We start from the raw sequence: 57,301 nt of genomic DNA, 5'->3' as shown, positions 1-57,301 counted from the left end.
GCTGATTGACCAGAAGCTCCTGCTTTTCCAACATACGTGGGTTGAGGCTATCGATCACGTCGCTAAAATAAGTGACCTGTTTTTCCTCACTTAAACGAGCCAGCTCCATGGCCGCAGCCAGGCCCGACGCGTGGCGCAACAATCCGGTTCGCGCTTCAAGTGCACGCTCAAAAGCTTTAGACGATTCACCCAGTGGCTTCATGGCTCCCAGGATTCTGGCCAACTGAATAAGCCGCGCTTCAAGACGAGGCTTATTCTGATATTTGTCAGCCACATTCACCACGGTATTGCGTACCGTTTGAGCGCGCTCAGGGTCCATCGTCAGTGCCATGAGCTTACGAACAAGATCCTCTTCATCCTTGAAGGTCAGGAAGCCGCTTTCCAGGCCGCCTTCCTGCCCGTTGAATTGTCGCTGCATGACCAGAAGATCGAGATCCAGTAGCCGCGTAGTAGCAAGGTGCGTGATCCAATCGTGCTGACTGCGGGTCGAGTAAAAGTCTTCAGGGGACTTCCTGTTCATCTGGGTGAGCCATTGATTGAGCTCTCCCATCGTGTTGACTCCAAGCATGCTGACGCCAGGGGCCGGAATATCTTCAAAGGCTATGCCGTGCTGGGATTCAAACGCGAAAAACACCCGATCAACGTCGTTACCGCGTTCAATGACATCTCGCGTCGCAACGGCTTGGGCAATGACCAACTTGTAGTCCTTGCCCCCAGGCAGCCTTGAAGGCATCGACCATTCGATGATGATGAAAGATGGCTTTCCGTCTTTAGCGAAATAGTCATTGAACTGGTGGTTGGGGTTCTGCATGTGCTGAATGAACAGATCCCGGCGCGGCTCGAAGATGCTGAACACATACGACAGCAACGAGGTTTTGCCACCGGTGTTCTCAAGGTTGACAATTGCGTTGACCGCCTCGTGCGTATCCGGCGCAGTGAAGTCGAGCAAGGTCTGGTCGTACCAGGCAGTGGCAGTACCGTAGCGACAAACATGCATTCGGGTAATTTTTTGCATAAAATCCTCAGGCCGTTGCGCCGGAACGCACATAGTCAAATAGTCGCGGTAGCGTCCGTTCACGCAGCTGAATGCGCAGTCGATGGGTGGCGGTGTATTCAACCGCTTCGCCCTCATCCTGGGGCCCCACGTTATTCACCAGCCCGTACTCAATCAGGTAGTTCAGTGCCATGCGCACCAACCCTTCAATCGAGTTTGGCGACGCGCGATCGGCTTGGGGGATCGAAGTAGGCAGGCTGTGAATGTAGCTCCAGCCTGGTCGCAGCTCCTCTCGGGAATAATCATCGGAATCTTCGAGTGCATTCATGCGCCCGGACAAGCCAGTCAAGGTGTCCCTGAACATGGCCAACGTCGCCGGCATTGGAAACCGGCTGTCATCTTCAATCAAAGCGGTCGTTGGATAAAACACCGCGCAGATGGCCAGGAAGCTCAGCGCCAGCGCGACACGCTGGTCTTCAGACAAGTTTTTGCGTAGATCACCAAGTCGAATCGAGAAGCGACTTTCCTTGCGTGCCGGGGCGATGATCAAGCCACGCTCGCTGACATCGAGCACCATCAGTTCCATCCCTTCAGCAATTTGCGCAAGGACCTGCTGCAGTTCTGGGCTAGCACGGTACCGAGCCAATAGCTCGCGATACTCCACGTCATTGGCCGGGGTCGCACTTAGATTAAGTGCCCGATAAATCAGACGTGCTGCGGCGCTGTTCTGGTTATCCAAATGAACCTCCTAAACCTTTGTCTTGACGTCGAATCTGAGGTTGTCGCCTCGGACCACCCAGGTTTCGTATTCACCATCGAGCACCGCATGGTGGTTTTCAAATTCTGATTCGCTGTCGGGGAAGCTGCGGTAAAGGCAGAACGCAATGCACTGCTGCTCAATCGCACTGAAGCCTTCGTTCGCTCCCGCATCTATCAGTTCATCAATCCGCCAAGAACGGTTTTCTTCAAATTTTGCGGATAGCCATTGAGAAATTTTGACAACCAATTGATCTGGAAAAGGATCCGGCCAGACCTGGAACGGCTCGATCTCGTCGTCATCCTCGTCGTCATCTGCGTCCTTGGTTAACTGACGTCGCTCCAGCAGGATGCTAAGCAGGTTCGATAAATCAGGTGTTTTGGGAAACACTGCCGGGAACAAACTGACAATTAGCTCCTCGGCCGCCACAGCCAACTGCGCGCCTGGGCGGATCATTGCTTGCGGGAGAAGATGTGTCTCAAGATCAGGAATGCCCGAAGATTTGCGGGCACGAAACGCGGCTGTCTGAGCTTCGATGAAACGCCCTTCGGCGCTGCTGACCTCCAGCTGCAGCCGGGCTCTTACGTTGCCTGCCTTCGACAACAAGTCATGCAGGCTTGAAAGCTCTAGCTTGCTCTTGATGTTTTCTACTTCACCAATCTTGTTGCGAATCGCCATGAGCAATCGCCCCTCTTCCTCCTGGCGAGCTTTGACATGCTGGCGGGAGTCGTCTAATCGAGGCTTGATGTCCGTAGTCCATCTCACCGTTCCCGGTGCGCGAATCGCCTGAGTAATTTGCCCATGAATGTGTTGCCGATGCTCAATGGAAAGCACCATGGCGCGTTTGGCGAACTCCGCTGCCTGCTCAAAACGCCCCCTCTCGATCAGGATCTGCAGCATCTTTTCCATGAGAATCTGCTGATCTTCAACGTCCACATTCAGCATGCCGATCAGAAGCAAATAACCCTCCGGTGAGGGGCGATACCGATAGACGTCATCAAGATCCGGCTCAAGAGTGACCAGGCGAAAGCGGTACACGAGGGTTTGCAGAGTGGGGGCATGAAAGTAGGTGAATTCGAATTCTTTATAGTTCTCGGCTTTATTACTCAGGCAGCCAATCACGACATCGGCTGCCTTTGCACACGCTGAGCTGGTTTTTTCTGGCCGGATCCGACTGATCAGTGAACTCACATAGGAGTGCACATCCGCCATGCTGTACCCCGCGCCAACTGCGGATCCCTCCATCATGAAATTGAGGGTGGCCATGCACAGGTAGTGGGTGTCCAGCCCATCAAATAGCGGCTCTCCAGCCTCGTCTTGATGGAAGTTACGAGTCGCATGGAGCTGGTTCATTGGTTCCAGCAACCGCTGATTTCGCAACTGAGGCGATAAGTCGATCAACTCGTTCTTGGGCTCGCCCAGCGAATCGGATGCATCGGGCAACTGTTCGTTTGGCATGGGGCTTTCATCTGCTCAGTAGAGAGGTCAACGCCACTCTTAAATGGTCATCAATTTGATAAGCTTGCAGGAAGTCTATTGATGATGGTGTAGTATGGCAATCCCCTTCACTACAAAAAGTTCGACCATGCTTGAGAACCTCAGTCAGCCACAACGAGACCGTCTCGCCTTCATAGATCTCAGATTGCGCATGCTGGGTGAACTCAAGCGTCAGCACTTGATCGAGCGCTTTGACATTCAGGAAGCGGCGGCCAGTCGTGACATCGCGCTGTACAAAACGCTCAGTAAACACAACCTGGTGTATGACGCGAGTTCGCGCCTCTACAAAGCCAGTGAATCCTTCAAGAGCCTATTTGACCCCACCGCGGAACACGCGCTGATCTGGATCACCAAGGGGCTCGGTGACGGGGAACCCAGAAACACCACGCCTGGGATTACGGTCGATTTTCCCGATCAGCTGACGTGGCCGAAGCTCGATATCCTAGGCCACGTCACCCAGGCGATTCACCAGAAATGCCCCCTGCAGATTGATTACGAGTCGCTGAACGGATCCAGCCAGCGCGTCATCGTGCCTTTTTCTCTGGTCGACAATGGACTTCGCTGGCACGTCCGTGGGTTTGACAGGAAGTCGGGCGAGTTCCGAGATTTCGTCATCACCCGGATCCGCAAGGCAAGCCCTCTTCCCGATGATGCCGTTGCTGTTCACGAGACGAGCGATCAAGACATTCAGTGGACAAGGATCGTTGAGCTGACACTTATCCCTCACCCTGATCAACCGCGACCGGAAGTCACGCTCATGGATTACGCAATGGTTGATGGAATGCTGTCGCTGAAACTTCGGGCGGCTACGGCGGGCTACACCCTACGTAAGTGGAGCGTGGACTGTTCACCAGATCACAGTCTAAGGGGGCCAGAATATAGGTTGTGGTTGTCCGATCCCTTGGCACTGTACGGTGTCAAGAACGCGATCCTTGCTCCTGGTTATGTCGCACCTGACGCGCGCGAATTTTGAATTGGATGGTAGGTGGCTCTGGCGACGGTCTTCTCGTTTGGGTGCTCAATCGGTCCATTTGACTTCAAACTAATAACCTTATCGCTCTGCAGGTAAAAGCCATTGACGATGATCATTCAGCTACCCGTGTTCTAATCACGGCTATTCCGTTAGCTACCGTTGATATGTTCGATCAAAACAAAGGCAAGCTCCTATTCCACCGCATCGACACTAAGGCACTAGACGCCCCTGATGTAATCGCAGAGCCAAGGCCGGCGTCGGCATAAGCGGTACCTGGGCACGCGGGCGCTCGCATTCGACCGCCCGCGTGCTGCGCCTCGCTACCCGACACGTGTCGAAACCGAACCGGTCACTTTGCATTAGCAGGGCCGAACAAGAATTGGGCTGCGCATAACCTGCTTTGGTTTCCAGTTCACCGAGGGAGAACCTCTGAACGTGTCACTTCCCTCCCCCCCCCAGCCAACCCCAGTTTGGGCGTACACTCAAAGCCACCCAGAGCCATACTGGATTTCGTTAGGAATCGCCATTCGTGATCGCTCATGTACGGCGTCTGAGTGGGGGCAAAATTGGGGGCATATTAAGATCTTTTCAAACTGAAACTACCGAGCTAGAGCCAAGTCAAAATGTTTTTTGGCGACCCTGACAGTCTTTAGGGATCGTCTGGAAGGCTGTTCATCTGATCATTTCTGCCTTTTCATAGACCATGGAGAGCCATCCACTTCCAGTCGATGGCCACGGAACGGTGGAGGCGATAGAAACTGCTTGGATCGGCCGAATGAAAGCGGTGAGCGCTCACCGCTTTCATTCGGGTAGGGATACTAATATTTGAAACGACCCACCAGGCCTTTGAGCTGACCAGAAATCTCTATCAATCGACCCGAGCCAGTCTGTGAGGATTGGGCAAAGCCTTCGACCAGTTGGGCGTCGGCATGGATCTGCGCGATGTGCCGATTGATCTCTTCGGCCACTTGGTGCTGCTCCTCGGCGGCTGTGGCGATCTGGGTATTCTGGTCGCGGATCGAGTCCACCGAGCCACGGATCTTGTCGAAGCTGTCACGCGCCTGCTGGATGCGTTCCACGCTGGCGTGGGACACCTGCAGGCTGCCTTGCATCTGCTGCGTGACTTCCTGGGTGCGGCGGGCGAGATTGCCCAGCAAGCTGTCGATCTCGCCGGTGGAGTCGGCTGTCCGACGAGCCAGGGCGCGGACTTCGTCGGCGACCACCGCGAAGCCTCGGCCTTGGTCTCCGGCGCGTGCCGCTTCAATCGCTGCGTTGAGCGCCAGCAGGTTGGTCTGCTCGGCAATCGAGCGGATGGTATCGAGAATAGTGTTGATGTTCTGGCTGTCCTGCTCCAGCAACTGCATGGTCTGGGTGGACTTTTGCAGGTCTTCGCTGAGCTTGAGCACGCTGCCCGTGGCTTCGCCGATGTGTTGCTGGCCGTCATGTACGTCGCGATAGCCTTCGTCGGCACTCGACGCGGCGGCACTGCACGAACGCGCGACTTCATTGGCCGTAGCGACCATTTCGTTGAACGCCGTGCTCACCAGTTCCACGGCTTCACGCTGACGACCTGCAGCCTGGTTCATGTTGTTGGCCACTTCGCTGGAGTCGGCGGCGGCGGTCTGCAGGTCAGATGAGGCATTGCCGATGCGCTGCACCAATTGTGCAATCATGCCCAGGAACTGGTTGAACCAGCCCGCCAGGCCGGCGGTTTCGTCTTTGCCTTGCACCTTGAGTTGGCGCGTCAGGTCGCCTTCTCCTTCGGCGATTTCTTGCAGGCCGTCGGCCACGCCGCGAATCGGACGCACGATGACGCTGGCAAAGCTGGCGCCTACAATTGCGAACACCAACGCCAATGCCGCTGCAATGGCGGCGATCAACCAGGTCAGGCGGGTGGCGTCGGCCATCACTTCATCACGCTTGATCAGGCCGATAAAGCGCCAGCCCAGGTCTTTGGAACTGACCACGTTGGCCATGTAGGGTACGCCATCGATCTCGATCTGGGTCACGCCGTCGCCTCGCTTGGCCAGTTCGGCGTAGTTGGGGCCCAGGTCAGCCAGGGGTTTGAAGTTGTGCTTGGCGTCGCTGGGGTCTACCAGCACGTTGCCGTTGGCTTCCACCAGCATCAGGTAGCCGCTGTCGCCCAGCTTGATGTTGCGCACCAGTTCGGTGAGCTGTTTGAGCGACACGTCCAGGCCGACCACGCCCAGGATATTCCCGCCGGCGTCGGCGACAGTGTGCACCGTGCCGATCAGCGTCACATCGTCCGGCGCCCAATAGTAGGCACCGGTGCGCACGGTGGCGCCTGGCGCGGCGATGGCCGCTTTGTACCAGGGACGTACGCGTGGGTCGTAGTTGTTCAGTTTGGTGTCGTCCGGCCAACTGGCGTAGCCGCCATCGCTCAGACCCAAGGACAGGTAAGCGGTACTCGGATGGCTTTTGGCGAACTGGTCGAATATCGCCAGCAGCTCTTTATTGGTCTGAGTGAGGGCAATTTGCGCTGCATCGGCGCCAGCGTAGTTCTTGAGGTCTTTGGCCGCGACAACACGCGGGTCCTTGGCTATGTAGTCGACGTTTTGGCTAATGCCGTCGAAAAACTGCTTCATGCCATTGTCGATCTGGCGGATCTCGCGACCGCTGCTGTCGAGGAAATTGGCCTGGGCCCCCTCTCGCAGATTCAGCACTACCAAAACGGCGACCAGGATGACCGGGACGCACGCGATAGCCGCGAACGCCCAGGTCAGCTTCTGCTTGATATTCATGACTTCACCTGCGGGTATTTATAGTTTTGGCAAGGGGAAACGTTAGTACTGAATGTCGCATGTGTTGTTATGAGGAGATAGAGCCCATGCGTACTCTGAATTATCGACCGCGACGGTGTGCACTTTAGGACGATACCAATACCTGCCTTCAACCAATAAAGATACGACGTCTTACAACGCCTCTCAAATCCGTGTGTTTAGAAATGTTTTAAGGTCGCGGGTTATTGACGTGCTCCTTGAAAGCCATCGAAACAGGCCAATTTCAGGTAAAAAAACCGCTTTCGAACCAAGAGGTGACTTTCCAGCCTGAGAAAATAGCGATTGATGTCATCCAAGTACAGTCATAGGATGACTGACCACAATCATAAAAATAAGGGATCATCTGTGAGAAGCCCCCTCCTCTTGACCGCTGCCGTTGTCTACGGTCTTAGCCTGCAAGCCAATGCCGACACCTTTGCCTATATCTCGAGCCCCGGAGACGGATTGATTTCCCAGTATCACCTTGACCAGAACAGCGGCGCGCTGCGCCTGATTGACCAGGTCAACGCCGGTGATCAGGTCAACCCCATGGCCATCACCCCTGACGGCAAAGTGTTGTTTGCCGCCTTGCGAGTCAAACCGTTTCAGGTGCTGGGCTACAGCATAGATCCCAAGAGCGGACATTTGACTCCACTGTCTAAAGCGCCGCTGGCAGAAAGCATGGCTTACCTGTCCACCGATAGAAAAGGACACTATCTGCTTGCTGCGTCCTACGGTGCCGACACCATCAGCGTTCAGGCCATCGACAAGACCTATCAGCCTTCTGCCAGCATCCTGAGCTACAAGACAGGCCCGCATGCGCATTCGATTCGTACCGACCCGAGCAACCGTTTTGCCTACGCGGGCAATCTTGGCGCGGACAAGGTCCTGCAATATCGCCTCGATGCCACCACCGGCGCGCTCACCGCCATCGGCAGCGGTTACATCCGTGTCGCGGACAACACCGGGCCTCGGCACCTGGCCTTTTCCCCGAATGGCAAATATCTATATGTGGTCGGTGAAATGAGCGGCACGGTCACAGCGTTTTCAATCAATGACAGCACCGGCGCATTGACTCAGATTGCCGTTGCCAATGGCATTCCCGAGCGTTTGAAACTGGCTCACGGCGAAGTACGTGATGCACGTAACAACGATTTGAAGGACGACCCGACACCACGCATATGGGCGGCGGACCTGCGGATCTCGCCCGATGGCTCGCTATTGTTGATGACCGAGCGCACCAGCAGTTCGGTTTCGGCATTCGCAGTTGACCCTTCAACAGGCGGCTTGAGCTTTATCGATAATTACCCGGTGCAAGAGAAGCAGCCACGCAATATCGCTTTTTCACCCAACGGGCGCTGGTTGTTGGTGACGGGCGAGAAAAGCGAAAAAGTCGGCACTTACGCAATCAGCAACAACGGCGCCCTGAAACGTGTCGGTGAAGCGGCGTCGGGCAAAGGCGCAGTATGGATTGAAGTGTTGAAAACGTCGGCGGAGTAATTTTCGGGCCGAAAAAGGCACGGCGCATGGAGGTCGGGTGTTGGCTCATTCCGTCCTCCCTATCGATGATCATCTTTCTTTGGCTGAGGGCGCATCTTGCGCCGATCGGCGACTGCACCCGCCTCTTCAGTTCGAACTGGAATTAAAACTCAATCAAAAGGCCCGTCAGCTCAATTTCAAGCTCCGGGCCGAGTGATTCGAGAAACTGACAGGCAGTAGAACGCCAGTGCCAGCGCCGCCAACATACCGCCCACCACGCCAGTGAACGCAAAGCCTAACTGGCCGCCAACCCAACTGCCCAGCAATGCCCCGCCGCCGATGCCGACGTTATAGATCCCGGAAAACAGCGCCATCGCCACATCGGTCGCGTCCGCAGCCAACACCAGGACTCTGGATTGCAACGCCAGCCCAAACCCCATGATTGCCATCCCCCAGAACAGGCTCAGCGCGCCCAGGTACGAGACCTTCCCACTCAACGGCCACAGCAATGCCAGGCACAAGGCAAGCAACGACACGCTGATGATCAAAAAGCGCTGCGGGTTATAGCGGTGCAGCCAACTGAACAGCAGCGAGCCGAAAATCCCCGCACCGCCGAATAGCAGCAGAATGAGGGTCACCACATCGCCACTCATGCCCGCCACCTCTTGGATGAAAGGCTCGATGTAGCTATAGGCGGTGAAATGGGCCGTCACTACGACGGCCGTCAGGAGATAGAGCGCTACCAGCGCAGGTCGCTTCAACAATAGGGGCAGACTTCTGAGCGAGCCTGAGTTCTGGCTGGGTAACAACGGCAAGGCCTTGGCCAGCCAGAACACCAGCACAGTGGCCAGCACCGCGATAACGATGAAGGTAGTGCGCCATCCCATGGCCTCGCCCAATAGCCGGCCAAGGGGAATTCCCAGCACCATCGCCAGGGAAGTACCCGTTGCGAGCAAACCAAGGGCCTGGACCTGCTTGCCCGCTGGCGCGAGGCGCACGGCCAGAGAGGCCGTGATCGACCAGAACAACGCATGCGACAACGCCACGCCGATCCGGCTCACCAGCAGAACACCGAAACTGTTCGCCAGACTCGACAGGATGTGACTGACAATGAACATCCCAAACAGCACGAGCAACAACTTGCGCCGCTCGACGTTACGGGTCATCAGCATGATGGGCAGCGACGCCAGGGACACCACCCACGCATAGATCGTCAACATCAAACCGACCTGAGCGGTGGACATGTCGAAGCTGCTGCCAATCGAACTCAACAGACCGACAGGTACAAACTCGGTGGTGTTGAACACAAACGCAGCCAAGGCCAGTGCAATGACCGGATACCAACTGCCCTCGGTTGTCGCCGTAGAAGTGTTCATTAAAAGCCACATTACTCTGTCGATGTTTTGTACACCCATTGCCTGGACCGTCCGGCGACAGGTGTTTCGGCGGCGACTGTACTATAAACAAACGGCGACTTGTCCAACGGGTTCGAAGCGCACTGGCCAGTGGCAACAGAGGCTCATTGACCAACGTAACCTTTGAGGCGCATGCAATCATTTGTCAGGTCGATCTGTTTTTCCGCAATAACGATGCCATCACCCACGGCACTGCCCATGCCGTGGGTCTTGTCGTTCGCCGCCGGCGTTGAATGGTAGCTGGCGGTTGCCGCTTTGGCCTGGTACTGGCATTGAGCTTTGTCGTGCTGGACATCAGAGGCACTTGCGCCTGACCTGGTCCAATCGTGAACAGACGTTACACAGGCGCTCAACAGCGTCGCGAGCAACGCAACAATAATTAACTTCATGGTTTGTACCGCCTATAGATTGAAGGTTTCAAGGTTCCTGGACTGATTCGGATTGCGGTGAGGGAGATCACTTGCAAACGAACGTCACGCTGGCCACTTCATGCTCCTGGTCCGCCGGCATGCGCGATTGCACATCAAATTCACCGACTTGTTTTCCGAGCGATGCACACTTCTTGTTGGCGCGGTTCAAGGCCAACTGACGCGCGCCTGGGTGAGTGCCTTGCGACAGTTGAGTATTCGCCGATGCCTGGTACTCATAGGGCCCCAGTTTCAAGTCGTGGGATTGCCAGACATAGTTGCAGACCAATGCGACAGCGCTCACAGCAATAATCATGTTGAGTTTCATGGCATGTATCGGACGCTGGACATTTGATTCTCCATAACGCTCACCCTAAGGGGTCAACGACGCTTCAATGCTGTCATCCAGAATTCCGATGACGCCTGGGGCGACGCGTTGCGCAGGACAAAGCTGCTCAATGTCGCCGTGGCGCAATGATTGAGCAGTTCGCTTTCGAGATGAAGAAAAACGAAGTATCTTTCAGTAACCATTAGAAATACTTAACGAGCGTAGCGCCCATGCAACTTGATGCAAAACAGATGCAGGCGTTCATGGCCGTGGTCGACAGCGGTAGTTTCGAGAAGGCTGCAGAACGTCTTAACGTAACGCCGTCGGCGGTATCGCAACGGATACATGCTCTGGAAGTTCGTCTGGGCAGTTCAGTAATCGTGCGCGCAAGGCCGTGCGAGCCCACCCAGACGGGACGAAAACTGATGCTCTATCTTCGCCGTGCGACAGTGCTTGAAGAAGAGCTCCTCAATGATCTGACCGGCGACGAACAAGATCATCTGCGCGTGGTCATCGCGGTCAATGGCGACACCCTGGCGACATGGTTCTTTCCTGCACTGGCCGAGATATTCGTCAACGAACATATTCTGCTCGACGTTGTGGTCGACGATCAGGATCACACCTACGCATTGCTCGAAAGTGGTCAGGTGATCGGCTGCATCGGCACACGCTCAGAGCCTATGCGAGGTTGTTTTACAGAGCCGCTGGGGTCAATGCGCTACCAGTTGGTGGCATCGCCAGCGTTTCAGGAGCGATGGTTTGCGAAAGGCTTGACCCGCTCTGCTGCGCGCAAGGCACCTGTATTTGCCTATTCGCGCAAGGACACCTTGCAGTCTGATTTCATGCAGTCACGCTTCGGCCTGCACGCAGACGCCTACCCCACGCACTACTTGTCACTTCCAGAAGCACGCCTGAAAGCCATACGCCGTGGTCTCGGCTACGGGATGGTGCCGCATATGCAGGTGAGCGATTTGCTCAAAAGTCGGGATCTGGTGGATGTCGCGCCGGAACACTTCACCGATGTAGCGCTTTACTGGCACGCCTGGGCGTTGCAGTCACCGCGCATGGAAGCGCTTTCGGAGCGAGCGGTCCATGCCGCACGGCGCATCTTGAGCAGCAAGGGGCCGGTAAAACGCTCCACCATGCCCAAGCAGTAAGCCGCGCCACTGTGCGTCGGGAACACACTCGGCAGCGGCGACTTGAGTCGCCGCTGCACAGCAGTGGATGAAAATGGGCCTTTAGCGTAAAGGCCCCTGCTCAGCATCAAGCGGCCGAGCCATTGCCAGGCCCTCCTCGCACAGCGGCAACCCGAACAACAACACGTCTGCCCGCTCCTCGCCAAAACGGGCGATACGGGGCAAGCGCGCCCAAAGCACCGCACCGATCGACTGCACGATGTGCTGACTGGGGACGTTGGCGGCCATGATCCAGGCCACGAGGGTTTCCAGGCCAAACTGGCGGCCCAGTATCACCGTGGCATGGCCCAGGCGTACGCCGATGCCGCTGCCGTGACGATCGGCGCGCACATAAATCGCCGTTTCACCGGTATTGCGGCACGCCTGAGTCCCCCAACTGAAGCGATTGATCGACAGCCAGCCAACCACTTCGCCGCCGCGCTCCAGTACATACACTGGCAAGCCGTCGCGCTTATAAAGGTTGATGTAGAACGTCACTTCTTCGAGCGTCATGGGCCGGGTCACCGGCGAATTGGCGCCGGTTCCCGCCGTTTCGTTGAAGATGTCCATCATTGCCGGCAAATCGGCGTCACAGGATTCACGTACGCCCCGAGGCAGAACAGTCGGCTGAGGCCGGCGGACAAATACGTTCATGCGCTGGCCCTCTCGTTATAGACGCTGTTCTTCAACTGGCCCCGGGCTCGCGCCAGGCGGGAACGCACAGTGCCGATGGGCACGCCCAGTTGCTGCGCAGCGTCCTGATAGCTGATGTCTGAGTCCACGACCAGGTCAATCACGGCGCGCATGTCAACCGACAGGTCGTCGATGGCTTCCAGGGTACGGCTGAGCAAGCGCTGGTGCTCACTGACCTGGCTCGGATCATGACCATATTCCAGGCTTTCGATCCCTGAATCTTCCAGCACGGTGTTCTGCGGCCGGCGATAGAAGTTTTTGAAGTGATTGCTGACCAGATTAGTGGCAATGCCGAACAACCAGGTTTCCGGTTTCGATGCCCCGGTGAACTTGTGCTGGTTACGCCAGGCTTCCAGATAAGTCATCTGCATCAGATCGTCGACATCGGCTGGATTGAATACCCGTTTGGTAATGAAACCGCGCAACTTTTTCTCGCTGCTGTGTGCCAGACCGCCCAAATCCAGTTTGATGGCGGCAATGACTTTCGCTTCCGTTTGAACACGACTCGATTCCACGCTTGATCCCTCATCACTCACGCTATGCCGACAGTGGCGGGAGGGATAGAGAGCAGCGAGCGTACCAACCTTGTTACTTTTTCAACCCACTGTTTTTTAAACAGTTTTTAAACATGAAAAGCGTGATTTTTGCCATTTGTTGCACTTTTGACAAAAACCCAGTGCCAGTTCTTGCACAGGTTTTTGAACCTGCCGGCAACCAGGGAACCAGACGCCGCCAAACGCCACTCACTGCCCACCTGTATAGCGGTGGAACGTGCGCCTCCATGAAAGTATCCAACTACAACGATGCCCTGCCCCTGGATTTGCTACCGCGTCCTTTGCCCGGCACGGAAACGCCGTCGGCCGTGGCCAAAAATCCTCTGATTGATTCCATGGAAGAAGTGGCGCTGAAGTTCAGTGAGAGCATCGAACGCCACAGCAAAAGCCTGGACGAACGCCATATCAGCGACGCGACCCGAGGACAGAGGGTCGAGCGCATCGAAAAACTCGTTGAGCTTTACCGCCTGCTTGATCACACCGACCAGCCGAGCCTCGAACAACAGGCCCGCCGCATGCAGCAGCAGTTGCAGCAACAGCCGTCGCTGCAGACGGCCCTGAACCTGGCGGACAACGATCCGGCGCGCGCCGATATTCTGCTGCAGCAAGCGATGCACCTGGCTCTCGGTGAAGGTCATGAGGCTCAAGCGCAGAGCACCCGAGACCTGATCGACGAGTTACGGTTGGTGCACGGCGATAAAATCCGTGCCGGGTTCAACACGGCCAGCGCCATCGCCCTGTTCAGCCGAGATCCACAGCAACGCGCAGCCATGCGTCAGCTGTATTACAAGGCAATTATTGGTCAACAACCCTTGGCCAGCCTGCTCGAAGCCCTGCTCGAACACTTCAGCGAGGAGGAGTTCTCCCGGGGCTTGCGTACCCTGCAACGCGCGCTGGCCGACGATATCGCCGCCCTTTCGCCGTCCCTGCCCGGCGCAGTGCTGGGTTCGATGCTGCGTGGATTGGGCTCCTGCGGGCAGCTCAACAACATGATCAAGGCGTGTCATGACCTGCTGCAACGCTTGAGCCAGCAACAGCGGCGCGACAGCATGACGCCCCTGGCCATGAGCAAACGCCTGCTGCGCTTTTGCGCCAACGGTTTTTTCGCCCGCGACCTGACCCTGCTCAGCGATGACACCCTGAGCAATGCGGCGCATTTGCAGCCGCTGTACTTCAATGGCTTGTATCCGCTGCTGCAAAACCTGCCACTGGTGCTGTGGAAGGATCTAAAGACTCGGCAAAACGGCCTGCGCCTGCTGCATAACCTGATGGATCAACTCGCCCGGCAAGAACGTCAGGCCCTGGGGTTGGCCGAACCAGGGCGGGGCCTGCAATGAATCGCCTGATTCACAGCCTTAACCGCCTGGCACTCGCGGTAATGCGCCGTACCGAGATCGTCGGCGCGGTCATGGTCATGGCCATCGTCTTCATGATGATCCTACCGCTGCCCACGGCGTTGGTGGATGTGCTGATTGCCCTGAACATCTGCATCTCGTCGTTGCTGATCGTACTGGCCATGTACCTGCCGCGGCCGCTGGCGTTCTCGACGTTTCCTGCAGTGCTGCTGCTGACCACCATGTTCCGGTTGGCGCTGTCGATCGCCACGACCCGTTTGATCCTGCTGCAACAGGATGCCGGGCACATCGTCGAGGCGTTTGGCAGCTTTGTGGTGGGCGGCAATCTGGCGGTGGGTCTGGTGATTTTCCTGATCCTGACCATCGTTAACTTCCTGGTGATCACCAAGGGCTCGGAACGCGTGGCCGAAGTCGCGGCACGTTTTACGCTGGACGCCATGCCCGGTAAACAGATGTCCATCGACAGCGATCTGCGCGCCAACCTGATCAACGTCCGCGAGGCTCGCCAGCGTCGCGAGCAGTTGTCCAAGGAAAGCCAGTTATTCGGCGCCATGGACGGTGCGATGAAGTTCGTCAAAGGCGATGCCATCGCCGGTCTGGTGATCGTCTTCATCAACTTGATCGGCGGTTTCTCCATCGGTGTCCTGCAAAACGACATGCAGCCCGCGCAAGCCATGCACCTGTATTCGGTGTTGACCATCGGCGACGGCCTGATCGCTCAAATTCCGGCGCTGCTGATCTCCCTCACCGCCGGCATGATCATCACCCGCGTAGCCCCGGACAGTCAGGCCGGTGACGCCAACATCGGTCATGAAATCGCCGAACAGTTGACCAGCCAACCCAAAGCCTGGGTGTTTTCCTCGATCGGCATGCTCGGCTTTGCGGCGATCCCCGGCATGCCCAGCGTGGTGTTCATCAGTATCAGCATGATCTGTCTGTTCAGCGGCTTGATCCAGTTGTGGCGCATCCGCCAGAAACAGATCCTCCAGGACCACGACGGCGCCGCGCGCAATGGCGCACCAGAGCTCAATGGCCGCGAAGACATCCGGCGTTTCAATCCGTCCCGGGCCTATCTGTTGCAGTTTCATCCCAGCCACAAAGACAGCGTGGCGCTGGAGCGACTGCTGCACGGCATTCGCCAGCGACGCAACACGCTGGTTCACCGTTTCGGGCTGACGCTGCCCTCCTTCGACCTGGAGTTTTGCGAGGACTGTGGCGAAGACGAATTGCGCTTTTGCGTCTACGAAGTGCCGCTGATCCGCGCCACCTGGAGCGATAGCCGAATGGCTGTGCACCTGCGTCAATGCGGTGAACTGCATGACGGTGAACCGGGACAGGCAGAGCGTGATGAAACTGAGTGGGTGTGGTTCGCGCCCGACCACGCCTTGCTGCGCATGAGCAGCGTGGAGCCGGTCAGTGCCGAGGACCTGATTCTGGAACGCATGGACCGCGCCTTCCAGGCGACTGGTCCGCAATTCATCGGTTTGCAGGAAAGCAAAGCGATCCTCAGTTGGCTCGAAAGCGAACAGCCGGAGCTTGCCCAGGAACTGCAACGCACCCTGCCGCTGGCACGTTTTGCCGCGGTGTTGCAACGCCTGTCCGCCGAGCTGGTATCGCTGCGCTCGGTGCGACCCATTGCCGAGACGCTGATCGAACAGGGCCAGCATGAGCGGGACCTGAACGCCCTCACCGATTACGTGCGCATCGCCCTCAAGGCGCAAATCTGCCACCAACACACCGAGCATGGCGCCCTGAACGCTTGGCTGGTCACCCCGGAAACCGAAGTCTTGCTGCGCGACGCCCTGCGCCAGGGTCAGAGCGAAGCCTGGTTTGCCCTTGAGCCGGAGGTGGGCAATGCCTTGCTCCAACAATTGAGCGCGGCGTTCCCGCTGCGCGCCCGCCCGGCACCGGTGCTGCTGGTGGCCCAGGACCTGCGCAGCCCGCTGCATGGGCTGCTCAGAGAACAATTCAACCATGTTCCAGTGCTGTCCTTCGCCGAGTTGCTGTCCTCGGTGCAAGTGCAGGTGCTGGGACGCCTTGATCTGCAAGAAGCCCATGACCTGCTGGCCTGACGGAGTTGTGCAATGAAACCGGACATGATGTATGAACTGCGCGTGCTCACCGGCCTGCACCGTGGGGCGGCGCTGCCATTGAGCGGTGGCGAATGGTCGATCGGCTCTGCAGTGGGCGCCGATCTGGCGTTGTACGACCCTGGCATCAAGGATCGCCACTGCCTGCTGCGGCTGGTCGACGACACCTGGTCACTGGCGCGCAAAGATGGCCCGGTGACCGACAGCGAGGGGCACAAGGTTGACGCCATCGCCACGTTGCAACCGGGAACACCGTTCGCCCTCAACGGGGTATGGCTGTCGGTGGTCAGCGCCAACACCGAGTGGCCGGAAGATCAGGACGACGACGCGCACGGTCCACACGCCGAACCCGTTGAAACCACGTTGCCGCCAATGAATGCCGAGCGCGACGAAGCAATGCCCGCACCACCAGCGCAGTCACGCTCACTGTTGGGCCCGGCATTGGTTGCAGTATCTGTGCTGCTGTTTCTCGTGGCGTTGCTCTGGGGCGTGAATTCCGGGGTTTCAAACTCGACACCTGTCCCGGTGCCCGTGCCCACCCGCACGCCGCTCAAGGACGCCGCCCAGGTGCGTGAGGTCTTGGAGCGCATGCTCACCGAACGCGAGTTGCAGGGCCGCATCAGCCTGGTCGAGCAACCGGGCAAAATCCTCCTCAAGGGGCGCTTTGACGAAGACGATCTACTGCAATTGACCGAACGCATGTTGCTGCGTTTCGAGCAACAGTACCGCAGCCCGATACCGGTGCTCAGCGACTTGCCCGAAGCCACGCCTCTGCTGCCGTTCAGCATTGTCCAGATCAGCCTGGCGCGGTTGCCCAACGTGCTCACCAGCGATGGTCGCCGCGTGTTCCTGGGCGACGAAGTGGCCGGCGTGCGACTGGTGGGCATCAGCGAACATCAGGTGGTGTTCGAAGGCGATCAGCGCATCGAGGTGAGCTGGTGATCCAGGCAGCCATCGCGCAATTGCAGGATTGGTGCGGCGGGCACCAGCAACGCCTGGCGAACTGCGCGCCGGTGTCCATCCACGGGCGCATCGCTGGGGTGAACGGCATTCTTCTGCACAGTCGCATGCCCCGCGCGCGAATCGGTGACCTGTGCCAGATCCAGCGCGCCGATGGCAATCAGGTGATGGCCGAAATCGTCGGTTTCGACCGTGAACACACCTTGTTGGCAGCCCTTGGAGCACTCGACGGTATCGCCATCGGCGCGCGTGTCACGCCGCTGTTCCAGCCGCACAGCCTGTTGGTGGGCGACCATCTGCTGGGCTGCGTACTCGACGGTTTTGGCCGCGCCCTCAACGGCGAAGGCCCCGAAGCCTTCGCGGCGGCCGGATCGGTGGGGGCTTTGCCGGTGATCCGCGATGCGCCAGCGGCCAGCGAGCGCCCGCGAATCGAGGCACCGCTGGCCACTGGGCTGCGCGCAATCGACGGTTTGCTGACCCTGGGCGAAGGCCAGCGCGTGGGGATCTTCGCCGGCGCCGGGTGTGGCAAAACCACCTTGCTCGCCGAACTGGCCCGCAACACCCCGTGCCAGGCCATTGTGTTTGGTCTGATCGGCGAACGGGGTCGGGAACTGCGCGAGTTTCTTGACCATGAACTGGACGAAGAGCTGCGCAGCCGCACCGTACTGGTCTGCGCCACGTCCGATCGCAGCAGCATGGAACGCGCCCGAGCCGCGTTCACGGCCACGGCGATTGCCGAAGGTTTTCGCCAGCAGGGCAAATCGACGTTGCTGATCATCGACTCGCTGACCCGGTTCGCCCGTGCCCAGCGAGAAATCGGCCTGGCCAGCGGCGAACCGGCCGGTCGTGGCGGCCTGCCGCCTTCGGTCTACAGCCTGCTGCCACGTTTGGTGGAGCGCGCCGGACGCACCCAAAGCGGTGTCATCACGGCCCTGTATTCGGTGCTGATTGAGCAGGACTCGATGAATGACCCGGTGGCCGATGAAGTGCGCTCGCTGCTTGACGGCCACATCGTGTTGTCGCGACGCCTGGCTGAGCGTGGCCATTACCCGGCGGTGGACATCCTCGCCAGCCTGAGCCGAACCATGAGCCAGGTGGTGGGAACCGAACAGCAACAAGGGGCCACACAGTTACGCCGGCTGATGGCTGCCTATCAGCAAGTGGAAATGCTCATCAAGTTGGGCGAGTACCAGCCTGGCAATGACCCGCTGACCGATTGCGCCGTGGACGCTCGCGCACGGATCGAAGCCTTTGTGCAGCAATCGCTGCGCGATCCGGTGCCGCTCGATGAAACCCTGGATCACCTTCTACAGGTAACCGCCCATGCCCCAGTCTGATACCGATTCCCCGTCACCGGCCAATGATTCGATGACCAATGACCTGACGGCGACGCTCGATGTGCTGACGCCGATCCGCCGCCATCGGCTGACCATGGCCGAACAGGCCTGGCAGCGTCAACGCTCGGTGCTCAAGGCCATGCACACAAGCCTGGAACAACTGACGAAGGAGCTTGAGCAACGGCGCGAACAGCATGGCCTGGCGCGCCTTGAGCAACGCAACGCTCACATCAATCGTCGTCTGCCGCTCAACGAGATGAACCAATGGCTAAACGGCGAGCAGCAAGCCCTGCGCCAAATCGAGCGCTTGGAACAGCGCTACAAAGCGTTGCAGGAAGAATGCCGGCAACAGCAGCAATGGACCGAGGACAGCGAACGGCAACTGCATCGCCGCCAACGTGATGTGGAAAAACTCGACTACTTGCGCGACCTCGCCCAGGAGGCTTCATGAACCCGCGTCACGCCACGCTCAAGGCGCCACCGCGCCCGCCGGAAGCACCCCGACCGCGTCAGGAGACGGTCCCGGCGTGGCCAGTCAGATCCGAGCGCCGTCACGACCTGCGCGGTGAAACCCGTGACGAGAGTGAGCAGTTCGAGCAACTGCTGGAAACGTTCGACAAACTGGACCCGCCACTGATGGCCGACTTCGGCGGGAGCGGGTTTCAGGATCCACAGCAACACCCCGAGTCGTCTTCACAAGGCGCCGCTGTGACGCCGGAACCAAGCACCCTCGCGTTATGGCAGACCTTGCTGGCCCGACTGGAACAGCACTTGGATGAGCTGCAGCCCGGGGTCCTTGAAGCGCACCTGGAACTGCCCAACCTTGGCACGGTAAAGGTCAATGTGACCCCCCGAGGGACGACACTGGAAATCGCGGTGCATATGGCCCGCGATGCGTGGCGCCAAGTCGAGCCTCAACAGCAAGCCAGCGCCGCATGGTTGGCACAGCAATTGGGCCGCACGGTGCGCTTGAGCCTGCACCGCGAGGACGATTGAGATGAATGCCCAAGCATTGCGCCTGCGCAGCCTGTCACAGGCCGAGGCCTCGGTGCGCGAACGTGTGGGCGCGGGTCTGAGCTTGCAACTGTCGCAGCCATCGCCCGCCACCCTGATACTGCGCCTGGCGCCACGGCCCTTTCACACACCGCCCGCCACGGCCTTCGAATCAGCCTGCGGCCCGCTCTGGCTCGATGCCGCCGGGCCGCTGCTGAGCGCGCTTTCCTCATGCCCGGCAATCCTCGCCGATCCGATGACGGCCACAACGGACTGCCCTTGGTATTGGCCGCTGTACAACCAATATCTGGCGCCCGAACTGCAAGTCGCATTGAGCCCGCTGCATGCGGTGGCAACGGCGCCCGCGCCAGGGCTGGACTGTTTGCTGGAACTGCGCAGCACCACAGCGGGCGCGCACATCAGTCGCTTGCGAATCGCCGCCGACACCCTGCTGCGCTGGCTCGACCATGGCCCGTGGCGAGCCTCCCGGGCCAGCACTGGTGATCGGGACTTGCCGCTCTGCGTACCGTTGTTGCTGGGCCATTGCGCTTTAAGCCGAGGCGAACTGCTCACCCTGCGACCGGGGGACGTTTTGCTCATTCCCCAACCGCTGTTTACCGCCCAAGGGCTGGGCAGCCTGCAAGTCGGCGCCTGCCGCCTGCACCTGCGTCAGCAAGCGGCAACCGCCCTGCACTTCACACTCACCGAACTGGAAGATTTGCCGATGAATGCCTCCCTCGATCACTTTGCCCTTGGCGATCATGAGCCGCTCAACGAGGTTGACGCGTCGACGCTAGCGGTTGATGACACGCCCAGCGAACGCTTCGACGATCTGCCGGTGCCGCTGACCCTGCGAGCCGGCAGCCTCAACCTGAGCCTCGGCCAGCTACGCAGCCTCAGCGTCGGCTCGGTCTTGCGCTTTAGCGGTTGCACGCCGGGTCAGGCCATGTTGTGCCAGGGCGAACTCGTTTTGGCTCAGGGTGAACTGGTGGACATCGAAGGTCGGCTGGGCTTGCAAATTACCCGCCTGGAGCTGCGCCCGTGAATGTGCAGGACGTTGATCCGCTGACGCTGGCCCTCTTCCTGGGCGCACTGTCGCTGGTGCCTTTATTGATGATGATCTGCACCGCGTTCCTGAAGATTTCCATGGTGTTGCTGATTACCCGCAACGCCATCGGCGTGCAGCAGGCGCCGCCGAACATGGCGCTGTACGGCATCGCGCTGGCGGCAACGCTGTTCATCATGGCGCCCGTGTTCAACGACATGGGTCAGCGCTTTCGCGAAATGCCGCAGCGTCTGGACAATTTCACCGCCATGCAAAACGCCGGCACGCAAGTGCTGGAGCCCCTTCGCCACTTCATGGCGCGCAATGTCGACCCGGACATCCAGACCCATCTGCTGGAAAATACTCAACGAATGTGGCCGGCGGCAATGGCAGCCAAGGCCAGCCGCGACGACTTGCTGCTGATCGTCCCGGCGTTTGTGCTGTCGGAATTGCAGGCTGGTTTCCAGATCGGCTTTCTGATCTACGTGCCCTTTATCGTGATCGACCTGATCGTCTCCAACATTCTGTTGGCGCTGGGTATGCAGATGGTGGCGCCGATGACCATTTCCCTGCCCCTGAAAATCCTCCTGTTCGTCCTCGTCGATGGCTGGACACGGCTGCTCGACGGCCTCTTCTATAGCTACCTGTGAGGGCAACATGGACACATTGACGCTGTTCAAACAAGCCATGTTGCTCGTGGTGGTCCTGTCGGCGCCGCCGCTGATCGTCGCGGTGATCGTCGGCGTGCTGACGTCTTTGCTGCAAGCGGTGATGCAGTTGCAGGACCAGACCCTGCCCTTTGCCATCAAGCTGGTGGCGGTGGGCATTGCACTGGCCCTGACCGGACGCTGGATTGGCGTCGAGTTGATGCAACTGGCCAACCTGGCGTTCGGCATGATCGCGCAGACGAGGGCTTGAGATGTTCGAGCCGGCGTTCAACGAAGTGTCCCAATCCATTCTCGCCCTGACCTTGGGCATGGCTCGTCTTTATCCGTGCCTGTTCCTGGTGCCGGCGTTCGCCTTTCGCGAAATCAAAGGCATGCTGCGCCACGCCATCGTGCTCGCGCTGGCGCTGGTGCCGATGCCGGGGATTCGCGCCAGCCTGGCGGGGCATGATCTGGGTTGGATTGATCTTGGCGGGCTGATACTCAAAGAGAGCGTGATCGGCCTGTTGCTTGGGCTGCTGCTGGCGATGCCGTTCTGGATGTTCGAGTCCATTGGTTGCCTGTTCGACAACCAGCGCGGCGCGCTGATCGGCGGCCAGATCAACCCGGCGCTGGGGGACAACACTTCCGAACTGGGGCACATGTTCAAACAACTGCTGATCCTGTTGTTGATCCTAGGTGGCGGTTATGCCGCCCTGACGCAGGTGATCTGGGACAGCTACGCCGTGTGGCCCGCCAACCACTGGTTGCCGATGCCCGCCACAGACGGGTGGGATCTTTATCTGAAGCTGCTCGCGAGTACCTTTCGCTGCATGGTTTTATACGCCGCGCCGTTGGTGGGCCTGTTGCTGCTGATCGAGTTCGGCATGGCGATCCTCAGCCTGTACAGCCCGCAGTTGCAGGTCTCGACTTTGGCGATGCCGGCCAAGAGCCTGGTCGGCCTGGGCTTTCTGGTGCTCTATCTGCCGATGCTGTGTTGGCTTGGCCAGGGTCAATTGGCGCAACTGGCTGACTTCAAGCACCTGCTGCCGTTGTTGCTCAAGGCAAACCCAGGAGCCCTCCCATGAGCGAAAAAACCGAGCAGCCCACGCACAAGAAACTCGCCGACGCACGCAAAAAAGGTCAGGTCGGACAAAGTCAGGATGTGCCCAAACTGCTGATTTTCGGCGCGCTGCTGGAATTGATTCTGGGCCTGGCCGAGGGCGGTATCGAGCGACTCAAGGCGCTGATGAACCTGCCCTTGCAGCAGATGGACCGGCCCTTCGGCGCGGGCGTCGGCGAAGTGCTGACCAAGGCTGGCTGGGAACTGTTGCTGTTCATGTTGCCCGTGCTGGGCATCGCCGTGGCCATGCGCCTGATGGGCGGCTGGGTGCAATTCGGGCCGCTGTTTGCTCCCGAGGCGCTGAAGCTGGATTTCGAGCGGCTCAACCCGCTCAATCAATTCAAGCAAATGTTCTCCTCGCGGCAGTTGTTCAACCTGCTCAACAGCCTGTGCAAGGCTGTGCTGATCGGCGTGGTCCTGTATCTGGTGCTGCCCCCGGCGCTGGGCGATCTGATCGGCCTGGCCAACAGCGACCTGAACACCTACTGGCACGCAATGATCGCTCTGTTCCACCGACTCTCGCGGATCTGCCTGGGGTTGCTGTTGGTGTTGGCGATCGTCGATTTCGCCTTGCAGAAATACTTCTTCATCAAGGGGCAGCGCATGAGCCACGAAGATGTGCGCAAGGAGTTCAAGCAGATGGAGGGCGACCCACACATGAAGTCGCACCGCAAGTCGCTGGCCCGGGAAATGCTCCAGCAACCGGCCGGCGCCACGCCTGCCAAAGCGCCGGTGGAAGACGCCGATCTGCTGCTGGTGAATCCCACCCACTACGCCGTCGCCTTGTTCTATCGCCCCCAGCAGACACCGCTGCCACGCATTATTGACAAGGGCCACGATGCCCACGCGCGGGAACTGATTGAGCGTGCGCGCAAGGCCGGCGTGCCCGTGATCCGCTATGTATGGCTGGCGCGCACGCTATACCGCAGCGAGGTCGGCCAATTCATCCCGCGCGAAACCCTGCAAGCGGTGGCGCAGGTCTATCGCCTGCTGCGCGAACTCGACGATCACGTTCAGTCGCAAACCATCGAAATGCCCGGCACGCCCTACTGAGACACGAAGGAACCAGGTGCAAGCGACGACCACTCAGGGCAAAGGAAATTTTCCTGAACGCCCAAGGCGGACCTAACGACCCCGCCGTGTCAGTTTCTGACCTGGAGTCCTGCTATGGAGTCATCGATTCAACGGGCCGCGTCGACGCCGCTGCCAATCATTTCCCAGACCGCAAACAATGCTCAGGGGCTCGAGCAACAATCTCAGGCACCGACCCAGCGCAGCGGCCACTCCTTGCGCGATCTTGGCAGACGTTTCATGCATCTGGTCGGCCGTGTTCGCCAGGATACTCAGGCGGCACCGCGGCAGTCCGCCGCCTCTTCGAGCAGCCGGCGCAATGTGGCGTCCCAGGCCAGCGCTGTGGCGAGCGAGCCCGCCGCCTCTTCCTCCACCGCCAGCAATGCGCCGCCGTCGCCAAGGCTGAGCCGCAGTCATGCCGCCCGTTTCAGTGGCCCGGGCGAGCGCGCTCAATCGAACGTGCCGGCCGAGAACAGTTCGGCGCATGTACGTCTGGATGACAAGGGGCAGCCGGACTTCGTCAATTTCACATCCACCGCCGTCGCGGACCTGCTGCGCAATGCCCTGACCCGATCCGGTCAACACTTTCAGGCGGCGACGAGCAATGGCAGTGGCGAGGATCATCTGCTGCTGGAGCCGCATGGCCATTTGCTGCATGTGAAACAGTCGCCATCGGCGGTCGTGGCGTTGCGCAGCAGCCAGCCCACAGGCCCGGTAAAACAAACCAACAGTGCGCCACCCACCCTCTCCCTCCATGACCAGCAAGCCCGCGTGAGTGATGGCGGTGTTCTGGACACCATCGGTCGCAGCCATCTCGGGCACCTGACCGGCATCCATCAGGACAGCGACGGCCAGCCGTTACGGCTACACGAAGAAAAACTCTACGAATTCGACCAAGCCAATGGCACCTGGCATACACCACCGGATCACGAGCAGATCAAGTTCAGCCAGTTGTCGAGTCAAGGCAACGGCAAACTTTATGGGCAAACCGGCGACCACTTGGTGGATCTTTCCAGCGAAGGCGTACTGCCTATCGAGGTGCCTGGCCTAAAAGCGTTTTCCGTCAGCGCCGATCAGCACGTCGCCACCTTGAGTGGCGATCAGCGTCAGACGCTGCAGTTGTTCGACCTCAATCAAGGCGCGTCGACGTCCAGCCAAACCAAAACCCTTGAACTGAACGGCGGCACTGCCGAGCCCAAACACATCGGCATGAGCCCTGAGCGCTTGTTCATCAGCGATACCGAGGGCCGTTTGTACAGCATCAAGCGTGCCGATCTCGCCCCCGATTCGCCAACGCTGCGATTGATGCCCGAGGAACACTTCCACCCTGAGGGCGAACGTCTGGGCGGTAAACATCAGGTCAGCGGTTTCCTCCATGGCGATCAGGGTGATTTGCAGGTTTTGCTCAGCGATCGCACCGGCCAGACCCACTCCCATCAAATCGACGAGCCGGAGTTACGGCTCAACAATGGCTGGAATCTCAGCGACGCACTGGTGCTGGACAACAAGCGCGGCATTCCCGGCAGCACACCGCCGACGCCGGCCCAGACGTTTGACCTTGACCGTTTGGGCCGTGTCGGCCTTAGCGATCAACGCATCCAGCGCTGGGACTCGACCAGCCAGGACTGGAAAGACACGGGCATCAAGGATGTCGCACATCTGCAACGCGGCATCGACAGCAAGGCTTACCTGCTGCAAGAAGGGCAACTGAAAAAACTCGACGTCAGCCCGAACTACAACCCGGTAACCGTGGGCAGCAGCCACACCCTGAATCAGCCTCCACGCTCGACCAAAGTGGCTCTCGGTGAGCCTGTGCCGGGTCTCGAAGGCCGGCAAGTCACCGCGTTCGCGATGCTCAACGACAAACAGTTCGTGGCCCACGATGCCAACGAGCGCCTGTCCGTTCACCACCCCGACGGCACCGCCAGCGATCTGAGCCAAGTCGACCTGGAAGGCAGCGTGGCCTCCCTGGCGCTGGACGAAAACCACAACCTGCATGCCCTGACCACTGACGGCAAACTGTTCACGATGGCCAAAGACGATTGGCAGGCGCGCCCTGACCAACCGCGCCCTGAGGCGGCGTGGAAACCTCTGCCGCTGCCTGCCGGACACGAGGTCCACAGCATCCGCACGGGCGATGACAACCGCCTGAACGTGACGCTCAAGAACGACGACAATCACTCGCAGATGCAGCTCAAGGGCAAGACTTGGGAGCCATTGACGCCACGTCCGGCCGACCACAACGCCCTGAGTGAGTTGTTCTCGCGGGTCAGCGGTGGCGAGAAAACCGCGCGCATTCCAGGCACCGGGCTGACCGCACGCTTTACCGCCACCTTCATGGGCCGGGGCTCCCTGGAAAACACCAACAGGCCCAGTACGGGCGAGTTCATCCGCGCCCACATCTTCAAGCCGACCATGGAACCTCCGCGGTTCATGAAGAACATCGGCAATCACATCCAGCACCACCATCATGGTCGCGAAGGATTGCGCCCGCTATACGACTCCGAGGGCGATCTGTTCAAGGCGCTGGAGCTTCTCAACCATGACCAGGCACCCGCCGCCCCCGGCCGGGATCTCAAGTCACGGATCAGCCAGCTTGATCTCGGGCCACAAGGTGGCGAACTGTTGCAGGATCTCGAATCCCTGCGCAGTGAACTGGAAGACAACAGCCTGCGCGCCACACGACATTTGGGCCAGGAGCACGGCAAGTCGAAACTGCTGCACCAGAAAGAAGGCCTGCTGAACATCCACGGCGAACCGAACCCGCCGTCCAAACGCACGAAACTGCGCATGAAGCTGAGCAACCTGGGGGAAAAACTCAACATCGCCAGTGCCGGCCATGACCTGCTCAAGGAGGTGCAAGGCGCGCTCAAGCACGTCGCACCTTCGCAGCACAATCCTACCGGCACCCTGCTCAAGACCCTGCAAGACAAAGGCATGAAACTCTCTCACCAGAAGGCCGACATTCCCTTGGGCCAGCGCCGTGATGTCAGCGACGGCCAAGGGTTGACCAAGGCTCGGCTGGCCCTCGACGTGGTCACCATGAAGAATCTTGGTTTGCTGCTGGACAAGGCTGAAATGGTCAGTGCGCAGGGCGACAACAGCCGACAGTTGGCGCAATTGAAAACGGATCTGAGCCTCCTGCGCGACAAGACCTATGGCGAGCATCCGGTGAAGCAGATCACCGACATGGGCTTCACCGATCACGCCAACCTGGAAGCCTCCTACGATGGCATCAAAGCCTTCCTCAACGGTTTCAAGAAAGAAGACCACGCTACCAGCGTCAACCTGCGTGCTGCCACCGGCAGCAAAACCCAAGCGGAACTGGCGGACAAGCTCAAGTCGGCGCTCAAACAACTGGAACACCCTGACGATGAAATCGCGCTGCAACGCAGCTACGGGCTCAATGTGAGCACGCCTTTCGTGTCGCTGGCCAACAAGGGCATGGGACCTTGGCCCAGTGGCGCATTGGGTAGCGGACGCAACTACAACCTCAATGCCGAGCGCGGTGAAAAGGGGGTGACGATCTACATGCAGCGCGAAGGTGCGGGCATCGCCAGTGCCGGCGTTGGCGGCGGCAAAGACTACTGGCCCGGGTTCTTCAAGGATGGCGAAGTGGACAAGTTCACCAAGGTCGATATCGGTAACGATCGGCTGCTGACGCCGGCCTTACGCCTGGGTGTAGACGTTACGGGGACCGCGACCCGCACCCAACGCGACGGCGTGGTGTTCACCGTGCCTGACGAGGAGATCGATCACTTCGTCGATAACCTGTTCAGCGGGCAGTTGAGTCCACTTGATGTGATGAAAAAAGGTGTCGACCACGAAACCCAGAAAGGCTTGCGCTTGAACTTTGACGTTAATGCCAGCGCCACCGCCGAAATGCGCGTGGCCCTCGGCCTTACCGACAAAGACAGTTCGCCTCTGTCGGCAGCGACTCGATTGGGGGTGGGCGGTACGGTTAACGTCAATCTGCTCAACTACACCCATTACTCGGTGAATCAACACAGCAACACGGGCGAACTCCAGGAAGGCAGCCGCAACCGACCTCGGGCGCTCAACAACTTGGGCGCTTCGGTGTTTGCCCGGGCGCAGCTTGCCGGCAGCAACACACAGGCCTCCAGCGCCTCGCAGGGCGTCGTAGCACCACTGGGTGGCGCTGCGGCGGTCTCGGTCGATAACAAAACCACAAAACGCGTCAAGTTCACCTTCAAGGAGGCCGAACCGCTGACCAGCGCCAACCTGAGCAAGCTGGGCGACAGCCTCGGCGCCGCCTTCAAGGACCCCGCTTCCCAGAAGACGGTGGCGCTTGTGAAAGATAGCGAACATAACGATTACGCCGGCCTTGGCGCCAAGGAAAAACTGCACAAGCAACTGGGCGATCTGAACCGGCACTTCGCCGACAAACCGGCGGAAAACGACGAGCAATATGCGGCCCTCCGCGCCCTGAAACGCGCAGGAGTGCAGCAACAGGCCGCCGATGCCAAGCACAGCCTGCTCGACAGTGGTCGCTTCGAAAGCTCTTACACCAACCTTTCGCGTCTGAGCGAGCAAGGCATGGTGTCCAAGGTGATGAGCCTGGTCAGCCCGATGCACTCGCCAAGCAACGCCGAGCGGGTATCGACGTTGCTCGGCCAGGACCCGACCTTAAAGGCCTTGATCAAAGAGCTTCAAGGCACGCCTGGCACCTTGGCCAGGGTGCGGCTGGAACTCAAGGACTCGGTGCAGGACCGGGTCGATGAAGGCAGCCGCAAAGGCGACCTGTCACAGAAAGAACTGGCTGCGTTGCTCAGCGACCGCAACAACATGCGGATCAAGGCCATCACCGTGTTCCAGAGCGTCAGCCAGCCCGAGACCTTCTCCTCGCCACTGCCCTTGGTCAGTTACAACAGCAGTGCGTCGATCAACGTCAACAAGACCTTGGGCAAAATCAACTTCAGCTACGGCCAGGATCAGGACGCACCCAAGCATTACTTCCTTGATGGCGAACTCTCAAGGCCTTCGGCACCACTCAAGGCCGCGGTGGACGCCTTGAAAACAGATGGCTTGGAACTCAAGCGCTAAGCCGGCTGACACTTTCTGCGTGGCCCGCGCGGCCACGCTTTTTCGCCCTCGTGGCCAGGTTTCAAGCTTTCAAGGAGGCTCCATGCGCCCTGCGTTTTATCCCCTCAACGAATTTCCACGGCTGGCCGAACTGGCCGCCCAATGGCCGCTGATGCATCAGGAACTGTTGGCGTTACAGGCGCCGGTGCTCGACATCGATCGTACTGACAAACCCCATGAGCAGATTCATCACGAGGTCACGGCGCACCTGCAACAAGGCGGCCGATATGGGTGGCTCAAAGGCTGGGGCGAAGCCGGTGGTAACCGCGACTGGGTGCAATACCCGCTGGTGTTTCGCGATCAGGCATTGGCACCGGCCCGCGCCGCACTGCCTCAGACCCTTGCACTGCTTGACGCCGTGCGCGGGCTCAAGGTCGCCGCCCTCGCACGGCTCGCCCCCCACGCCTGGCTGAGCACCCACCGCCACCCGGAGGTCGGTGAGGAAGGCTTGCTGCAAATGCACCTGACACTCGAGGCCGCATGCGAGCGCAATTACGCTTACTTGAACGTTTCCGGCGAATTTCATCAGCACCATTGCGGCGCCGCCGCGATCTTCGACGGCTCGCAGGACCATTTCGTGGTCAATGCCAGCGATGCACCTCGATCCATTCTTTACCTGGAGTTCCAGCAAGCCAGACTGCACCGGGTACCTGCCAACCCAGCGAACGCCTGACGGGGGGCGACCCCATAAAGAACGGGCGCCTGTCAGCAGGCGCCCGTTTTTTTACCGCGTGTGGTGCTGCGTCCCTTAATTCGCGCGCTTCCAGCAAACGCTCGGTGCCTGTGTGGCCGTCGTTGAACGTCGGTTCCTTCAGGGTCAATTGATCATGCGTGCCAGGCTCAGGCGTGTTTCGCGGGCCTGGGCGATGAAGCCGTGCACCAGACTGCAAAAACTGTCTTCATCGAGGCGCTGTAATTCGCACGTAGTGCAGAGCCGTACATCGCCCTGATCCAGCGCCAGCCAGCAGCCGCGCAAGGTCGCGACGTCGAAGTTCAGGGTGAGTAACCGTTGCAGTGCGTCGACGCCCGGTTGAACGGCGCCCAGACGACAATGAAAAACCACGGTGTCGCTGTGTTCCGGCAATTCGATGACAGCGGCCTGAACACCGTCACTGTCATATAACGCGCAAACACCGCGTTGGAAGGTAAGAGGCGTGCCCAATTGGCTGGCCAGTTGGGCAATTAGTCGCTGGATGATGGACTCGGGGGTCGCCATTGTTTTTCCTCAAGTTTATTTCGTCGGCCGCTGCCGACACGCAACATGAGTGGAAAAACAAGGACGAAGAGTTCCAACGTGAATAGAAATACCGGGGTCAGTGCTTCAAACCGGCCAATGACAAGAGTTGGCAAAGTAACGTCTGTAGTTGCTCTCCCTGATATTCAATGTTGAGTTCATGCCAAACCACGAAAGTGTGTTGGCTATCCAGGCAAATGTAGTAACCGTCGTAGGATTCAACATTTTCGAAACGGCGTTTAAGCGCTTCCGAAAACAGATCGGGACGTTGCGCTTGCCGCTGAATATTCAACGCCAAGCCCCAGCCCAGGCTCTCCTTGCGGCAAACGAACTCGATGCCCGGCGCCCATTGCCACGCGCTGGCCTGCTTTTCGCCGATACGCATCAGGAAATCCTGCTGGTCACTACTTTGAAGAATCGTTTCAGTCATGCAGAGACACCGTACTGTATTCACCACCGCCATCGCGCAGTGTGGGCGACCACCAGACATTCAACTCGCCATTATTGACGTCAAGTTGCTGACAATCACCTGAGCCACATGCAGTCTCAGGTATTAAAGTACAAGCGCTCAACAAAAGCAGACCCGCTGTCACAATACCGGCCTGATACAACTTCATCTCGTCACCTTCCTTGTAGGACTTTTGATCATTGCGCCTGGCCGTGCGAGTCAGGCAGTCGGACACTTGAATGATAAGAGTCGCGTTATTGAGTTATTTTTATAACCCCCGTTACTGTAGGGGCAACATCGATATCCGTGCCGGTGTTGCCGCCGACGTAGAGGTTGCTATCGGTCGCAAAGCCACGAAAACCTCAGTTGATTCACCAGGTTGCAAGAGGTACTGGGGTGCAACTGTTACGGCCAATGTCTGTGATCCTGAACAGGACGCCGGGTCGAACTGCTGGGGTTTGGCACTGGTGTTTTTCACCACGCCCACCGCCACGCGAAAATCTGTTGCGCTGAACCACTGCATCCGCTGACGATCCAGCGTGAAACCGTGGCTCACTTTACACAGATCGCCCAAGGCCACACCAGATGATGACTGTTTGATATCACTGGGAATGCCGCCCTTCACCAACCCGGCAAACGTCGAGGCGATCGTGGCACGCAGAACCGAGGCTTTGCCGGGTTCACGTCCGGAGGCCAGCGCCCGATCCAGTTGCCCGCGATTTTCGCTGGCAACGTAGCGTGCCGGGTCAATCTGATCACCTATCAGGCGCGGCGTCAGAATAAACAAACGTTCGCGCCGGGACATCTGGCGTTTGTTGGAAGAAAACAGCGGCCCGATCAACGGGATCTGCCCGAGCACCGGAACCTGTTGCTGCTGGTCGCCACGCTCGTCCACATGGAAACCGCCGATCACCAGCGAACGGTTCTCGGCGATCACGGCCTGCGTGCTCACGGTGCCGCGCTTGACGGTCGGCGTCTGCTGATCACGCAGCTGTTCCAGTTGGCCGTCTTCGATATCCACGATCAACTGGAAACGATTGCCCCCGACACCCGCAATGGTGCGCGGAATCACTTGCAGGCTGGTGCCAGCGGTCACAGGTTGAATGGTCGCCACCCGCTCGCCGGTGGCGGTGATGTACTGGGTACGGCTGAAGTCGATGACCGCTGGCTGATTTTCCAGGGTGAGCACCGAGGGGCGGGCGATCACCGAAGCCACGCCCTGCCCCTCCAACGCCTGGATCTCGGCGAAGAACCGATCAAAGTCGCGGATGAACAACGTCGAAGAACCGCTGCCGAGCAGCGAACTGCCGGCCGTCACGCTGCCCGCCCGCACCGACCAGCGTGATTCCAGGTTGCTCAACTGATTACGGTCGATATCGAGGATGATGGCGTCGATCTCAACCAGCTTGCTCGGCAGATCCAATTGCTCCACCAATTGTTGGTATTGCGCGCGTTTGTCCGGGTTGTCATAGATCAGCACAGCGTTGTTGCGCACATCGGCTGCCACACGGCGCTGCCCGCCCGTACCGGTTCTGGCCTCGCTGCGGCCGCTGACCCGCTCAGTGGCCAGACGCAGGATTTTGCCCCGCGCGCTGTCGGCCATGCTTTGCAAGGCGTTGATGTTGGCTTTGGGATCGAGGGCTGAAGGTGGCGTGGAGCGCTGGTTCTCCAGCAGTCCCTCAAGAATGGCGGCCACCCCGGGGATGGTCACGGTTTGTTCTCGATACTGAATCTGCCGGTCGGCCACCGCCGCGTAGCGCAGGGCAAACATCATCACCTGCTGCTTTTCGTCAGGCTTGACCTTTTCTTTGCTGAAGCTGCGGATCAGTTCAACGTAGCGCTGGGGCCCGCTGACCAAGACCACGCCTTCATCGGGCAACTCCCCCCAACCGAAGCGCTTGTCCAGCAGGCCGATATCGGTCAGTGCCTGTTTGAGATCCGGCGCGGCGTCAGCAGACACCTCCAGCCGCTGCGCGACCTGCGCCGATTGCGGGCTGACATACAGCTTGCCGTTGTAAACGAACCACTGGAACTGATGCTCCAGCGCCAGTCGATCAAGAAACTCCACGGCGTTGCTGGCCCGCAGTTTGACGTCAAGCATGCCACTGACGCCGTTCATGCTCAGGCCCACACCAAAGGCATTGGCGAAATCGCGCAGCACGGTATCCAGCGAGGTTTGCGTGGCTTCATAGGCGTAGGCCGATTGGCCCCAGTCTTGCGGGACGGCGGCCACCGCGGGCAGCGCCAGTGCCCAACACAAGAACAGCCCACACAAGTGCTTAAACATAACGGTGTCCCAAGGCGAGAGAACGGTTTCGCGCGCGGGCGGGTGCAGGGCTGACGGCCAGCATCACCTCCCAGACCTCGCGCTGATTGGCCAGCGCTTCGAGGGCGGCGATGATCGGTGTCACGCCCTCAAACGGCAGATAACGCATCAGGCACAGTCGACGCTCCTGCGGGTCCAGCGCCAAGGCCGCACTGAAGCGCCCAAGACTCGGCCCGGCCAAGCGCATTGCCGCCTCAAGTCCGGCGTCGCCGCCGCGCCAGACAACGCTCAAGCCAACGCGACACAACACCCCGGCCGGGCGCCGCTGCAAACGCACCGGTTGCTCATCGATATGCAGCGTCAACTCGCCCTCGCCGCTGTCCAGCCAACGTTGCAGGGTGCCCGTCAGCTCAGCGGATTTCATTGATGATTGCCTTGGCCAGGTTGTGTTTGACGACAATTTCCTGATTGGCTGCCCAACTGGCAGTAGAAGACTGGCGGATCGCCGAGTTGAAGGCGTGCCAGTCATCGGGGGAAAAGGCATCCAGCGACAAGGCCGCAGAATCCAGATCCTTTTGCGTGTGTTCAAAGGTGTTGTCGAGGCGGCGGCGCAGTGCATCAGAAGACAGCATGGTGAGACTCCAGATCCGAGAACTGCCCACTGAGTGGCCGCTTACCGGAGTTGGTTCCCTGTCACGCGGTGATCATTGCTGCGGGGTGGTCGGCAATGGCCACACATGGCTGACCAACGCGTTCCAGGACAGGCTGAAGTCTCCCAGAGTGGTGCGCAGGCACAGGCTGTCACGCGGCAGTTGCGCATCGGCGCGCACGCTCCAGACGGCCTGTGCGGATTGCACTTGGCGGTCGACCTCTGCCAGATCCTGCGGATGACAATGCAGTGTCCCGACGTCCTCCCGGGGATGGGCTGCCGCGATCTGACGCAGTAACGCCGCGATTCGTTCCTGTGGCTCCAGCTCGCCCAGCAGGCACTCAAGCGTGCGGGTCACCAGGGTTTGGGCATTGCCGGTGATCTGCTCCCACATTTGCTCGCGCTGTGCTTGCCATTCGCTGAACAAGGCATCGGCTTGGCGCCAGATCTGTGCACCGGCCTGCGCGCGAGCCTCTTGGGCAAGTTGCTCTGCCTGGCTTCGGGCCTCGGCCAGTATCTGCTCGGCTTCGCTGCGGGCGGCCTCAAGCAGTTGACCCGCCATCAGGCTCTGTTCGAGGGTTTCACGACGCAACACCGGGCCATCGGGCAACGCCCGGGAATCACTGAGGGTCAGGCTGCGGCGGGTCAACATGCGGCGTTCCTTGTTCATTCTGGAAAGTGAGGGCGTACCAGCCGACGGCTTGCCACAGACTGGTCAGGCGCTGGGGTGGCAATGGCGCAAAACAGTGAGCCTCAGCCGCCGCCACCCGTGAGCGATCAAATATCAGGCGCAGACGTCGCCACACCGCTTCGCCGACCCATGCCCGCAACAGTCTCAGCCCGCGAATTTCAGGACTGTCGGCACTCCACGACGGCGGCAACCAGTGACCGGGTTGCAGCGCTTTACCCAAACGGCGACACCAGACCAGCTCGGCGCGGCTCAATCCGCCCACCTCAGCCGACTGACTGCCGGCGCAGACCACCACCACCAGGTTAAGCACTCGCAACCATTGCGTGCAATCAAGCGAGAGCAACGGTAATAAAACCGGATTGGGGGACGGCGGCCATTCGTTGCTCATGCCCAGGTGTGCATCCAGCCAAGGCCCTGAGTGGCTGCGCAAAAACGCCAGGCGGCGGGGCTCAATGCCCTGCTCGCCCAGCACCCAACCGCTCTCGGCTCGCCGTGCGCCTTGCACCCACCAACGGACCCAGGCCAGCGCTTGCTCTGGTGATACCTGCGGCGAATTCATCACGAATCGGTTGGCGCCGTTCTGGCGCCACCCAGCACTTTGGCAAGCCGCTGACGCCATCGCGGGTTAAGGACCAGCAGGCCTCCCAGCAGCAACACCCCCGCCACGGCACATAACCCGAGCAACCATTGCCAGAACTGCCAGCGCTCGCGAGTCATTTGCACCGGGCCAAAACTGACTTTTTGCACGGTCTCGTGATAGCTCTGAGCAGGGACGAAGACCACCGCAAGTTTTTTGTCATCGGCGCCACTGATTCCCGGGATGCTGCTGGCGACCATGCGCCGGATTCGCGGCAATAGGCTGTCCGGATCAAACTCCGGGCGATGCTTGATGAACACCGCCGCAGACGCCGGTTGAACCGGTTCACCCGGGGCAACCCGCTCAGGCAGCACCACATGCACCCGCGCCACCACCACGCCGTCGATCTGGGACAGGGTTTGCTCAAGCTCTTGGGACAAGGCATAGAGATAACGCGCCCGCTCCTCAAGAGGCGAGGAAATCACCCCTTCCTTGCGAAAGACTTCGCCTAGGCTGGAGCGTGAGCGGCGCGGCAGACCAACCGCCTCCAGTGCCCTGACCGCTCGGGAAATATCGCGAGTCGCCACGAGCACCGCAACACCGTTTTTGTCCAGGCGCTTCTGCGCGTCGATGTGCTTGCTTGCCAGTTCTGCCAATACTTCGTTGGCGTCCTGTTCGGACAACTCGCGGTGCAGTTCCATGCGCTCGCCACAGCCGTTCAGCAACAGGATCATCAGGGCCGGCACGAGCAGCCTGAGTACCTTGGAATGCATGGTCTGGCCTTATTGAAGACTGGTGAGTTTTTCCACACTCTGGGCGGCCTTGCTCACCAGTTTGGCGCTGAGCAAGCTTTCCAGATAAAACGAGGACAGCGACCGGTTGGCCTGCAATGCCTGTTGCGGATCGGTTGAGCGTGACGCTCGCTGCAAGTCGCGGTCGGCCTTTTCGGCGTCCTTTTGCAAAGCTGTGGAGGCCCGGGCGATCGCCGAATCAGGCGCATCCTCGCGCGGCGCACGGGTCGCCGCCTGCTGCATCTGCGCATTGAACCAGGCAATGTCCGCCTCGGCAGGCGGCCTGAGCGGCAGCCCTTCAGCAACGGATAGACCCGAGTGGTTAGCTGTTACCCCTGTAATCGCCATTCATGCTCTCCTGCCAGGACGAAGGTTTACGCTCAGCCGCGATAGCTGGTGGTGCTTTGCTGCACCAACACTGAAAGCACGTTGCCGGCCGCAATGCTGGCGTCGGTTTTCAACGTGTTACCGGCGCCGCCATTGAGGAAGTTCTGCTCGGCGTTGGGAAACAGTCCCCCCAGCGAGTTGCCCTGGGCACTGCCCTTGACCTCGCCTTGGATCATGTCGATGGCCTTCTGGAACTGTTTGCTTTCACCCTTGGACATGAACAGATCGCCCTCGGACAATTCACCCATCCAGTCCTTGGATTTGCCGTCAGGCTTGCCGAACTCTTCGGGGTGCATGTCCATGAAGCGCGCGACTTCCTTGAGCACGTCCTTGTCATCGTTGGAAAAGGCCATTTCGCCTCGCGCATCGCGCATGGGATCGCCGGTGGGTTTGAGCAGGTTGCCGAGCTTTTCCCCACCGAGGTTGCCGAGCAGCGACGACAGCAAATCCTGGATGCCGCCGCTGCTCTGGTTACCGCCCGTGCTGCCCGCGCCAGGATTCCAGCCGCTGCCAGCACCTGCGCTGGCGTTGCCGCCGCCCTGGGCGCCTCCCCCCCAGAATGTCTTTGATCAACCCTTCCAGGCCTTTGGTGAAAGCTTGTTTTTCATCACTGTTGAGGTAGTTGTCCTCACCCAGTTCATCGCGCCAACTGCGCACCTTGCCGGTGGCATCGTCGGGCTTGCCGAACTGCTCCGGGTTCTTGTCCATGTAGTCGGCGATCATTTCGAGCAGCGGATTTTTCGCATCACGGATGTTCGCGCCGCTACCGTTTTTCTCAAACAGCGCGTCGCCCAGCAATGAGGCGATCTGCCCGGCGGTGCTGTCGGAGTTGCTCTGGAATTCGCTCATGTTGGCCGCGCTGAAACCACCTTGGAATGAGCTGGTCTGCGGCATGCTTATCGAAGAAGAAAACATAGAAGTGCTCCTGCTTGACTGCACAAGTCATGGCCCTCCCGACCGAAGTCGAGAGAGCCCACGACCACTTAGTAGTTGATCGCCTTGCCGGTTTGCTGGGCAGCGTTCTGCGCTTTGGTCGCAGAGTCCTGATAGGCGCTGGCGATACCGTTGACGGTATCGGTCATCATCTTGTTGGACTGAGCCTCGGCGTTCATGGTGGTGGTTGCAGCAGCAGTGGCGTCCATCTTCGTCATGGCAGCCATCGAAGCGCCAAGGGATGCGGTACCGGCCATAGTGTTACTCCTGATAATCGAAGGTTGTTTGAACACCCCAATGGTGTTCGAACAATGAGTGGGCGATTTTCGGAAGCGGTTCCACGATGGCAGTGAATCTTCGCTCGGCAGCCCTGATCAGAGCTCGGGAGAATCTATGCTCAGGCTTTTCATGCGGTGGTACAGGGTGCGCCGGGGGATACCCAGTTCGCTGATGACCGAGTCGATGCACTTGGCATGGCGCGACAGGCAATCCTGGATCAGGGTTTTTTCGAACAGGCGCAAATAGCTTTTGAGCGGCACGCAGGATGGGCTGTCAGCGCAGGGATCGTCCGTCTGCAGAGGCGGCATCCCGAGCACAAACCGCTCGGCTGCGCATTTGAGCTCGCGGATATTGCCCGGCCAGCGATGGCTGAGCAGGCGCTTGAGCAGATCAGGGTCGGGCTCGGGGATGGGTTGGTGATGGCGCACAGCGGCTTCATTGACGAAGCGCTGAAACAGCGGCTGGATATGTTGCAAGCCCGAGCGCAGGGTCGGTAGCTGAATCTTGATGACGTTGAGACGAAAGAACAGGTCCCGGCGAAACTTGCCCTCCTCCACGAGTTTTTCCAGAGGGGTCTGGGTGGCGACGATCACGCGCAGATCCAGCGGCACGAAGCGTGTCGAGCCGAGGCGTTCGATACCCCGCATTTCCAGCACTCGCAGCAGCTTGGCCTGGAGCAGCAGCGGCATGCTGTCGATTTCATCAAGGTAAAGCGTGCCGTGGTTGGACGCTTCGATGTAACCGGCCCGAGACTTGGAAGCACCGGTGTAGGCGCCGGCCATGACACCGAACAATTCGCTTTCGGCCAGTTGCTCCGGAATCGCTGCGCAATTGAGCGCAATCAACGGCCCTTCGCGGCAGGATAACGCGTGGATTCGACGCGCCAATGTGTCTTTGCCAGTGCCGGTTTCCCCCTCCAGCACCATGTCGACCTTCAATGGCGCGGCCTTTCTGATAAAGGCTTGCAGCGTCCCTACAATGTCGAGAACTTCATGTTCCCACTGTACGGCGTGATTGTTCGAAAAGCCCCCAGTCATCTTGTTCCCTCATGATGATGATCACTTCTGTCGGGATCGAGGAATACAGGACGCCGGTTCTTCCTGAACGCAAAACACGGAAAGGGCTCTCGACGTCGCAAACGCAATGTATGCCTGCCACAACATTCTTTTTTTTCTGGGCGATAGAGATCAACGCGTGCCCGGAGTTCCGTTACCCGGCCGATCCCCCCACTCACCGAATCTGTCCGGCAATGCGGCTTGAACCAAGGAGGCGTATTTGTGCAAATCTGCCGCCAGGCTGTCAATCGACGGGGCGTGCGCTGCCGCGAAGTCTAAACAGACTTCATGAACGCGCAAAATTGAAATTGAGCCGTCCGATCATAGTGAATATCAATCAGCCTAAGTCGGTGATTCTATCTATCACAACCCTGTTTCAAGGGGTATGGCGCGTTTCAGTACGCCGGGCTCAGCATGCGCAAAAAACCTCAGTTTTGGCTAGCCGAGCAAAGCGGTAAACAGATGCACACTTCAAACCCCTCCAGTCGACCTGTTGCAGGTGATGCCAGAACCATGCTCGCATTGACGCCTTGCACAATGGTTTTGGCGATTGCCAATCCCAACCCTGCCCCCCCGGCTTCACGGGTGCCTCGCACAAATCGTTCGGTCAGACGTTGCAAAACCGACTCGGGCACGGCCGGGCCACCGTTGATGACGCGAAGAACGGCCTGATGGGTCAGGCTGACCTGAACCGGTTGATCTGCCGCGCCATACTTGAGCGCGTTCTCGATCAGGTTGCGCAACAGGATGCCGAAAGCGTCCGGATCAATCGACGAATAAACACTGGGCTGTTTGGGCAGTTGCAACTCGATACGTTGCCCGCTGCTGTGATTCCACTCATCGACCACATGAGCCAGCAACGGAATCAGATCCTGCGGGGTTTCGGACAACAGCCCGCCGCCTTCGGCCTTGGCCAGTTGCATGAGCTTTTCGGACAGTCGCGCCAGTTCGCGCAGTGAGTTTTCGATCTTCGCTGCACGCACTTGTAACGGCCCCTCTGGGGCTTCGTGGCGCAAGCGCTGGATCTGCGCCAGCGTCGCGGCCAGCGGTGTGCGCAGTTCATGGGCGCTATTGGCGGTAAAACTGCGCTCGGCCTCCAATGCCTTGCGCAAACGTTCGAGCAGGTGATTGACCGCGTCAGCCAACGGGTCGATTTCAGCCGGTAACCGCGTCACGTTGATCGGTGACAGATCTCCCACACCGCGCGCTTCAACCGCGCGACGATAGGCCAACACGCTGCGCAAGCTGATGCGAACAAACAACCATGTGCCCAATAGACTGATGGGAATCAGCGCCAGTAACGGCAGCAGCAAGGCAAACAAGGCTTCCCTGGCCGCTTCACGGCGATGCCCTAACGGTTCGGCAATGTCTATGAACAACGTCTGGCGCAACGCACTGGCCCCGTACAGACGATATTTTTGGGTGGTGGAAAAGCCTTCAATCGGTTGTGGGTTGAAGATCTTCGGATTGGCATCGTGAGACTGCATCAGAATCTTACCCTTGGCATCGCGCACCACGTACGTCAGGTATTCGTTGTGCATTTTCAGGGTGGCGACATGTTGAGCTTCACGGGGCTCTTCACGATTGCTGATTTCCAGTACCGCCAGGGGCAGGATGCGTTGTGCGGTCTCCTCCAATGCACTGTCGAACGCCTCGTTCAACTCATGCTGCACCACCAGCCAGGCCCCCACTGTCGCGCCCAGCCAGAGTAGCGTCATACCCAGCGTCAATCCCAGGCCAAGGCGTTTTTGCAGGCTTGAGGGCGACTTCATACGGACGCCAACCGGTAACCCATGCCACGCACAGTCTCAATCAGGTCACGGCCCAGTTTTTTACGCAGCCGGCTGATATAGACCTCAATGGTGTTGCTCTCGATTTCGGCGCCAAACGCGTACAGACGCTCCTCCAGTTGCGACTTGGACAGCAGCGCGCTCGGGCGCTGGACAAACGCTTCGAACAGCGCCCACTCACGCGACGTCAGGTCGACGAATACACCGGCGCGCATCACCGTGCGGGCACTCATGTCGACCTGCAAATCGGCGAGTTTGATCTGCGGATTGGGGTTACCGCTGTAACGGCGGGCCACGGCCGCCACGCGGGCCGACAACTCAAACAGGTCGAACGGTTTGACCAGATAGTCGTCGGCCCCGGCATTGAGGCCGGCGATACGATCGGATATCTGATCCTGAGCGGTGAGGATGATCACCGGTGTTGTATCTCCGGCTGAACGCTGCTGACGCAAAAAATCCAGCCCACGACCGTCCGGCAGCATCAAGTCCAGGAGGATCAAATCATAAGGCGTAGAACTCACGCTATTACGTGCATGATCCAGGCGTTGCACCCAATCAACGGCATGGCCGTCATCGGCGATCTGCTCGCGCACGGCCTCTCCCAGCCCGGCTGCGTCCTCGACCAATAAAACCCGCATCTGGCGCCTCCTGTGATGGTTGTTGTGTCGCACCCTAACCGCGATACCTGACGTGAATCTGAAGATTCAGCAGGTTTTCAGTATGGCGCAGACAACGAGTACTACCTGCCCGAACGCGCCGCCGAATAGTCATCGCAGATTTATTTCCGGGCCTTTCAGGTTGCTGTCAGCCAACGGGTACAGGCTCTCGCCACAACGCTCAAACAGGACATCCACATGAAAAAAATCATCGCTGCAGCCTGCCTCATCGGTGCCATTGCTCTGCCGGGGTTGGCCCAGGCGCGCGAAGTGACGCTGACCACTCAGCTCAAAAACTACAGCGGCAACGATGCGTACCTGGCGATTTACGTCACAGATGCCAATGGCCAATACCAAAAAACCCTTTGGGTCGCTGGCAAGAAGGCCAAGTACTACCGCCACTTGACCGACTGGGCCCGTGGCAGCGGCATGCAGCGCAGCGAATTCGACGGCGTCAGCGGCGCCAGTGTCGGCAGCGGCCGCACGCTGAAGGTCAGTGTTGAACTGGCAGATGCCTTGATTGATGCCGGGTATCAGATCCGTATCGACAGTGCCGTTGAGGACAAGCGCGAAGGCCGAGCCGACATCAGTGTGCCGCTGACCTCAAAGGGGTCGGGGCAGCCGGCGACTGGCAGCACCTATGTCGATTCGTTTACTTACGACCTGTAATACCGCCCACTCTGGAGGCCGAACATGCTTCGCCAGTTCCACTCACTGCCCGGTCTGATTGCCGCTCTGCTGGTCATGTTGTTGGCCATCAGCGGCGCCATAATGTCCGTTGATCCTGCGCTGGAACGTCTGCACAACACTTCAACCGCTGCCGGACAGCTCAGCGTCGGCCAGTTGGCCGGGCGTGTCGGCGAGCATTTTCCGGGGGTTGAGCAAATCCAGCGGACGGCGTCCGGGACGGTCATCGTCTATTACCGCCAGGACGGGCGCTCCGGCGCTGAAAAGGTCGATCCACTGACAGGCCAAGGTCTGGCGCCTTACGAGCCGTCCGGCTTCTCGCGCTGGGTCAAAGACCTGCATCGCTCGCTGTTCCTCGGGACACCCGGTCACGGGGTGGCGGGCGTCGGTGCGCTGTTCATGTTGATCCTGTCGGTGTCCGGCGCGTTGTTGCTGGCGCGGCGTCTGGGTGGCTGGCGCAATCTTCTGCGGCCACTGCGCGGCACATTCAGCCAGCGCTGGCACGCCGAAGTCGGGCGCTTGGCGTTGCTCGGGCTGCTGCTGTCGGCCGTGAGCGGGCTATACATGTCCGGCACCACGTTCGGTTTGATCGCCGACGGCACTCAGAACGAGCCAGACTTCCCCTCTCACATCAGCGCCGGCCCGGCCTTGCCTGTGGCCAGCCTGCCAGCCTTGCTGGCCGTCGACCTGAATGACCTGCGCGAACTGGTCTATCCGAGCGCCGACAACCCGCAAGACGTGTTTTCCCTGCGCACCGCTCAGGGCGACGGCTATGTCGATCCGGTCAACGGCGACTTGCTGTCCTATCAAGCTCATGACGCGATGCGTAACCTTTACGAGCTGATTTACCAGTTGCACACCGGCGAAGGCCTCTGGTGGCTGGGCCTGCCGCTTGGCCTCTGCGCCCTGTGCGTGCCGTTGATGAGCGTGACCGGCATCCTGCTCTGGTGGCGCCGGCGCAAGGCTGGCGCGACGATCGACCACAACAGCCCGGCCCACTCCGCCGACAGCGTGATTCTGGTGGGCAGTGAAAACAACAGCACTTGGGGTTTTGCCAAAACCTTGCACGACGCCTTGCACCAGGCAGGCCACCGAGTCCATAGCGCCGCGCTGAATGAATGGAAAGCCGATTACCACGGCGCTCAGCGGATACTCATCCTCACCGCAACCCACGGTGACGGCGACGCTCCGGCCTCGGCGTCACGGTTCCTCACGCGGCTGAGCCAAGTCGGCCTCACGCCTGGCCAGCCTTTTGCGGTACTGGGTTTGGGGGACAGCCAGTTTGCGCAATTCTGTCAGTACGCCCACCAGGTTCAACAAGCGATGGAACAAGCCGGCGGTTCGCCGTTGCTGGGACTGGAAACGGTCAACCGTCAGTCTCCACAGGAATTTGCTCGCTGGGGCGCGGCCCTGGGCGAAGTGCTGGGTCACGAACTGACGCTGGTTCACCGCCCCAACCACCCGCGCACCCAGCAACTGGTCCTGACGGAATGCATCGCCTATGGCGAGCAAGTCAATGCCCCCACTCACGTCCTGCGCTTCAAGGCAGCCGGCGCACTGCCGAGCTTTCAGGCCGGCGATCTGGTCGCCATTGTCCCGCCGGGCAGCCCGGTTCCGCGTTTTTATTCGCTGGCCAGCAGCGCAGAAGACGGCGTTCTGGAAATCTGTGTACGCAAACATGAAGGCGGCGTCTGCTCACAATTCCTGCATGGTTTGAACATCGGCGCGACGATCGAGGCGTTTATCCAGCCCAACCCGCAATTTCGTCCGGCATCCGGAACCCACCCGGTCATTCTGATCGGCGCCGGTACTGGCATTGGCCCACTGGCCGGTTTTATCCGCAACAACAAGGCGCGGCACCCGATGCACTTGTATTGGGGCGGACGCAACCCCGCTTCCGACTTCCTCTACGAACCGGAGCTCAACCGTTATCTGGCAGACCGGCGCCTCACCGCCCTGCGCGCCGTTTTTTCCCAGGTTCAGGATCGTAGTTACGTGCAAGACCGGTTAATCAGCGACGCGCTCGCGTTGCGCCGCTTGATTGAAAAAGGCGCACAAGTGCTGGTGTGTGGCAGCCGAGAAATGGCCAAAGGGGTGATGCAGGCGCTGGATGAAGTCTTGGCGCCACTCAACCTCAGCGTGATCACACTCAAGGCACAAGGACGCTACCGTGAAGATGTCTACTGATGCGCAACGCTACCGTTTGAACGGCGAGACCATGGGCACCCGTTACACGGCCCTGTTCTATGCCGAGCCCGGGATCGATAGCGACAAGATCGGTCTGGGCCTCGCCCACGCGGTGCATCAGGTCGATCAGCAAATGTCGACCTGGAAGGCCGATTCCGATCTAAATCGCCTCAATGCCGCTCCCGAGCAGCAATGGCTATCGGTGCCCCAAGAGCTGACCACGGTGTTGGCCGCCGCGCTGCGGGTCAGTCAACAGTCCAATGGCGCCTTCGATATCGCCGTAGGTGATCTGGTGCAGGCCTGGGGATTCGGCCCCGACGAACCCTCGATCACCGAACAGATGCTCGGGACCGACTCGCCGAAACCTCGAATGTCCGCCAGCAAAGCGCTAGAGGTTGACCCGCAACGCAATCAAGTACGCAAACGTGCGCCGCTGAATCTTGATTTGAACGGCATCGCCAAAGGCTTCGGGGTCGATGAATTGGCTCGTTGCCTGGAGGGCTTCGGCATCACCTGCTATCTGGTCGGCATCGACGGCGAAATGCGCGCCCGGGGCGTCAAACCTGATGCTCAACCCTGGGTCGTAGCCATCGAGAAACCCTGTCGCGGTGTGCGCGAAGTCATGGGGGTGATGGAACTCAGCGACTGTGCCATCGCCACGTCCGGTGACTATCGACACTGGGTCGACGTAAGGGGTCAATCCTACGCACACACCATGAACCCGGCGACCGACGCCCCCTTGGCCAACTCGCTCGCGTCCGTCACTGTGACAGCATCATCGTGCATGCTTGCCGACGCCTGGGCGACGGCACTGATGGTTCTGGGCGAAATCGAAGGTCCACGCTTGGCACAGGCCCGCGGCATGGACGCTTTGTTCGTTCTGCGCGACCGCGACCAATTCAAAGAAATATCCATTGTCAGCGGCCAACTTCAGGCGCAGGTACAGCCTCTTGCGAGGTGAACGGCGCAACGACAGTTGAAGCCTGTTGGCTCATTAAGTGCGCTCTTTCGCTTGTGCGTCGTTTTAACCGTTCTGTGCGACAGATCCCGTTTCAGGACTCCCGTGCCTGTCCGCTGCAGTGTTAGTTTGTAAGTGCATGTGTCTCAGCGCTGAGACACGTCTTATCAACTGCCCTGCAAAGGAATGCCCCGAGTCATGAATTTCCCCCTCAAGAACCTGGCCGCAACCTCGCTGATGCTGGCCTCGCTGTCGTTGTTCACAGGGCCGGCTCAGGCCAACATCACCGCGCCACAGAGCGCTGAAATCCTCAAGACCTTCAGCGCCGGTTCGGTCACGAATTTCCGCCAGTTCCTCGGTGACCTGGCCAAGAGCGACCTGGCCAAAACGGCCGACATCGGCCCGGCCATCGGCGCGTTTCTGGACAACAAAAGCCTGACAGCTGAACAACAGAACGAGATCTATCGCCTGCTCGGCCTCTATGCCCGCGTGAAATACAGCGCGGCAGCCACCGAGACGCTGCGCGAACTGGTCCAAATCCCGACCTTTCGCAAGGACGGCGTTGCCCAGCATGACAACCCGGCATTCATCAAGATCGGCGAAAAGATCAAGAGCCTCGCCCAGTCTTTCAACCTGAACTTTCGCAACATCGACAACCGTGTTTTTGAGATTTCCCTTGAAGGCACCGGCGATGAAGTCGTCGGCATTCATGCCCATGCTGACGTAGTGCCCGTGACGCCGGAGAACTGGGTACTGAAGGACGGCACCCGTCTTGATCCATTCAAGATCACCCTGATCGGTGACCGCATGTATGGCCGCGGCACCGAAGATGACAAGAACGGCATCGTCGTCACGCTCTACGCGATGAAGGTGATCAAGGAAGAAAAGCTGCCACTGGCGCGCAATTTCAAGTTGTTGGTGGACACCACCGAAGAAACCACTGGCGACGCGATCCCCTACTACTTCGAACGCAATCCAACGCCTAAGTACAACCTGGCGCTGGATGGCGGTTATCCGGTGGTGATTGCCGAGAAAGGTTACGGCACGGTCATGGCCAACTTTGCCAAGCGTAAGGCCGAGGGCAAAGGCGCGCAGATCATCTCGATGACGGGAGGCCTGGCGACCAACCAGATTCCATCGGTGTCGGTTGCCACACTGGTCACTGACCAACCCGCAGCGCTGGCTGCCAGCCTGCAAAAGGCCGGCGCCGAATACGCCAAACGCAATGGCGGCGATTTCCAGATCAGCACCAAGGTCGACGGCAAAGACGTCAAACTGACGGTCACCGGGGGGTCTGCGCACTCCTCCGAACCCGAGTCCGGGGTCAATCCGGTGGCGCGCATGCTCGACTTCATCAACAGCCTTGATGGCAAGGTCGCGCTCAAGCACAACCACATCACCGATGCTGCGCGCTACGCGGCTGACAACTGGGGGCTGGATTACCTGGGCAACAAACTCGGTGTTGGCTTCTCCGACGCCTTCATGGGCCCGCTGACCACGTCGCTGACCTATGTCGCGATGGATGACAACACCTTCAAGCTTGCGGTCAACCTGCGGGTTCCAAAGGGCAAATCACCCGAGAAACTCAAGGCCGAAATCGCTGAGAAACTGGCGGCCTGGAGCAAAAACAGCCACGTTGCCGTTACCTTCGACTATTCGGTCGCCGAACCGATGTACCGCAATCCCGAAGGTGAATGGGTCAAGGCACTGTTGGCAGTGGCGACTGAGAACCTGGGCATGAAACACGAGTTCGGCACTTCAGCGGGGGCGACCTCGGTGCATGAGTTGCCCAACGGCGTGCAGTTCGGTCTGGCGCGGCCAGACGTCAAGTACACCGGTCACACCGATGGCGAGTTCAAGACCGTGGATCAATTCCAACTGGATCTGCAAATCGTCACGGAAATGATTGGCCGCATCGGTCAGTTGCCGACACTCTGATTGCAATTTCGAACCCGCCGCTCTGGCGGGTTCATCTTTTTAATCGCCACATAATCCACGCCGCTCAGCCTCAGCCTCTGATTCGCTCGTTGCAGCCCAGGCAAGGAAAAATTGCCATCCGCGAGATTGATAGCCACCTAACGAAAGGTGCATGCTAGAGGGCTCACGCGGGCCTTATATCATTCCGAATGATAGTTACCTTTGCTTCATTCGATTCGTGCCATCCCACCCCGCCCAGCATCATCCGCCCATCTTCAATACATTGGCGGATGCATCCATGGAACAGTCACTCAAACATTTGCGCTTCCCCTTGGCCATGTTGGCCGTGCTGGTGATGAGCGCTTGCGGCAAGACTCCGGAGACTGCCGCCACCGCGCCTGCTGCGAAAGTCAGCGTGGCCAAGGTGCTGGAACAACCGGTCAACGAGTGGGATGAATTCACCGGGCGCCTAGAAGCGCCGCAAACCGTTGAAATCCGTCCACGGGTCTCCGGCCAGATCGACGACGTCGCCTTCACCGAAGGTGCGCTGGTCAAGAAAGGCGACCTGCTGTTCCAGATCGACCCGCGCCCATTCCAGGCTGAGGTTCGCCGCCTCGAAGCACTGGTAGCCCAATCCCGCGCCAACGCCACCCGCAGTGAAAACGAGGCGGCTCGTGGCGAGCGCCTGCGTACCAGCAATGCCATCTCCGCCGAGTTGGCTGATTCGCGTACCAGCGCTGCAAAAGAATCCCGCGCCGCCGTCGGTGCGCTGCAAGCGCAACTGGATCTGGCCAAACTGAACCTGAGCTTCACCCGCGTCACTTCGCCGATCAGCGGCCGCGTCAGCCGTGCCGAGATCACCGCCGGCAACCTGGTGACCGCCGACGTCACGCCACTGACCAGCGTGGTCTCCACCGACAAGGTCTACGCCTACTTCGACGCCGACGAGCGCGTATTCCTCAAATACACCCAACTCGCCCGCCAGGGTCAGCGCGGAGCCGGCACCCCGGTGTATATGGGCCTGTCCAATGAAGACGGCAACCCGCACCTGGGCCACATGAACTTCGTCGACAACCAGGTCAACCCCAAGACCGGCACCATCCGTGGTCGCGCAGTGTTCGACAACAGCGACGGCCTCTATACCCCGGGGCTGTACGCACGCCTGAAACTGGTCGGCAGCGGCACCTACGACGCCATGCTGATCAACGATGAAGCGGTGGGCACCGACCTGGGCAAGAAGTTCGTACTGGTCATGGACGCGGACAACAACACCGTTTATCGCGCCGTCGAACTCGGTCCGAAGATCGAAGGCCTGCGCATCGTCCGTACCGGTCTGAACAAGGACGACACGATCATCGTCAAGGGCTTGCAACGGGTACGCCCTGGTTCACCGGTTACCCCTGAAGTGGTGCCGATGGCCAGCGAACAAACCATCGCGGCACTCGCTCAACAACGTCAAGCGCTGGAAGCCAACAACCCGCCTAAAGTCGCCCCTGCCAAAGGTGCGTCCGGTTCGGTTGCGAAGCTGGCTGCTACGACCCCACGCGGTTAAGGGACGACAACTCCGATGAATTTTTCCCAATTCTTCATTTCACGGCCGATCTTCGCAGCGGTGCTGTCGCTGTTGATCCTGATCGCCGGTGCGATCTCGCTGTTTCAATTACCGATCAGTGAATACCCGGAAGTGGTCCCGCCGACCGTCGTGGTACGGGCCAACTTCCCCGGCGCCAACCCTAAAGTCATCGGTGAAACCGTGGCAGCTCCGTTGGAGCAGGCCATTACCGGTGTAGAGAACATGCTGTACATGTCCTCGCAATCGACCGCTGACGGCAAGATCACCCTGACCATCACCTTCGCTTTGGGCACTGACCTGGACAACGCGCAGGTGCAGGTACAAAACCGGGTGACCCGCACCGAGCCAAAACTTCCCGAGGAAGTGACGCGCATCGGTATCACCGTCGACAAGGCCTCGCCCGACCTGACCATGGTTGTGCACTTGACCTCGCCGGACAAGCGCTACGACATGCTCTACCTGTCCAACTACGCCATCCTCAATATCAAGGATGAGCTCGCTCGTCTGGGCGGTGTCGGTGACGTGCAACTGTTCGGCATGGGCGACTACTCGCTGCGGGTCTGGCTCGATCCGAACAAGACCGCTTCGCGCAATCTGACGGCCACCGATGTCGTCACCGCGATTCGTGAGCAGAACCGTCAGGTCGCTGCCGGCCAACTGGGCGCCCCCCCTGCCCCGAATGCTCAGAGCTTCCAGCTGTCGATCAACACCCAGGGCCGTCTGGTCACCGAGGAAGAGTTCGAGAACATCATCATTCGCGCAGGCGATGACGGTGAAATCACCCGCCTCAAAGACATTGCCCGCGTAGAGCTGGGCTCCAGTCAATATGCCTTGCGTTCGTTGCTGAACAATCAGCCGGCCGTAGCGATCCCGATCTTCCAGCGCCCAGGTTCCAACGCCATCGACATCTCGAACGAAGTTCGGGCGAAGATGGACGAGCTCAAGAAAGGCTTCCCGCAGGGCATGGATTACAGCATCGTCTATGACCCGACGATCTTCGTGCGTGGCTCGATCGAAGCAGTGGTTCACACCCTTTTCGAAGCGCTGATCCTCGTGGTTCTGGTGGTGATTCTGTTCCTGCAGACCTGGCGTGCCTCGATCATTCCATTGGTGGCGGTGCCGGTATCGTTGATCGGTACGTTTGCGGTCATGCACCTCTTCGGTTTCTCGCTCAACGCCCTGTCGCTGTTCGGCCTGGTGCTGGCCATCGGTATCGTGGTGGACGACGCCATCGTGGTGGTGGAGAACGTCGAGCGGAACATCGAACTCGGATTGACGCCGGTCGAAGCCACCAAGCGCGCCATGCGTGAAGTGACCGGGCCGATCATTGCCACGGCATTGGTGCTGTGTGCGGTGTTTGTTCCGGCGGCGTTTATCTCCGGTCTCACCGGGCAGTTCTACAAGCAGTTCGCGTTGACCATTGCAATCTCGACCGTGATCTCGGCGTTCAACTCGCTGACCCTGTCGCCGGCACTGGCTGCGGTGTTGCTGAAAAGTCATGACGCGCCGAAGGACCGCTTCTCGAAGGTGCTGGACAAGATTTTCGGTGGCTGGTTGTTCCGTCCATTCAACCGTTTCTTCGAAAAGGCCAGCCATGGTTACGTCGGCACCGTGCGCCGGGTCATCCGTGGCAGTGGCATCGCCCTGCTGCTGTACGCAGGCCTGATGGTGCTGACCTTCTTCGGTTTCTCCAGCACCCCGACCGGGTTCGTACCCGGCCAGGACAAGCAATACCTGGTGGCCTTCGCGCAACTGCCGGACGCCGCGAGCCTGGATCGTACCGAAGACGTGATCAAGCGCATGTCCGATCTGGCCCTGAAACAGCCAGGTGTGGAAAGCGCCGTAGCGTTCCCGGGGCTGTCGATCAACGGCTTCACCAACAGCCCGAACGCCGGCATCGTGTTCGTGACCCTCAAACCGTTCGACGAACGTAAAGACCCGAGCATGTCCGCCGGTGCGATTGCCGGTGCCTTGAACGGCCAGTTCGCCAACATTCAGGAAGCGTACATGGCGATCTTCCCGCCACCGCCGGTACAAGGACTGGGCACCATTGGTGGCTTCCGTCTGCAAATCGAAGACCGGGGCAACCTCGGCTACGACGAGCTGTACAAAGAAACCATGAACATCATCAACAAGAGCCACAACGTGCCGGAACTGGCGGGCTTGTTCACCAGTTACACCGTGAACGTACCGCAGGTCGATGCCGCCATCGACCGCGAAAAAGCCAAGACCCACGGCGTGGCGATCAGCGACATCTTCGACACCCTGCAAATCTACCTGGGCTCGCTGTATGCCAACGATTTCAACCGCTTCGGGCGCACCTATCAGGTCAACGTTCAGGCCGAGCAGCAGTTCCGCCTCGAGTCCGATCAGATCGGCCAATTGAAAGTGCGTAACAACAAAGGCGAAATGATCCCGCTGGCGACCTTCATCAAGGTCAGCGACACCTCAGGTCCCGATCGAGTGATGCACTACAACGGTTTTATCACTGCGGAAATCAACGGTGCAGCTGCTCCCGGCTACAGCTCGGGCCAAGCGGAAAAAGCCATCGAGAAACTGCTCAAGGATGAACTTCCGAACGGCATGACCTACGAATGGACCGACCTGACCTACCAGCAGATTCTGTCCGGCAACACCGCGCTGTTCGTGTTCCCGCTTTGTGTACTGCTGGCGTTCCTGGTGCTCGCCGCTCAGTACGAAAGCTGGAGCCTGCCATTGGCGGTGATTCTGATCGTACCGATGACCCTGCTGTCGGCCATCACCGGTGTGATCATCTCCGGCGGTGACAACAACATCTTCACCCAGATCGGCTTGATCGTACTGGTGGGACTTGCCTGTAAGAACGCAATTCTGATCGTCGAATTCGCCAAGGATAAACAGGAAGAAGGCCTCAACCCGCTCGCGGCGGTACTGGAAGCCTGCCGTCTGCGTCTGCGGCCGATCCTGATGACCTCCTTCGCGTTCATCATGGGTGTAGTGCCCCTGGTGTTCTCCAGCGGTGCCGGTGCCGAAATGCGTCACGCCATGGGTGTAGCGGTGTTCTCCGGGATGCTCGGGGTGACCTTCTTCGGTCTGTTGCTGACGCCAGTCTTCTACGTACTGATTCGCAACTTTGTCGAACGTGGCGAAGCCCGCAAAGCGGCCAAGGCGCACAATCTTCAAAAGCAACTGGAGGCGCAACAATGAGTCTGAAAGTCTTCCTGCCGAGTCTGCTGGTGCTGGCGCTTAGCGCCTGTGCCGTCGGTCCAGACTACAAGACCCCGGCGACGGAGGCGGCCAACATCACGACCGCCACCGACGGCGCCAACGGTCAGAAGAATTTTGACCGTTCGAAGTTCGAAGGCATCTGGTGGCAGCAGTTCGACGATCCGACCCTCAACCAGTTGGTGACCCAATCGCTGCAAGGCAACCGAGAACTGCGTGTGGCGTTCGCCCGCTGGAAAGCCGCCCGAGCAATTCGCGACGACGCCAGCAACGACGCAATGCCGACCATTACCAGCCGCGCCAGCAGTGATCTGGCCAAGGGGCAGATTCCCGGTCAGACCACCAAACGGGTCAGCAGCGAACGCTATGACCTGGGTCTGGACATGGCTTGGGAGCTGGACTTGTTCGGTCGCATCCAGCGCAATCTGGAAGCCAGCGACGCCGACCAGCAGGCAGCCGAGGCCGATCTCTACCAACTGCAAGTCACCATGATTGCCGAACTGGTGGACGCCTACGGTCAACTGCGGGGCGCCCAACTGCGGGAGAAGATCGCCGTGGCCAACCTGAACAACCAGCAGGCGTCGCGCAAGATCACCATCAGCCTGCGTGACGCCGGCGTTGGCGATCAACTCGATGTCGAACGTGCCGATGCGCGTCTGGCCTCGGTTGAAGCCAGCGTGCCGCAACTGCAGGCGGAACAGGTTCGGCAGAAAAACCGTATCGCCACCCTCTTGGGTGAGCGTCCGGACAAGCTGACCGTCGATCTGAGTCCAAAAGACTTGCCAGCGATTGCCAAGGCCCTCCCAATCGGGAACCCGGGCGAACTGCTGCAACGCCGCCCGGACATCCTCAGTGCTGAACGCAAACTGGCCTCGGCCACGGCGCGGATTGGCGTGGCCAAAGCAGACCTGTTCCCACGGGTCAGCCTCAGCGGTTTCCTCGGCTGGACGGCCGGGCGCGGCTCGCAGATCGGTTCTTCGGCGGCCAGTGCCTGGGCACTTGGCCCGAGCATTACCTGGGCAGCCTTCGACCTTGGCAGCGTTCGAGCGCGCTTGCGCGGCGCCGATGCGGATGCCGAAGGCGCCTTGGCGACCTACGAGCAACAAGTGCTGTTGGCACTGGAAGAGTCGGAAAACGCGTTCAGCGATTACGGCAAACGCCAGCAACGCCTGATCTCGCTGATCCGTCAGAGTGAATCGAGCCGCAAGGCCGCTGACCTGGCAGAGATTCGTTACCGCGAAGGCACGACGGACTTCCTCGTGCTGCTCGACGCCCAACGTGAACGTCTGAATGCTGAAGACAGTCAGGCCCAGGCCGAAGTCGATTTGTATCGCGGCATTGTCGCGATCTACAAAGCCCTTGGCGGTGGTTGGCAGCCAGAGACGGTCGCCATTCAGTAAGAGTTGTTAAAGAGCTCCTTTGGTTGGCCGCAACCAACCAAATTTTTTGCCCCGCGTATCATTCGGTCGCGGGGCTTTTTTGTGCCTGATCTTTTTTGTTTTCCAGAATCGTGACTGTGGCGGTGGTACCTGCCCGCAAGCGGTTCTTGCCGGCATAGTCACCGTCGATTTCGATCCGGACTGGCACCCGTTGCGCCAGTTTCACCCAGGTGTAACTCGGATTGATGTTGGCCAGCAGGCGACTGCCCGGGGCGTTTTCACGGTCGGCGATGGCGAAGGCGATGCTCTGCACCGTGCCCCCGAAGGTTTCACCGCTCATCAACTGAACCCGCACCCGATCGCCTTCCTCGATTCGCGGCAGTTTGGTTTCTTCGAAATAGCCGCTGACGTAGAACGAATCGCTGTCGACCAGCGCCAACAGCGCGCCACCGGCCACCGCGTAATCACCCTGACGCGTCAACAGGTTGGTGACATAGCCGCTGACCGGTGACTCGACGCGGGTGCGCTGCAAGTCCAGCTCCGCCTGGGTCAGCGCCGCAATCGCCAGTTGTACGTTGGCCTCGGCCAATCCGAGGTTGGCCTGATTGCGCAACAGATCAGCCTGGGCAACAGCCACATCGGTACTGGATTTTTCCCACTCTTCCCCGGAGATGGCAAAGCCCTGTTTGAGCGTACGCCGCCGGCGCTCTTCGCTTTGACGCTGTTTGAGCAGTGCTTCACTGGCAACAATCGCGGCTTGCGACTGCCCCAGCGTGGCCTTTGCCACTTCAACCGCGCGCCGCGAATGCTCTACCGCCAATCGGTAGCGTGCCGGATCGATCTCCATCAACAATTGGCCTTTGTCGACATGCTGGTTGTCCTGCACTGCCAGACTGACGATGCGTCCGGAAACATCGGCCGATAGCGTCACCACGTCCGCCCTCACCCGGGCATCCCGGGTCCACGGCGCGCGGGTGTAATGCTCCCAGGCAAACCAGCCGAGCACGATTGCCAGTATCACCACCGCCAACGTCGTCAATCGAGCAAGTAACACTTTCAAGGCATCAGGCTCCCATCAGCAAAATCAGCGTGGCACAGACGCAGGCATACAACGCGCCCTCAAAAAGTGCTTCATGCCAGACCCGTCGCATCACCCCCAGTCGGCGCAAAACCCAGTCCAGCAACATGAATATCGGTATGGCCAGCAACAGGGCCTGGGCAATCGGTGGCAGATAAACGCCGCCAATCTCGAAATCAATGGGCAAGGGCAGGCTCTCCTTCCGGGGCATTACGTTGCAACTGTTCGCCATGGCGCTCAAGGAATGACACGACGATCATCAAAGCTACACGCATGCGGAACACCGACCATAAATGTTCATGACTGGCGACGTGCAAATCATCCAGCTCATCCCCCAACCCGTGCAGCGTGACCAGCAACGGCGCCAGTTGCGCGTCGTGGCGACCCGCCACAAAGCGCCCGGTCTTGCGCAGGCTTGAAGACAAACGCTGACTGAACGCATCCGTCAGCAGTGCATTGTTCTGCGCCTGCTGCCTGAGCTGGTGGGTGGCCACACCCAAGGCTACGCAAGCCAGACTGATTTCATATAGCTGCTGCATGGCGCGCTCATTTGCTGCCGGCAGCAAGCCAAGCATGCTGGTCAGGCGGTCGACCATGCGGCTTTCGAAGGCGAATTGTTGTTCGTCGGTGGCCGGTGTTTTGGTCAGTTCATAGACCTGCTCGCGCGCCTCGTTATACAACCGGCGAACTCGCCAAACCGGGCGAAACGGAAAAATCCAGGCATAGACGATCAGCGCCAGCATCGCCGCGCTGACATAGGCACCGGCAAACTCGAACCATTGAATGGCCGTGTTCTGCCCGGTGCCGACATTCTGTGGGCCGAGGAGAAGAAAGCTCGACAGCCCCAGCCCCATGCCGATCCCGGCAGTCGCCGGGCTCGCCAAACCGACCGCGATCACGTAAAGCAGAGGGGCAAGTACCAACGCCAACAACTCGAAATCGCTGATCGCCGGCACCAGCATAAACTGATAGACCGCCGAGACCACAAGTGCCAACCCCAATCCACGGGCATAACTTTGCGCGGCCATCAGCGGTCGCGGGAAAGTCGCCATGAGCGAACAAAGAATCCCCACCAGGATCATCCCGCCACGGGCGCCGTCCCAGGCAGTTTCGATCCAGATCAGCCCGGCCACCAGCAAAGCGGTGAAGGCTCGGACAGCGTTCATGGTGGCCAGCGTGAAATCCAGATGCAGTGGGCTGGCCTGACCGCGATAAAGGCAACTGGCCTCACGCCCTTCCTGAATCGCGTCGCTCAACTCGAGGATTTGCTCCAGTTGTTGCAACAGCCGTGCCTGCTCCCAGCGCAACGCCCAAGCCAGTGAGCGCAGGGGCGCGCTCAGGTCTTCGGTCAACTGTTCGGCCTGGTAAGCCAATGCTTCAAACTGCTGTTGCAGCGTGACGAAGTGATGCCGCGTCTCGGCAGGCATAGACCTCCCCTGCTCCGCCAACTGATCGAGAAGCGCCAGTTCAGCGGCACGCAGGCGCTGGACATCGAGAGGCAAATCGCCCTCCCAGCGCTCGGTGAGCAGTTCGCGCTGATGCCTCAATGCGGTCAACCGCGACGTCAGCAACATCAGTTGGTTGCCCAGCAGCAACACCAGATTGTTGGCACTGCGCAAACGTGGAGCATCGAAATACAGGTGGCGCCGCAGCCCTTCGAGGACGCTGATTTCACCGAGCAACTGCATTTGTCGGCGCTGAAATTCGGCTTCGCTTTCTTCTGTGCGAATCACGGCAGCGGCGTGGCTGGCGACGAGTTTGATCACTTGGTCGACCTTGGCGAAATACCCCTTGGCCACGGCTTCCGGGCGCGCCGTGAGCAAGCTGACCACACAGACACACGCCACGGCCAGCAGGGTCTCGGTGACGCGGGTGATGGCCAATAGAAAGGTGCCGTCCTGATTGGGAATAGCCAGTAATGCCACCACCACAGCGGTATATCCACTGAGTACAAATGCCTGGGAGCTGGTGTAGCGCAGCAAAGTGCCGCCCGCCGTGCACAAGGCCAGCCACAAGGCCAGCGTGATAATGAATGGCAGCGGCGCCTGCGGAAAAATCGCCATGATCAACACCGCGACGGCCGCCCCCAGGGTGGTACCGATCACCTGACCGAAACTGCGTGCCAGCGCCATCCCTGCCAGCGGCTGGCTGACAATGACGACCGCCATGATCGACCACTTGGGTTGGTCGAGATCGAACAGAAACGCCAGATACAGCGTCAGCAACCCCGCCGCGATGGTGCGCAAGGCAAACAGCAGGATCGCCTGACCAGGATGTATCACGGCCTTGAAGTAATTGAGCAGGGCTTGCATGGGCACACTCGTCGAAACAACTCCTCCAAGCGTAGACACTGCATTGAAAACTTCACGACTCATAGAGTCGACGCGACTTGTAGGCCGATTCGCATGTATCGGGTTTGACTCACAGGCCGGGCTGACCGAAGCTTGCCGCTGCGCTCAAGTTCGCCTGTTTTCGGAATCCTGCATGCTCAAGTCCCGCCGTTATCTGCTCATCAGCCTAGGCCTCGTGCTGGTTATCACCGTGGCCTGGCTATCCCTGCGCAGCAGCGCACCAGTGATCCCGGACGCGATCAGGCATGGTTACAGCGAAGCGCTGAGCGCCGCCCGTACCGGTCAAGCGGGCGCGGCACGTCAGTTGTATCAACAATTGGGGCGTGCGGATCTGTCGGTCAAGCGACGCGTCTGGCTGCATGACGAACTGGCTAACTACCCCAGTCCGCTGGCCTTGAAACTCGCCGATGCGGACCTGCAGAACGAAGCGCCCAAGGTGCGTGCAGCGGCAATCAATAGTGTCGTTGGACTGGTTCCGGGCGGCGAACGCAGCCTGCTGCTGGGGCCGATGCTTGATGATGAGGATCAAACCGTTCGTTTTGCCGCGATCAACGCCCTGCTCGGTTTGACGCCTGATGAGCTAGGCCTGTACTTCGCTCCGCTGCAGCAGGCGATTGACGGCTGGGAGCAAGTGCTCAAGGGCCAACCTGAAAGTGCAGCCAATTATGCGCAACTGGCTCGCCTTTACATCCATAACGCTGAACTCAAGAACGCTCAGGTTGCACTGGACAATACGCTGCGTCTGGAACCCGGCAACCTGCAGGCGCTGGTCATGCAGATCGATGTGCTTGACCGCCAGGGACAGACTGACGCAGCCCGACAATTGCTCGCCCGACAGCTCAAAGCCCAGCCAGACTCCGCGTATCTGCAACATGCCCTCGGTCTTTGGCTGCTGCACCACGGTCAGCGCGAATACGCCCTGCTCGGTCTGTCCAAAGCGGTCGAACTGGAACCTGACAACAAGGATTACCGCTACGACCTCGCCACGACGCTGCACAGCGCCGAGGAACTGGAAGCCGCGCAAAAGCAGCTACAGGAAATCGTTCAGCGTCATCCCGCTGATCGCAAAGCACGGGTGTTGCTGATCAATTACTGGAAAGAGAGCGGCCAACTGCAGAATGTGCAGGTTCTGCTGGCCCAACTCGAACAACTGAACCCCGACGATCCCGCGTTGCAGCAAGGGCTCTGAACGAGCGTTCAAAGAAAATTCTGAACCGCCATCTCGCCAAGGGGTCAAGTAGATCAGGCGACCGCTTTCGATAAAGCGCCTCGACTCCCCTAGTCATGAGAGGGCATTTTTTGTCTACATCTAACGCGTTGATCAGTGCAAAAGCCGCTACCGGCATTGTGGGTATGGACGACATCCTGGCCGGTGGTTTATCTCGCGGACATGTGTTCTTGCTCGAAGGTGAGCCCGGAACCGGCAAAACCACGGTCG

General features: G+C 59.5%; 51 protein-coding genes and 3 pseudogenes (2 of these 54 only partly in view). 25 read left to right on the top strand and 29 right to left on the bottom strand.

Going from position 1 to position 57,301, the window contains the following annotated elements:
- The 3 genes in view from K5E40_RS34910 to K5E40_RS04695 are tightly spaced (at most 9 nt apart) and all read right to left on the bottom strand, a layout consistent with a single transcriptional unit that may run on beyond the window.
- On the bottom strand, window positions 1–1,015 hold the 5' end (the start) of the coding sequence (locus K5E40_RS34910) for a hypothetical protein (protein ID WP_260455513.1). The gene continues 3,005 nt to the left of window position 1, outside the view; only the first 1,015 of its 4,020 coding nucleotides appear in the window; the start codon lies at window positions 1,013–1,015; the stop codon falls past the left edge of the window.
- A gap of 7 nt (window positions 1,016–1,022) precedes the next feature.
- Complete coding sequence (locus tag K5E40_RS04700; protein ID WP_102592363.1) at window positions 1,023–1,733, bottom strand: DUF6063 family protein; 711 nt, start codon at window positions 1,731–1,733, stop codon at window positions 1,023–1,025.
- Between the two features lie 9 nt (window positions 1,734–1,742).
- On the bottom strand, window positions 1,743–3,209 hold the full coding sequence (locus tag K5E40_RS04695) for a hypothetical protein (protein WP_221729851.1): 1,467 nt from the start codon (window positions 3,207–3,209) through the stop codon (window positions 1,743–1,745).
- Window positions 3,210–3,399: 190 nt separating this feature from the next.
- Between K5E40_RS04695 and K5E40_RS04690 the strand changes: the two genes are divergently transcribed.
- A complete protein-coding gene (locus K5E40_RS04690; protein WP_102592389.1) occupies window positions 3,400–4,221 on the top strand; it encodes a WYL domain-containing protein in 822 nt (273 codons plus the stop codon).
- Between the two features lie 818 nt (window positions 4,222–5,039).
- Here the strand turns inward: K5E40_RS04690 and K5E40_RS35520 are convergent.
- Window positions 5,040–5,555 (bottom strand): annotated as a pseudogene (locus tag K5E40_RS35520) (methyl-accepting chemotaxis protein); the annotation flags it as partial.
- 345 nt (window positions 5,556–5,900) lie between these two features.
- Window positions 5,901–6,983, bottom strand: a pseudogene (locus K5E40_RS35515) (cache domain-containing protein); the annotation flags it as partial.
- A 384-nt stretch (window positions 6,984–7,367) separates the two neighbouring features.
- On the opposite strand from K5E40_RS35515, the gene K5E40_RS04680 reads away from it, so the two are divergent.
- Complete coding sequence (locus tag K5E40_RS04680; RefSeq protein ID WP_221729849.1) at window positions 7,368–8,501, top strand: lactonase family protein; 1,134 nt, start codon at window positions 7,368–7,370, stop codon at window positions 8,499–8,501.
- Window positions 8,502–8,677: 176 nt separating this feature from the next.
- Here the strand turns inward: K5E40_RS04680 and K5E40_RS04675 are convergent, their stop codons facing one another.
- The 3 genes from K5E40_RS04675 to K5E40_RS04665 form a co-directional block, all read right to left on the bottom strand.
- On the bottom strand, window positions 8,678–9,856 hold the full coding sequence (locus tag K5E40_RS04675; RefSeq protein ID WP_221729848.1) for a sugar transporter: 1,179 nt from the start codon (window positions 9,854–9,856) through the stop codon (window positions 8,678–8,680).
- Between the two features lie 143 nt (window positions 9,857–9,999).
- Complete coding sequence (locus K5E40_RS04670; RefSeq protein ID WP_221729847.1) at window positions 10,000–10,284, bottom strand: hypothetical protein; 285 nt, start codon at window positions 10,282–10,284, stop codon at window positions 10,000–10,002.
- A gap of 67 nt (window positions 10,285–10,351) precedes the next feature.
- The gene (locus tag K5E40_RS04665) at window positions 10,352–10,618 is read right to left on the bottom strand and encodes a hypothetical protein (RefSeq protein ID WP_221729846.1); all 267 of its coding nucleotides are present in this window, start codon (window positions 10,616–10,618) and stop codon (window positions 10,352–10,354) included.
- 242 nt (window positions 10,619–10,860) lie between these two features.
- Between K5E40_RS04665 and K5E40_RS04660 the strand changes: the two genes are divergently transcribed.
- Window positions 10,861–11,787, top strand: coding sequence for an HTH-type transcriptional regulator ArgP (locus tag K5E40_RS04660; protein ID WP_221729845.1), 927 nt, complete (start codon window positions 10,861–10,863; stop codon window positions 11,785–11,787).
- 81 nt (window positions 11,788–11,868) lie between these two features.
- On the opposite strand, the gene K5E40_RS04655 is transcribed toward K5E40_RS04660, so the two are convergent.
- Both K5E40_RS04655 and K5E40_RS04650 read right to left on the bottom strand, forming a co-directional pair.
- Entirely contained in the window at window positions 11,869–12,459 is a 591-nt protein-coding gene (locus tag K5E40_RS04655; protein WP_221729844.1) for a GNAT family N-acetyltransferase, read from the bottom strand.
- Entirely contained in the window at window positions 12,456–13,013 is a 558-nt protein-coding gene (locus tag K5E40_RS04650; protein WP_221729843.1) for an RNA polymerase sigma factor, read from the bottom strand. The genes K5E40_RS04655 and K5E40_RS04650 overlap by 4 nt, the downstream gene beginning before the upstream one ends.
- Before the next feature lie 266 nt (window positions 13,014–13,279).
- Here K5E40_RS04650 and sctW point away from each other — a divergent pair, with 266 nt between their 5' ends.
- The 13 genes from sctW to K5E40_RS04585 all read left to right on the top strand — a co-directional run bounded on the left by sctW (window position 13,280) and on the right by K5E40_RS04585 (window position 29,446).
- A complete protein-coding gene (sctW, locus tag K5E40_RS04645; protein ID WP_221729842.1) occupies window positions 13,280–14,389 on the top strand; it encodes a type III secretion system gatekeeper subunit SctW in 1,110 nt (369 codons plus the stop codon).
- Complete coding sequence (gene sctV / locus K5E40_RS04640; protein ID WP_221729841.1) at window positions 14,386–16,479, top strand: type III secretion system export apparatus subunit SctV; 2,094 nt, start codon at window positions 14,386–14,388, stop codon at window positions 16,477–16,479. The genes sctW and sctV overlap by 4 nt, the downstream gene beginning before the upstream one ends.
- Before the next feature lie 12 nt (window positions 16,480–16,491).
- Window positions 16,492–17,439: an FHA domain-containing protein gene (locus tag K5E40_RS04635; RefSeq protein ID WP_221729840.1), complete on the top strand. Its 948-nt coding sequence runs from the start codon at window positions 16,492–16,494 to the stop codon at window positions 17,437–17,439.
- On the top strand, window positions 17,436–18,794 hold the full coding sequence (locus tag K5E40_RS04630; protein WP_401132815.1) for a FliI/YscN family ATPase: 1,359 nt from the start codon (window positions 17,436–17,438) through the stop codon (window positions 18,792–18,794). The genes K5E40_RS04635 and K5E40_RS04630 overlap by 4 nt, the downstream gene beginning before the upstream one ends.
- The gene (locus tag K5E40_RS04625; protein ID WP_221729839.1) at window positions 18,781–19,245 is read left to right on the top strand and encodes a type III secretion protein; all 465 of its coding nucleotides are present in this window, start codon (window positions 18,781–18,783) and stop codon (window positions 19,243–19,245) included. Before K5E40_RS04630 ends, K5E40_RS04625 begins: the two co-directional genes overlap by 14 nt.
- Complete coding sequence (locus K5E40_RS04620) at window positions 19,242–19,790, top strand: type III secretion system HrpP C-terminal domain-containing protein (RefSeq protein WP_221729838.1); 549 nt, start codon at window positions 19,242–19,244, stop codon at window positions 19,788–19,790. Before K5E40_RS04625 ends, K5E40_RS04620 begins: the two co-directional genes overlap by 4 nt.
- A 1-nt stretch (window position 19,791) precedes the next feature.
- On the top strand, window positions 19,792–20,832 hold the full coding sequence (sctQ, locus tag K5E40_RS04615) for a type III secretion system cytoplasmic ring protein SctQ (protein WP_221729837.1): 1,041 nt from the start codon (window positions 19,792–19,794) through the stop codon (window positions 20,830–20,832).
- Window positions 20,829–21,482 (top strand): type III secretion system export apparatus subunit SctR, encoded by a 654-nt coding sequence (gene sctR / locus K5E40_RS04610; protein ID WP_221729836.1) that lies wholly within the window; start codon window positions 20,829–20,831, stop codon window positions 21,480–21,482. Before sctQ ends, sctR begins: the two co-directional genes overlap by 4 nt.
- A 7-nt stretch (window positions 21,483–21,489) precedes the next feature.
- Window positions 21,490–21,750, top strand: coding sequence for a type III secretion system export apparatus subunit SctS (sctS, locus tag K5E40_RS04605; RefSeq protein WP_221729835.1), 261 nt, complete (start codon window positions 21,490–21,492; stop codon window positions 21,748–21,750).
- A gap of 1 nt (window position 21,751) precedes the next feature.
- Entirely contained in the window at window positions 21,752–22,564 is an 813-nt protein-coding gene (gene sctT / locus K5E40_RS04600; protein ID WP_221729834.1) for a type III secretion system export apparatus subunit SctT, read from the top strand.
- Entirely contained in the window at window positions 22,561–23,652 is a 1,092-nt protein-coding gene (gene sctU / locus K5E40_RS04595; protein ID WP_221729833.1) for a type III secretion system export apparatus subunit SctU, read from the top strand. The genes sctT and sctU overlap by 4 nt, the downstream gene beginning before the upstream one ends.
- 114 nt (window positions 23,653–23,766) lie before the next feature.
- Window positions 23,767–28,734, top strand: coding sequence for an AvrE-family type 3 secretion system effector (locus tag K5E40_RS04590; protein ID WP_221729832.1), 4,968 nt, complete (start codon window positions 23,767–23,769; stop codon window positions 28,732–28,734).
- Window positions 28,735–28,816: 82 nt separating this feature from the next.
- Complete coding sequence (locus tag K5E40_RS04585; protein ID WP_221729831.1) at window positions 28,817–29,446, top strand: aspartyl/asparaginyl beta-hydroxylase domain-containing protein; 630 nt, start codon at window positions 28,817–28,819, stop codon at window positions 29,444–29,446.
- Between the two features lie 144 nt (window positions 29,447–29,590).
- On the opposite strand, the gene K5E40_RS04580 is transcribed toward K5E40_RS04585, so the two are convergent.
- The 16 genes and pseudogenes from K5E40_RS04580 to K5E40_RS04510 form a co-directional block, all read right to left on the bottom strand.
- Window positions 29,591–29,989 carry a type III secretion system chaperone gene (locus K5E40_RS04580; RefSeq protein ID WP_221729830.1) on the bottom strand — a complete coding sequence of 133 codons (399 nt, stop codon included), beginning with the start codon at window positions 29,987–29,989 and terminating at the stop codon, window positions 29,591–29,593.
- 97 nt (window positions 29,990–30,086) lie between these two features.
- Window positions 30,087–30,437, bottom strand: coding sequence for a negative regulator of hrp expression HrpV (locus K5E40_RS04575; RefSeq protein ID WP_221729829.1), 351 nt, complete (start codon window positions 30,435–30,437; stop codon window positions 30,087–30,089).
- Window positions 30,430–30,624: a hypothetical protein gene (locus K5E40_RS04570; RefSeq protein ID WP_221729828.1), complete on the bottom strand. Its 195-nt coding sequence runs from the start codon at window positions 30,622–30,624 to the stop codon at window positions 30,430–30,432. The genes K5E40_RS04575 and K5E40_RS04570 overlap by 8 nt, the downstream gene beginning before the upstream one ends.
- Before the next feature lie 111 nt (window positions 30,625–30,735).
- A complete protein-coding gene (gene sctC, locus K5E40_RS04565) occupies window positions 30,736–32,742 on the bottom strand; it encodes a type III secretion system outer membrane ring subunit SctC (protein ID WP_221729827.1) in 2,007 nt (668 codons plus the stop codon).
- The gene (locus K5E40_RS04560) at window positions 32,735–33,145 is read right to left on the bottom strand and encodes a CesT family type III secretion system chaperone (RefSeq protein WP_221729826.1); all 411 of its coding nucleotides are present in this window, start codon (window positions 33,143–33,145) and stop codon (window positions 32,735–32,737) included. The genes sctC and K5E40_RS04560 overlap by 8 nt, the downstream gene beginning before the upstream one ends.
- Entirely contained in the window at window positions 33,132–33,353 is a 222-nt protein-coding gene (locus K5E40_RS04555) for an HPr kinase (protein ID WP_003225084.1), read from the bottom strand. The genes K5E40_RS04560 and K5E40_RS04555 overlap by 14 nt, the downstream gene beginning before the upstream one ends.
- Before the next feature lie 72 nt (window positions 33,354–33,425).
- Window positions 33,426–34,022 (bottom strand): type III secretion system stator protein SctL, encoded by a 597-nt coding sequence (sctL, locus tag K5E40_RS04550; RefSeq protein ID WP_221729825.1) that lies wholly within the window; start codon window positions 34,020–34,022, stop codon window positions 33,426–33,428.
- Complete coding sequence (locus tag K5E40_RS04545; RefSeq protein ID WP_221729824.1) at window positions 33,991–34,620, bottom strand: hypothetical protein; 630 nt, start codon at window positions 34,618–34,620, stop codon at window positions 33,991–33,993. The genes sctL and K5E40_RS04545 overlap by 32 nt, the downstream gene beginning before the upstream one ends.
- The gene (sctJ, locus tag K5E40_RS04540; protein WP_221729823.1) at window positions 34,620–35,411 is read right to left on the bottom strand and encodes a type III secretion system inner membrane ring lipoprotein SctJ; all 792 of its coding nucleotides are present in this window, start codon (window positions 35,409–35,411) and stop codon (window positions 34,620–34,622) included. The genes K5E40_RS04545 and sctJ overlap by 1 nt, the downstream gene beginning before the upstream one ends.
- A 9-nt stretch (window positions 35,412–35,420) precedes the next feature.
- A complete protein-coding gene (gene sctI, locus K5E40_RS04535; protein WP_221729822.1) occupies window positions 35,421–35,777 on the bottom strand; it encodes a type III secretion system inner rod subunit SctI in 357 nt (118 codons plus the stop codon).
- A 32-nt stretch (window positions 35,778–35,809) separates the two neighbouring features.
- Window positions 35,810–36,289, bottom strand: a pseudogene (locus K5E40_RS34905) (DNA-binding protein); the annotation flags it as partial.
- Window positions 36,288–36,665, bottom strand: a complete 378-nt coding sequence (locus K5E40_RS34900; protein WP_260455522.1) for a harpin HrpZ family protein — start codon at window positions 36,663–36,665, stop codon at window positions 36,288–36,290. The gene K5E40_RS34900 and the pseudogene K5E40_RS34905, both read right to left, overlap by 2 nt.
- Window positions 36,666–36,799: 134 nt before the next feature.
- The gene (locus tag K5E40_RS04525; protein WP_045493062.1) at window positions 36,800–37,006 is read right to left on the bottom strand and encodes a hypothetical protein; all 207 of its coding nucleotides are present in this window, start codon (window positions 37,004–37,006) and stop codon (window positions 36,800–36,802) included.
- Window positions 37,007–37,123: 117 nt separating this feature from the next.
- On the bottom strand, window positions 37,124–38,065 hold the full coding sequence (locus K5E40_RS04520) for a sigma 54-interacting transcriptional regulator (protein ID WP_221729821.1): 942 nt from the start codon (window positions 38,063–38,065) through the stop codon (window positions 37,124–37,126).
- A 446-nt stretch (window positions 38,066–38,511) separates the two neighbouring features.
- On the bottom strand, window positions 38,512–39,855 hold the full coding sequence (locus K5E40_RS04515; protein ID WP_221729820.1) for a HAMP domain-containing sensor histidine kinase: 1,344 nt from the start codon (window positions 39,853–39,855) through the stop codon (window positions 38,512–38,514).
- On the bottom strand, window positions 39,852–40,511 hold the full coding sequence (locus K5E40_RS04510) for a response regulator transcription factor (RefSeq protein ID WP_221729819.1): 660 nt from the start codon (window positions 40,509–40,511) through the stop codon (window positions 39,852–39,854). Before K5E40_RS04510 ends, K5E40_RS04515 begins: the two co-directional genes overlap by 4 nt.
- Before the next feature lie 216 nt (window positions 40,512–40,727).
- Here K5E40_RS04510 and K5E40_RS04505 point away from each other — a divergent pair, with 216 nt between their 5' ends.
- The 7 genes from K5E40_RS04505 to K5E40_RS04475 all read left to right on the top strand — a co-directional run bounded on the left by K5E40_RS04505 (window position 40,728) and on the right by K5E40_RS04475 (window position 52,455).
- On the top strand, window positions 40,728–41,198 hold the full coding sequence (locus tag K5E40_RS04505; RefSeq protein WP_221729818.1) for a DUF2271 domain-containing protein: 471 nt from the start codon (window positions 40,728–40,730) through the stop codon (window positions 41,196–41,198).
- Between the two features lie 24 nt (window positions 41,199–41,222).
- Window positions 41,223–43,403, top strand: a complete 2,181-nt coding sequence (locus K5E40_RS04500) for a PepSY domain-containing protein (protein WP_221729817.1) — start codon at window positions 41,223–41,225, stop codon at window positions 43,401–43,403.
- Window positions 43,393–44,364: an FAD:protein FMN transferase gene (locus tag K5E40_RS04495; protein ID WP_221729860.1), complete on the top strand. Its 972-nt coding sequence runs from the start codon at window positions 43,393–43,395 to the stop codon at window positions 44,362–44,364. The genes K5E40_RS04500 and K5E40_RS04495 overlap by 11 nt, the downstream gene beginning before the upstream one ends.
- Before the next feature lie 195 nt (window positions 44,365–44,559).
- The gene (locus K5E40_RS04490) at window positions 44,560–46,299 is read left to right on the top strand and encodes a dipeptidase (RefSeq protein ID WP_221729816.1); all 1,740 of its coding nucleotides are present in this window, start codon (window positions 44,560–44,562) and stop codon (window positions 46,297–46,299) included.
- A gap of 277 nt (window positions 46,300–46,576) precedes the next feature.
- Complete coding sequence (mexE, locus tag K5E40_RS04485) at window positions 46,577–47,830, top strand: multidrug efflux RND transporter periplasmic adaptor subunit MexE (RefSeq protein WP_221729815.1); 1,254 nt, start codon at window positions 46,577–46,579, stop codon at window positions 47,828–47,830.
- A gap of 15 nt (window positions 47,831–47,845) precedes the next feature.
- Window positions 47,846–51,037 carry an efflux RND transporter permease subunit gene (locus tag K5E40_RS04480; RefSeq protein ID WP_221729814.1) on the top strand — a complete coding sequence of 1,064 codons (3,192 nt, stop codon included), beginning with the start codon at window positions 47,846–47,848 and terminating at the stop codon, window positions 51,035–51,037.
- The gene (locus K5E40_RS04475) at window positions 51,034–52,455 is read left to right on the top strand and encodes an efflux transporter outer membrane subunit (protein ID WP_221729813.1); all 1,422 of its coding nucleotides are present in this window, start codon (window positions 51,034–51,036) and stop codon (window positions 52,453–52,455) included. The genes K5E40_RS04480 and K5E40_RS04475 overlap by 4 nt, the downstream gene beginning before the upstream one ends.
- 58 nt (window positions 52,456–52,513) lie before the next feature.
- On the opposite strand, the gene K5E40_RS04470 is transcribed toward K5E40_RS04475, so the two are convergent.
- Genes K5E40_RS04470 through K5E40_RS04460 form a run of 3 tightly spaced genes read right to left on the bottom strand, consistent with a single transcriptional unit; the run spans window position 52,514 to window position 55,824 of the window.
- The gene (locus tag K5E40_RS04470; RefSeq protein WP_221729812.1) at window positions 52,514–53,494 is read right to left on the bottom strand and encodes an HlyD family secretion protein; all 981 of its coding nucleotides are present in this window, start codon (window positions 53,492–53,494) and stop codon (window positions 52,514–52,516) included.
- A gap of 4 nt (window positions 53,495–53,498) precedes the next feature.
- Window positions 53,499–53,699 carry a DUF1656 domain-containing protein gene (locus K5E40_RS04465; RefSeq protein ID WP_221729811.1) on the bottom strand — a complete coding sequence of 67 codons (201 nt, stop codon included), beginning with the start codon at window positions 53,697–53,699 and terminating at the stop codon, window positions 53,499–53,501.
- A complete protein-coding gene (locus tag K5E40_RS04460; RefSeq protein WP_221729810.1) occupies window positions 53,689–55,824 on the bottom strand; it encodes an FUSC family protein in 2,136 nt (711 codons plus the stop codon). The genes K5E40_RS04465 and K5E40_RS04460 overlap by 11 nt, the downstream gene beginning before the upstream one ends.
- Window positions 55,825–55,996: 172 nt before the next feature.
- On the opposite strand from K5E40_RS04460, the gene K5E40_RS04455 reads away from it, so the two are divergent.
- Both K5E40_RS04455 and K5E40_RS04450 read left to right on the top strand, forming a co-directional pair.
- Complete coding sequence (locus K5E40_RS04455) at window positions 55,997–57,052, top strand: tetratricopeptide repeat protein (RefSeq protein ID WP_221729809.1); 1,056 nt, start codon at window positions 55,997–55,999, stop codon at window positions 57,050–57,052.
- 110 nt (window positions 57,053–57,162) lie between these two features.
- A protein-coding gene (locus tag K5E40_RS04450) for an ATPase domain-containing protein (RefSeq protein WP_221729808.1) crosses the window boundary here: on the top strand, window positions 57,163–57,301 show its 5' portion. 1,364 nt of this gene lie beyond the right edge of the window; 139 of the gene's 1,503 nt are visible here — the first part of the coding sequence; its start codon is at window positions 57,163–57,165; its stop codon lies off the right edge, out of view.

It is taken from the genome of Pseudomonas baetica, assembly GCF_019733355.1.
Classification (GTDB): domain Bacteria; phylum Pseudomonadota; class Gammaproteobacteria; order Pseudomonadales; family Pseudomonadaceae; genus Aquipseudomonas; species Aquipseudomonas baetica_A.
The sequence above is the reverse complement of the archived record's forward strand: the minus strand, read 5'-3'. Positions and strand labels throughout refer to the sequence as shown.

What these genes read in the sequence shown, in the direction of transcription:
- sctI (WP_221729822.1), bottom strand. Translation starts at nt 35,777, where the DNA reads ATGGCGATTACAGGGGTAACAGCTAACCACTCGGGTCTATCCGTTGCT.
- K5E40_RS04520 (WP_221729821.1), bottom strand. Translation starts at nt 38,065, where the DNA reads ATGACTGGGGGCTTTTCGAACAATCACGCCGTACAGTGGGAACATGAA.
- sctC (WP_221729827.1), bottom strand. Translation starts at nt 32,742, where the DNA reads ATGTTTAAGCACTTGTGTGGGCTGTTCTTGTGTTGGGCACTGGCGCTG.
- K5E40_RS04675 (WP_221729848.1), bottom strand. Translation starts at nt 9,856, where the DNA reads ATGAACACTTCTACGGCGACAACCGAGGGCAGTTGGTATCCGGTCATT.
- K5E40_RS04480 (WP_221729814.1), top strand. Translation starts at nt 47,846, where the DNA reads ATGAATTTTTCCCAATTCTTCATTTCACGGCCGATCTTCGCAGCGGTG.
- K5E40_RS04635 (WP_221729840.1), top strand. Translation starts at nt 16,492, where the DNA reads ATGAAACCGGACATGATGTATGAACTGCGCGTGCTCACCGGCCTGCAC.
- K5E40_RS04695 (WP_221729851.1), bottom strand. Translation starts at nt 3,209, where the DNA reads ATGCCAAACGAACAGTTGCCCGATGCATCCGATTCGCTGGGCGAGCCC.
- K5E40_RS04455 (WP_221729809.1), top strand. Translation starts at nt 55,997, where the DNA reads ATGCTCAAGTCCCGCCGTTATCTGCTCATCAGCCTAGGCCTCGTGCTG.
- mexE (WP_221729815.1), top strand. Translation starts at nt 46,577, where the DNA reads ATGGAACAGTCACTCAAACATTTGCGCTTCCCCTTGGCCATGTTGGCC.
- sctW (WP_221729842.1), top strand. Translation starts at nt 13,280, where the DNA reads ATGAAAGTATCCAACTACAACGATGCCCTGCCCCTGGATTTGCTACCG.
- sctV (WP_221729841.1), top strand. Translation starts at nt 14,386, where the DNA reads ATGAATCGCCTGATTCACAGCCTTAACCGCCTGGCACTCGCGGTAATG.
- K5E40_RS04490 (WP_221729816.1), top strand. Translation starts at nt 44,560, where the DNA reads ATGAATTTCCCCCTCAAGAACCTGGCCGCAACCTCGCTGATGCTGGCC.
- K5E40_RS04670 (WP_221729847.1), bottom strand. Translation starts at nt 10,284, where the DNA reads ATGAAGTTAATTATTGTTGCGTTGCTCGCGACGCTGTTGAGCGCCTGT.
- K5E40_RS04560 (WP_221729826.1), bottom strand. Translation starts at nt 33,145, where the DNA reads ATGAAATCCGCTGAGCTGACGGGCACCCTGCAACGTTGGCTGGACAGC.
- K5E40_RS04500 (WP_221729817.1), top strand. Translation starts at nt 41,223, where the DNA reads ATGCTTCGCCAGTTCCACTCACTGCCCGGTCTGATTGCCGCTCTGCTG.
- K5E40_RS04575 (WP_221729829.1), bottom strand. Translation starts at nt 30,437, where the DNA reads ATGACTGAAACGATTCTTCAAAGTAGTGACCAGCAGGATTTCCTGATG.
- sctS (WP_221729835.1), top strand. Translation starts at nt 21,490, where the DNA reads ATGGACACATTGACGCTGTTCAAACAAGCCATGTTGCTCGTGGTGGTC.
- K5E40_RS04495 (WP_221729860.1), top strand. Translation starts at nt 43,393, where the DNA reads ATGTCTACTGATGCGCAACGCTACCGTTTGAACGGCGAGACCATGGGC.
- K5E40_RS04620 (WP_221729838.1), top strand. Translation starts at nt 19,242, where the DNA reads ATGAACCCGCGTCACGCCACGCTCAAGGCGCCACCGCGCCCGCCGGAA.
- K5E40_RS04545 (WP_221729824.1), bottom strand. Translation starts at nt 34,620, where the DNA reads ATGAATTCGCCGCAGGTATCACCAGAGCAAGCGCTGGCCTGGGTCCGT.
- K5E40_RS04590 (WP_221729832.1), top strand. Translation starts at nt 23,767, where the DNA reads ATGGAGTCATCGATTCAACGGGCCGCGTCGACGCCGCTGCCAATCATT.
- sctL (WP_221729825.1), bottom strand. Translation starts at nt 34,022, where the DNA reads ATGTTGACCCGCCGCAGCCTGACCCTCAGTGATTCCCGGGCGTTGCCC.
- K5E40_RS04460 (WP_221729810.1), bottom strand. Translation starts at nt 55,824, where the DNA reads ATGCAAGCCCTGCTCAATTACTTCAAGGCCGTGATACATCCTGGTCAG.
- K5E40_RS04585 (WP_221729831.1), top strand. Translation starts at nt 28,817, where the DNA reads ATGCGCCCTGCGTTTTATCCCCTCAACGAATTTCCACGGCTGGCCGAA.
- sctQ (WP_221729837.1), top strand. Translation starts at nt 19,792, where the DNA reads ATGAATGCCCAAGCATTGCGCCTGCGCAGCCTGTCACAGGCCGAGGCC.
- K5E40_RS04570 (WP_221729828.1), bottom strand. Translation starts at nt 30,624, where the DNA reads ATGAAGTTGTATCAGGCCGGTATTGTGACAGCGGGTCTGCTTTTGTTG.
- K5E40_RS04515 (WP_221729820.1), bottom strand. Translation starts at nt 39,855, where the DNA reads ATGAAGTCGCCCTCAAGCCTGCAAAAACGCCTTGGCCTGGGATTGACG.
- K5E40_RS04665 (WP_221729846.1), bottom strand. Translation starts at nt 10,618, where the DNA reads ATGATTATTGCTGTGAGCGCTGTCGCATTGGTCTGCAACTATGTCTGG.
- sctU (WP_221729833.1), top strand. Translation starts at nt 22,561, where the DNA reads ATGAGCGAAAAAACCGAGCAGCCCACGCACAAGAAACTCGCCGACGCA.
- K5E40_RS04655 (WP_221729844.1), bottom strand. Translation starts at nt 12,459, where the DNA reads ATGAACGTATTTGTCCGCCGGCCTCAGCCGACTGTTCTGCCTCGGGGC.
- K5E40_RS04660 (WP_221729845.1), top strand. Translation starts at nt 10,861, where the DNA reads ATGCAACTTGATGCAAAACAGATGCAGGCGTTCATGGCCGTGGTCGAC.
- K5E40_RS04505 (WP_221729818.1), top strand. Translation starts at nt 40,728, where the DNA reads ATGAAAAAAATCATCGCTGCAGCCTGCCTCATCGGTGCCATTGCTCTG.
- K5E40_RS04475 (WP_221729813.1), top strand. Translation starts at nt 51,034, where the DNA reads ATGAGTCTGAAAGTCTTCCTGCCGAGTCTGCTGGTGCTGGCGCTTAGC.
- sctJ (WP_221729823.1), bottom strand. Translation starts at nt 35,411, where the DNA reads ATGCATTCCAAGGTACTCAGGCTGCTCGTGCCGGCCCTGATGATCCTG.
- K5E40_RS34900 (WP_260455522.1), bottom strand. Translation starts at nt 36,665, where the DNA reads ATGAGCGAATTCCAGAGCAACTCCGACAGCACCGCCGGGCAGATCGCC.
- K5E40_RS04625 (WP_221729839.1), top strand. Translation starts at nt 18,781, where the DNA reads ATGCCCCAGTCTGATACCGATTCCCCGTCACCGGCCAATGATTCGATG.
- K5E40_RS04555 (WP_003225084.1), bottom strand. Translation starts at nt 33,353, where the DNA reads ATGCTGTCTTCTGATGCACTGCGCCGCCGCCTCGACAACACCTTTGAA.
- K5E40_RS04580 (WP_221729830.1), bottom strand. Translation starts at nt 29,989, where the DNA reads ATGGCGACCCCCGAGTCCATCATCCAGCGACTAATTGCCCAACTGGCC.
- K5E40_RS04510 (WP_221729819.1), bottom strand. Translation starts at nt 40,511, where the DNA reads ATGCGGGTTTTATTGGTCGAGGACGCAGCCGGGCTGGGAGAGGCCGTG.
- K5E40_RS04690 (WP_102592389.1), top strand. Translation starts at nt 3,400, where the DNA reads ATGCTGGGTGAACTCAAGCGTCAGCACTTGATCGAGCGCTTTGACATT.
- sctT (WP_221729834.1), top strand. Translation starts at nt 21,752, where the DNA reads ATGTTCGAGCCGGCGTTCAACGAAGTGTCCCAATCCATTCTCGCCCTG.
- K5E40_RS04525 (WP_045493062.1), bottom strand. Translation starts at nt 37,006, where the DNA reads ATGGCCGGTACCGCATCCCTTGGCGCTTCGATGGCTGCCATGACGAAG.